General features: G+C 40.9%; 54 protein-coding genes, 1 riboswitch and 1 other annotated feature (1 of these 56 running past the window's edge). Of the genes, 50 read left to right on the top strand and 4 right to left on the bottom strand.

Annotated elements, in window-relative coordinates; all coding sequences use genetic code 11:
- From udp to D6855_RS13175, 17 genes are all read left to right on the top strand, one after another.
- Positions 1 to 39, top strand: partial view of a uridine phosphorylase gene (udp, locus tag D6855_RS13255; RefSeq protein ID WP_120741887.1) — the 3' end only. It extends 738 nt beyond the left edge of the window; the window shows 39 of its 777 coding nt (coding positions 739-777); the start codon falls outside the window, past its left edge; it ends in the stop codon at positions 37 to 39.
- Between the two features lie 48 nt (positions 40 to 87).
- A complete protein-coding gene (locus D6855_RS13250; RefSeq protein ID WP_120741885.1) occupies positions 88 to 1,308 on the top strand; it encodes a BMP family lipoprotein in 1,221 nt (406 codons plus the stop codon).
- Positions 1,309 to 1,401: 93 nt separating this feature from the next.
- Positions 1,402 to 2,952 carry an ABC transporter ATP-binding protein gene (locus D6855_RS13245; RefSeq protein ID WP_243111938.1) on the top strand — a complete coding sequence of 517 codons (1,551 nt, stop codon included), beginning with the start codon at positions 1,402 to 1,404 and terminating at the stop codon, positions 2,950 to 2,952.
- A complete protein-coding gene (locus tag D6855_RS13240) occupies positions 2,952 to 4,088 on the top strand; it encodes an ABC transporter permease (RefSeq protein WP_120741883.1) in 1,137 nt (378 codons plus the stop codon). The genes D6855_RS13245 and D6855_RS13240 overlap by 1 nt, the downstream gene beginning before the upstream one ends.
- On the top strand, positions 4,088 to 5,029 hold the full coding sequence (locus D6855_RS13235; protein ID WP_120741881.1) for an ABC transporter permease: 942 nt from the start codon (positions 4,088 to 4,090) through the stop codon (positions 5,027 to 5,029). Before D6855_RS13240 ends, D6855_RS13235 begins: the two co-directional genes overlap by 1 nt.
- A gap of 71 nt (positions 5,030 to 5,100) precedes the next feature.
- A complete protein-coding gene (gene cdd / locus D6855_RS13230; RefSeq protein WP_330546968.1) occupies positions 5,101 to 5,520 on the top strand; it encodes a cytidine deaminase in 420 nt (139 codons plus the stop codon).
- A gap of 104 nt (positions 5,521 to 5,624) precedes the next feature.
- Positions 5,625 to 5,975 (top strand): 50S ribosomal protein L19, encoded by a 351-nt coding sequence (gene rplS / locus D6855_RS13225; protein WP_120741879.1) that lies wholly within the window; start codon positions 5,625 to 5,627, stop codon positions 5,973 to 5,975.
- A gap of 75 nt (positions 5,976 to 6,050) precedes the next feature.
- Positions 6,051 to 6,650, top strand: coding sequence for a signal peptidase I (gene lepB / locus D6855_RS13220; RefSeq protein WP_120741877.1), 600 nt, complete (start codon positions 6,051 to 6,053; stop codon positions 6,648 to 6,650).
- Positions 6,651 to 6,664: 14 nt separating this feature from the next.
- The gene (gene ylqF, locus D6855_RS13215; protein WP_120741875.1) at positions 6,665 to 7,540 is read left to right on the top strand and encodes a ribosome biogenesis GTPase YlqF; all 876 of its coding nucleotides are present in this window, start codon (positions 6,665 to 6,667) and stop codon (positions 7,538 to 7,540) included.
- A gap of 36 nt (positions 7,541 to 7,576) precedes the next feature.
- Positions 7,577 to 8,110, top strand: a complete 534-nt coding sequence (gene lepB / locus D6855_RS13210; protein ID WP_120741873.1) for a signal peptidase I — start codon at positions 7,577 to 7,579, stop codon at positions 8,108 to 8,110.
- Positions 8,110 to 8,871 (top strand): ribonuclease HII, encoded by a 762-nt coding sequence (locus tag D6855_RS13205; protein ID WP_120742106.1) that lies wholly within the window; start codon positions 8,110 to 8,112, stop codon positions 8,869 to 8,871. The genes lepB (D6855_RS13210) and D6855_RS13205 overlap by 1 nt, the downstream gene beginning before the upstream one ends.
- The gene (gene fliK, locus D6855_RS13200) at positions 8,868 to 10,592 is read left to right on the top strand and encodes a flagellar hook-length control protein FliK (RefSeq protein WP_120741871.1); all 1,725 of its coding nucleotides are present in this window, start codon (positions 8,868 to 8,870) and stop codon (positions 10,590 to 10,592) included. The genes D6855_RS13205 and fliK overlap by 4 nt, the downstream gene beginning before the upstream one ends.
- Before the next feature lie 12 nt (positions 10,593 to 10,604).
- Positions 10,605 to 10,907, top strand: a complete 303-nt coding sequence (locus D6855_RS13195) for an EscU/YscU/HrcU family type III secretion system export apparatus switch protein (RefSeq protein ID WP_120741869.1) — start codon at positions 10,605 to 10,607, stop codon at positions 10,905 to 10,907.
- 13 nt (positions 10,908 to 10,920) lie between these two features.
- The gene (locus tag D6855_RS13190) at positions 10,921 to 11,286 is read left to right on the top strand and encodes a YraN family protein (protein WP_243111936.1); all 366 of its coding nucleotides are present in this window, start codon (positions 10,921 to 10,923) and stop codon (positions 11,284 to 11,286) included.
- Between the two features lie 15 nt (positions 11,287 to 11,301).
- Positions 11,302 to 12,171: a peptidoglycan editing factor PgeF gene (gene pgeF / locus D6855_RS13185; RefSeq protein WP_120741865.1), complete on the top strand. Its 870-nt coding sequence runs from the start codon at positions 11,302 to 11,304 to the stop codon at positions 12,169 to 12,171.
- Between the two features lie 103 nt (positions 12,172 to 12,274).
- A complete protein-coding gene (locus tag D6855_RS13180; RefSeq protein WP_120741863.1) occupies positions 12,275 to 12,970 on the top strand; it encodes a response regulator transcription factor in 696 nt (231 codons plus the stop codon).
- A complete protein-coding gene (locus D6855_RS13175; RefSeq protein WP_120741861.1) occupies positions 12,967 to 15,465 on the top strand; it encodes a sensor histidine kinase in 2,499 nt (832 codons plus the stop codon). Before D6855_RS13180 ends, D6855_RS13175 begins: the two co-directional genes overlap by 4 nt.
- Positions 15,466 to 15,523: 58 nt before the next feature.
- Here the strand turns inward: D6855_RS13175 and D6855_RS13170 are convergent, their stop codons facing one another.
- Positions 15,524 to 16,720, bottom strand: coding sequence for a ribose-phosphate pyrophosphokinase (locus D6855_RS13170; RefSeq protein WP_120741859.1), 1,197 nt, complete (start codon positions 16,718 to 16,720; stop codon positions 15,524 to 15,526).
- Between the two features lie 145 nt (positions 16,721 to 16,865).
- On the opposite strand from D6855_RS13170, the gene D6855_RS13165 reads away from it, so the two are divergent.
- Genes D6855_RS13165 through D6855_RS13150 form a run of 4 tightly spaced genes read left to right on the top strand, consistent with a single transcriptional unit; the run spans position 16,866 to position 21,268 of the window.
- Entirely contained in the window at positions 16,866 to 18,209 is a 1,344-nt protein-coding gene (locus D6855_RS13165) for a DUF512 domain-containing protein (protein ID WP_120741857.1), read from the top strand.
- Between the two features lie 16 nt (positions 18,210 to 18,225).
- The gene (gene der, locus D6855_RS13160; RefSeq protein WP_120741855.1) at positions 18,226 to 19,554 is read left to right on the top strand and encodes a ribosome biogenesis GTPase Der; all 1,329 of its coding nucleotides are present in this window, start codon (positions 18,226 to 18,228) and stop codon (positions 19,552 to 19,554) included.
- Between the two features lies 1 nt (position 19,555).
- On the top strand, positions 19,556 to 20,233 hold the full coding sequence (locus D6855_RS13155; RefSeq protein ID WP_120741853.1) for a glycerol-3-phosphate acyltransferase: 678 nt from the start codon (positions 19,556 to 19,558) through the stop codon (positions 20,231 to 20,233).
- 15 nt (positions 20,234 to 20,248) lie between these two features.
- Complete coding sequence (locus D6855_RS13150) at positions 20,249 to 21,268, top strand: NAD(P)H-dependent glycerol-3-phosphate dehydrogenase (RefSeq protein WP_120741851.1); 1,020 nt, start codon at positions 20,249 to 20,251, stop codon at positions 21,266 to 21,268.
- Between the two features lie 60 nt (positions 21,269 to 21,328).
- Here the strand turns inward: D6855_RS13150 and D6855_RS13145 are convergent, their stop codons facing one another.
- Positions 21,329 to 21,889: a folate family ECF transporter S component gene (locus tag D6855_RS13145; protein WP_120741849.1), complete on the bottom strand. Its 561-nt coding sequence runs from the start codon at positions 21,887 to 21,889 to the stop codon at positions 21,329 to 21,331.
- A 64-nt stretch (positions 21,890 to 21,953) separates the two neighbouring features.
- Positions 21,954 to 22,051: riboswitch (THF riboswitch) on the bottom strand.
- Between the two features lie 105 nt (positions 22,052 to 22,156).
- Positions 22,157 to 22,415, top strand: a binding site (T-box leader).
- 59 nt (positions 22,416 to 22,474) lie between these two features.
- On the opposite strand from D6855_RS13145, the gene tyrS reads away from it, so the two are divergent.
- Positions 22,475 to 23,695: a tyrosine--tRNA ligase gene (tyrS, locus tag D6855_RS13140; RefSeq protein ID WP_120741847.1), complete on the top strand. Its 1,221-nt coding sequence runs from the start codon at positions 22,475 to 22,477 to the stop codon at positions 23,693 to 23,695.
- A gap of 55 nt (positions 23,696 to 23,750) precedes the next feature.
- On the opposite strand, the gene fsa is transcribed toward tyrS, so the two are convergent.
- The gene (gene fsa, locus D6855_RS13135) at positions 23,751 to 24,404 is read right to left on the bottom strand and encodes a fructose-6-phosphate aldolase (protein ID WP_120741845.1); all 654 of its coding nucleotides are present in this window, start codon (positions 24,402 to 24,404) and stop codon (positions 23,751 to 23,753) included.
- Positions 24,405 to 24,575: 171 nt separating this feature from the next.
- Between fsa and D6855_RS13130 the strand changes: the two genes are divergently transcribed.
- The 3 genes from D6855_RS13130 to D6855_RS13120 are packed head-to-tail and all read left to right on the top strand — an operon-like array spanning position 24,576 to position 28,375.
- Complete coding sequence (locus tag D6855_RS13130) at positions 24,576 to 25,013, top strand: dUTP diphosphatase (RefSeq protein WP_120741843.1); 438 nt, start codon at positions 24,576 to 24,578, stop codon at positions 25,011 to 25,013.
- Between the two features lie 22 nt (positions 25,014 to 25,035).
- Positions 25,036 to 26,499: a glutamate--tRNA ligase gene (gltX, locus tag D6855_RS13125; RefSeq protein ID WP_120741841.1), complete on the top strand. Its 1,464-nt coding sequence runs from the start codon at positions 25,036 to 25,038 to the stop codon at positions 26,497 to 26,499.
- 16 nt (positions 26,500 to 26,515) lie between these two features.
- A complete protein-coding gene (locus D6855_RS13120; RefSeq protein ID WP_147368149.1) occupies positions 26,516 to 28,375 on the top strand; it encodes an ATP-dependent helicase in 1,860 nt (619 codons plus the stop codon).
- Here the strand turns inward: D6855_RS13120 and D6855_RS13115 are convergent.
- Positions 28,309 to 28,668 carry a DUF1292 domain-containing protein gene (locus D6855_RS13115; RefSeq protein ID WP_120741837.1) on the bottom strand — a complete coding sequence of 120 codons (360 nt, stop codon included), beginning with the start codon at positions 28,666 to 28,668 and terminating at the stop codon, positions 28,309 to 28,311. The two genes, D6855_RS13120 and D6855_RS13115, sit on opposite strands and share 67 nt — an antisense overlap.
- A gap of 127 nt (positions 28,669 to 28,795) precedes the next feature.
- Between D6855_RS13115 and D6855_RS13110 the strand changes: the two genes are divergently transcribed.
- The 25 genes from D6855_RS13110 to dhaK all read left to right on the top strand — a co-directional run bounded on the left by D6855_RS13110 (position 28,796) and on the right by dhaK (position 57,406).
- Positions 28,796 to 30,811, top strand: a complete 2,016-nt coding sequence (locus D6855_RS13110; protein WP_120741834.1) for an alpha-amylase family glycosyl hydrolase — start codon at positions 28,796 to 28,798, stop codon at positions 30,809 to 30,811.
- Positions 30,808 to 32,052 carry a peptidase T gene (gene pepT / locus D6855_RS13105; protein WP_120741832.1) on the top strand — a complete coding sequence of 415 codons (1,245 nt, stop codon included), beginning with the start codon at positions 30,808 to 30,810 and terminating at the stop codon, positions 32,050 to 32,052. The genes D6855_RS13110 and pepT overlap by 4 nt, the downstream gene beginning before the upstream one ends.
- A gap of 17 nt (positions 32,053 to 32,069) precedes the next feature.
- A complete protein-coding gene (gene miaB / locus D6855_RS13100; protein WP_120741831.1) occupies positions 32,070 to 33,521 on the top strand; it encodes a tRNA (N6-isopentenyl adenosine(37)-C2)-methylthiotransferase MiaB in 1,452 nt (483 codons plus the stop codon).
- Between the two features lie 75 nt (positions 33,522 to 33,596).
- On the top strand, positions 33,597 to 36,239 hold the full coding sequence (mutS, locus tag D6855_RS13095) for a DNA mismatch repair protein MutS (RefSeq protein ID WP_120742104.1): 2,643 nt from the start codon (positions 33,597 to 33,599) through the stop codon (positions 36,237 to 36,239).
- Positions 36,239 to 38,227: a DNA mismatch repair endonuclease MutL gene (mutL, locus tag D6855_RS13090; protein WP_120741829.1), complete on the top strand. Its 1,989-nt coding sequence runs from the start codon at positions 36,239 to 36,241 to the stop codon at positions 38,225 to 38,227. Before mutS ends, mutL begins: the two co-directional genes overlap by 1 nt.
- Positions 38,227 to 39,162 carry a tRNA (adenosine(37)-N6)-dimethylallyltransferase MiaA gene (gene miaA / locus D6855_RS13085; protein ID WP_120741827.1) on the top strand — a complete coding sequence of 312 codons (936 nt, stop codon included), beginning with the start codon at positions 38,227 to 38,229 and terminating at the stop codon, positions 39,160 to 39,162. The genes mutL and miaA overlap by 1 nt, the downstream gene beginning before the upstream one ends.
- Complete coding sequence (locus D6855_RS13080; protein ID WP_120741825.1) at positions 39,152 to 40,438, top strand: methionine gamma-lyase family protein; 1,287 nt, start codon at positions 39,152 to 39,154, stop codon at positions 40,436 to 40,438. Before miaA ends, D6855_RS13080 begins: the two co-directional genes overlap by 11 nt.
- Positions 40,439 to 40,492: 54 nt before the next feature.
- Positions 40,493 to 41,497 carry a rod shape-determining protein gene (locus D6855_RS13075; protein ID WP_120741823.1) on the top strand — a complete coding sequence of 335 codons (1,005 nt, stop codon included), beginning with the start codon at positions 40,493 to 40,495 and terminating at the stop codon, positions 41,495 to 41,497.
- On the top strand, positions 41,498 to 42,364 hold the full coding sequence (gene mreC / locus D6855_RS13070; RefSeq protein WP_120741821.1) for a rod shape-determining protein MreC: 867 nt from the start codon (positions 41,498 to 41,500) through the stop codon (positions 42,362 to 42,364).
- A gap of 16 nt (positions 42,365 to 42,380) precedes the next feature.
- On the top strand, positions 42,381 to 42,905 hold the full coding sequence (gene mreD / locus D6855_RS13065) for a rod shape-determining protein MreD (RefSeq protein WP_120741819.1): 525 nt from the start codon (positions 42,381 to 42,383) through the stop codon (positions 42,903 to 42,905).
- Positions 42,898 to 45,756, top strand: a complete 2,859-nt coding sequence (locus D6855_RS13060; protein WP_120741817.1) for a penicillin-binding transpeptidase domain-containing protein — start codon at positions 42,898 to 42,900, stop codon at positions 45,754 to 45,756. The genes mreD and D6855_RS13060 overlap by 8 nt, the downstream gene beginning before the upstream one ends.
- Positions 45,757 to 45,764: 8 nt before the next feature.
- Positions 45,765 to 46,877 carry an FtsW/RodA/SpoVE family cell cycle protein gene (locus D6855_RS13055; protein ID WP_120741815.1) on the top strand — a complete coding sequence of 371 codons (1,113 nt, stop codon included), beginning with the start codon at positions 45,765 to 45,767 and terminating at the stop codon, positions 46,875 to 46,877.
- A gap of 22 nt (positions 46,878 to 46,899) precedes the next feature.
- On the top strand, positions 46,900 to 47,295 hold the full coding sequence (gene mgsA / locus D6855_RS13050; protein ID WP_120741813.1) for a methylglyoxal synthase: 396 nt from the start codon (positions 46,900 to 46,902) through the stop codon (positions 47,293 to 47,295).
- Positions 47,192 to 48,244, top strand: coding sequence for a D-alanyl-D-alanine carboxypeptidase family protein (locus D6855_RS13045; RefSeq protein WP_330546964.1), 1,053 nt, complete (start codon positions 47,192 to 47,194; stop codon positions 48,242 to 48,244). Before mgsA ends, D6855_RS13045 begins: the two co-directional genes overlap by 104 nt.
- 68 nt (positions 48,245 to 48,312) lie before the next feature.
- Positions 48,313 to 48,732: a twitching motility protein PilT gene (locus D6855_RS13040; protein WP_120741809.1), complete on the top strand. Its 420-nt coding sequence runs from the start codon at positions 48,313 to 48,315 to the stop codon at positions 48,730 to 48,732.
- Between the two features lie 75 nt (positions 48,733 to 48,807).
- Positions 48,808 to 50,427 carry an HlyD family efflux transporter periplasmic adaptor subunit gene (locus D6855_RS13035; protein WP_158589535.1) on the top strand — a complete coding sequence of 540 codons (1,620 nt, stop codon included), beginning with the start codon at positions 48,808 to 48,810 and terminating at the stop codon, positions 50,425 to 50,427.
- A 121-nt stretch (positions 50,428 to 50,548) separates the two neighbouring features.
- Positions 50,549 to 51,061, top strand: a complete 513-nt coding sequence (locus tag D6855_RS13030) for a cell division protein SepF (protein ID WP_120741807.1) — start codon at positions 50,549 to 50,551, stop codon at positions 51,059 to 51,061.
- Between the two features lie 64 nt (positions 51,062 to 51,125).
- Positions 51,126 to 52,229 carry a 3-dehydroquinate synthase gene (aroB, locus tag D6855_RS13025; protein ID WP_120741805.1) on the top strand — a complete coding sequence of 368 codons (1,104 nt, stop codon included), beginning with the start codon at positions 51,126 to 51,128 and terminating at the stop codon, positions 52,227 to 52,229.
- A 29-nt stretch (positions 52,230 to 52,258) separates the two neighbouring features.
- Positions 52,259 to 52,798 (top strand): signal peptidase II, encoded by a 540-nt coding sequence (gene lspA / locus D6855_RS13020; RefSeq protein ID WP_120741803.1) that lies wholly within the window; start codon positions 52,259 to 52,261, stop codon positions 52,796 to 52,798.
- The gene (locus D6855_RS13015; protein ID WP_120741801.1) at positions 52,798 to 53,727 is read left to right on the top strand and encodes an RluA family pseudouridine synthase; all 930 of its coding nucleotides are present in this window, start codon (positions 52,798 to 52,800) and stop codon (positions 53,725 to 53,727) included. The genes lspA and D6855_RS13015 overlap by 1 nt, the downstream gene beginning before the upstream one ends.
- Positions 53,728 to 53,764: 37 nt before the next feature.
- On the top strand, positions 53,765 to 54,397 hold the full coding sequence (locus D6855_RS13010; protein WP_199712451.1) for a cytidylate kinase-like family protein: 633 nt from the start codon (positions 53,765 to 53,767) through the stop codon (positions 54,395 to 54,397).
- Positions 54,398 to 54,583: 186 nt separating this feature from the next.
- On the top strand, positions 54,584 to 55,168 hold the full coding sequence (locus tag D6855_RS13005; protein ID WP_120741798.1) for a DUF6033 family protein: 585 nt from the start codon (positions 54,584 to 54,586) through the stop codon (positions 55,166 to 55,168).
- Positions 55,169 to 55,368: 200 nt separating this feature from the next.
- Positions 55,369 to 55,989: a dihydroxyacetone kinase subunit DhaL gene (dhaL, locus tag D6855_RS13000; protein ID WP_120741796.1), complete on the top strand. Its 621-nt coding sequence runs from the start codon at positions 55,369 to 55,371 to the stop codon at positions 55,987 to 55,989.
- A 3-nt stretch (positions 55,990 to 55,992) separates the two neighbouring features.
- Entirely contained in the window at positions 55,993 to 56,385 is a 393-nt protein-coding gene (dhaM, locus tag D6855_RS12995) for a dihydroxyacetone kinase phosphoryl donor subunit DhaM (protein WP_120741794.1), read from the top strand.
- Positions 56,386 to 56,410: 25 nt separating this feature from the next.
- Complete coding sequence (dhaK, locus tag D6855_RS12990; RefSeq protein ID WP_120741792.1) at positions 56,411 to 57,406, top strand: dihydroxyacetone kinase subunit DhaK; 996 nt, start codon at positions 56,411 to 56,413, stop codon at positions 57,404 to 57,406.
- Positions 57,407 to 57,671 lie beyond the last annotated feature (265 nt).

Raw genomic sequence — 57,671 nt, 5'->3', positions numbered from 1 at the left:
GAGGCTGTAAAAGAGCTCATTAATTTGGATAAAGCCTGAATAAGGTTTTATTATACATTTCATATCTTTTTATAATGGAGGGAAATTATGAAAAAGAAGATTTTAGCAGTTCTTATGGCTGCAACAATGGTAGCTTCTCTTGCTGCTTGTGGCGAGAGCGCTCCTGCAACAACTGATACTACAGAAGCAACTGAGGCAGCTCCAGCTGAGACAGCTGAGACTCCAGCAGAGCCAGCAGCTGAGGCAGAGGCTCCTGCAGAGGCAACTGACATGAAGGTTGCTATGGTAACTGACTACGGCGATATCACAGACCAGTCATTCAACCAGTCAACATACGAGGCTTGCAAGGCTTTCGGTGAGGCTAATGGCGTAGATTTCACATACTACAAGCCAGAAGGCGATTCAGACGCTGAGAGAGTAGCTATGATCGACAAGGCTGTAGCTGATGGATTCAATGTAATCGTTATGCCTGGTTACGCTTTCGCTGGCGCTATCAAAGAGACAGCTGAGATGTATCCTGACATCAAGTTCGTAGCTCTTGACGTTTCTGAGTACGACCTTGAGGGTGATTCTTCAGACTTCAACAACAAGACATATGACAACGTATTCTCAGCAGTATATCAGGAAGAGCTTCCTGGATACATGGCTGGTTACGCAGCAGTAAAGATGGGCTACACAAAGCTTGGTTTCCTTGGCGGTATGGCAGTTCCTGCTGTTATCCGTTATGGTTATGGTTTCGTACAGGGTGCTGACGCTGCAGCTGCAGAGATCGGTGCTGACGTAGAGATCAACTACGCTTATGGTAACCAGTTCTACGGTGATTCTGATATCACAGCTGCTATGGACACATGGTACCAGGGCGGCACAGAGGTTGTATTCGCTTGTGGTGGTGGTATCTTCACATCAGCTGGTGAGGCTGCTGCTAAGGTAAACGGCAAGGTTATCGGTGTTGACGTTGACCAGGCTGCAACAATCGATGGAATGTTCGGTAAGGGCATGACAATCACATCAGCTCAGAAGGGTCTTCAGGCAACTGTAAATACTCTTCTTTCAGCTATCAGAGATAACCAGTGGGAGAACTTTGCAGGACAGATCCAGAACCTTGGTCTTGTATCTGCTGATGATCTTACACTTAACTATGTATCACTTGCTGATTCAACAGTTTGGACAGATACATTCACAGCTGATGATTACAAGCAGCTCGTTGCTGATATGGTAAGCGGTAAGATTTCTGTATCTAACGATTCTTCAGCTGAGGAACCTTCAGCTACAACAGCTAAGATCAACTTCCAGGGCAACATCAAATAATATTGCGCGCTTGCGCTTTTCAGGGGCCGGCAGATTCATAGTCTTCCGGCCTTTTTTCAAAAATAAATTTATGAGGGTATGGAGGAGGTATCAATGGCAGAAAATAGTAATAGTGAATATGCTATTGAAATGCTGAACATTACCAAGAGATTCCCAGGAATTGTAGCTAATGACAATGTTACAATTCAGCTCAAGAAAGGTGAGATACATGCACTGCTTGGAGAGAACGGTGCAGGTAAGTCAACTTTAATGAGTGTGCTCTTTGGACTTTATCAGGCTGAAGAAGGTATCATCAAAAAAGACGGCAAGGAAGTTAAGATCAACAATCCTAACGATGCTAACGACCTTGGAATAGGAATGGTACACCAGCATTTCAAGCTTGTTCAGTGTTTTACAGTACTGGACAACATTATTCTTGGTGTTGAGTCTACCAAACACGGAATTCTTCAGAAGGAAGAGGCCAAGAAAAAGGTTCTTGAGCTTTCTGAGAAGTATGGACTTAAAGTAGATCCTGATGCAAAGATCGAGGATATTACTGTTGGTATGCAGCAGAGAACTGAGATTCTTAAGATGCTGTACAGAGACAATGAGATCCTTATCTTTGATGAGCCTACAGCGGTTCTTACGCCTGCTGAGATCGATGAGCTTATGGAGATCATGAGAAACCTTGCAAAAGAAGGTAAGTCAATTCTGTTTATTTCTCATAAGCTTGCTGAGATCATGGCAGTTGCTGACAGATGTAGTGTTCTTAGAAGAGGTAAGTACATCGGAACAGTTAATATTGCTGATACCGATCAGAACGAGCTCAGTAGAATGATGGTTGGACGTGACGTTCAGCTTGTTGCTACCAAGGAAGACAAGGAACCTGGTGATGTGATCCTTCATGTTGTGAACATGACAGTTCCAAGTAAGCTCCATCACAACAATGCTGTTAAGAACGTTTCTTTTGATGTCAGATCAGGAGAGATTGTTTGTATAGCTGGTATCGATGGTAATGGTCAGACAGAGCTTGTCTATGGACTTTCCGGTCTTGAGAACTGCACAACAGGCAAGATCACTCTTTCTGGCAAGGATATCACTCATGCATCCATCAGAGAGAGATCAACAAGTGGTATGAGCCATATCCCTGAGGACAGACATAAACATGGTCTTGTAATGGATTATTCACTGGCTTATAACCTTGTTCTTCAGAGATACTTTGAGCCTGAGTTCTCAACCAAATCCGGCTTCCTTAAAAAGGCAGCTATCAATTCATATGCAGATAAGCTCATTGAGCAATACGATATCAGATCCGGACAGGGAGCTCCAACAATTGCCCGCTCCATGTCAGGTGGTAACCAGCAGAAGGCTATCATCGCAAGAGAGATCGATAAAAACCCTGATCTTCTCATTGCGGTTCAGCCAACCAGAGGCCTTGACGTAGGAGCTATCGAGTATATCCACAAACAGCTCATTGCTCAGAGAGATGCTGGTCACGCAGTTCTTCTTGTTTCACTGGAACTTGAAGAGGTTATGAGTATTTCTGACAGAATCCTTGTTATGTACGAGGGTGAAATAGTAGGAGAATTTGATCCTAAGGTAACAACTCCTGAAGAGCTTGGTCTCTACATGGCAGGAGCTAAGAGAAAGGAGGTAACAGCATAATGGGTTCATCTGGTAAGTCATCAGAAAGCTTCTTATCAAAGCCAGCTGTACAGTCCATTTTAGCTGCTATTCTCTGCATCATCATCGGACTCTTAGTTGGTTACATAGCACTTCTTATCATTGATCCAAAGGGTGCTACAGAAGCTATTATCACTATTCTCAAGAACTACTTTACTTATCCTACCAAAGCAGCAGCAATGAAGTACCTTGGTAACACTCTTGTTAAGGCAGCACCACTTCTTATGTGCGCTCTTTCAATTCAGTTCTGTTACCAGGCAGGCCTTTTCAATATCGGTGCTGCAGGACAGTATGTAGCTGGAGCAGGTGCATCACTTTTCTTCGCACTGGTTCTTAAGATGCCATGGTTTGTTTGCCTTTTGGCAGCTCTCATTGCAGGCGGTATCTTTGGTATTGTAGTAGGTATTTTGAAATCTTACCTCAACGTTAACGAGGTTATTTCAGGAATCATGCTTAACTGGATCGGTCTTTATTCTGTTAACATGCTTCTTTCTGGGGTAAAAGAGACAGCCAGCCCCTACACAGTACAGATCGCAAGTGTTAATGAGAAGGCGCTCCTTCCATCTCTTGGACTTGAAAAGCTCTTTTCAAACAACAAGTATGTAACTATTGCGATTCCTCTTGCATTTATTGTTGCTATTATCTTAAAGATAATCCTTACCAAGACTGTATTTGGTTATGAGATCAAGGCTACAGGTATTGCCAAGGATGCTGCTAAATACAGCGGAATGAAAGAGAAGAGGAATGTTATAATAACACTCTTTATTGGCGGCGCACTTGCTGGTATTGGTGCAGCGTTCCTGTTCCTTACAGGATATGAGCAGTGGTCTGTAACACAGTCATCAGTTCCTTCAATGGGATTCAATGGTATCGCTGCTACATTCCTTGGAGGTCTGGATCCAATAGGAACGATCTTTGCTTCCTACTTTATCCAGCACATCACCAGTGGTGGTTCGTACCTTGACAAGAATATCTATCCTTCACAGATTTCAGACTTTATTTCAGCTATCATCATCTATCTGTGCGGATTCGTTCTTTTCTTCAAGCTGTATCTGAATAACTACCTCAGAAACAGACAGGAGAAGGCAAAAGAAAGAAAAGAAGGAGGTAAAAGATAATGGTATTACTTATTCAGTACACTCTTTTATTTGCTTCAGTTCTTATCCTTGTAGCCCTTGGTGGTTGTTTCTCAGAGCACTCAGGTGTTATCAACCTGGGACTTGAAGGAATAATGGTTATCGGAGCCCTTGGTGGTGCTCTTACACTTAAGTACATTTCACCTAATACTCCGGCATTTCTTATTGTGCTGGCAGTTATTGCGGCAGCGGTAGTATCTGGCGTTGTTTATTCAGTACTTCTTGCTGTTGCATGTATCAACCTTAAGGCTGATCAGACCCTTGTTGGAACAGCTCTTAACATGCTTGCTGCAGCAGCTGCAACAGTTATTGTTAAGTCAATCAATATCGCTGAGAACCCTGACAACGTTTCTTCTACTGTACAATACGTTCAGACCAAGAAGGCTCTTGTTGTTACTATCGGTTCATTCCAGTTCAACTGGTTCATGCTGGTAGCTCTTATCGCTCTTATTCTTGCTTATGTAGTTCTCTACAAGACTAAGTTTGGTCTTCGCCTTATGGCCTGCGGTGAGCATCCTCAGGCTGCAGACAGTGTAGGTATCAATGTTTACACTATGCGCTGGGCAGGCGTTCTTATCTCAGGTATGCTTGCTGGAATCGGTGGTATTGTATATATCACAGCTGGCGTAAGTGAGTGGAAGTTTGAGGTAGGTGTTGCTGGTTTTGGTTTCCTTGCTCTTGCGGTTATGATCTTTGGTCAGTGGAAACCAATAAACATCGGACTTGCAGCGCTTCTGTTTGGATTCTTCAGAGCTCTGTCTAACGTATATTCAGGCTTTGATTTCCTGGCAGCTCTCAATATTCCAGGATCTGTCTACAACATGATGCCTTACATTATTTCACTTATCGTTCTTGCATTTACATCATCTAATTCAAGAGCGCCTAAGGCAGAAGGTATTCCTTACGACAAGGGATCAAGATAATAAAAAAGATTTTCCCCGCCTGTATGGGCGGGGAATTTAGACTCTTTATATTTTGGGAAAGATAATTATTTATGGATATTAACGTACAGGAACTTATTAAAACAGCCCTTGAGATGAGAAAGATGAGCTATACTCCATATTCTCATTTCAATGTTGGAGCAGCACTTCTTTCAAAGGATGGTCAGATCTATACTGGCTGCAATATTGAAAATGCTGCATTTACACCAACAAACTGCGCTGAGAGAACAGCTTTTTTCAAGGCTGTAAGCGAAGGCGTCAAGGATTTTGCAGCAATTGCCATAGCTGGTGGTCCGGATGGCTCTGATCCAGTTGATTTTTGCCCACCATGCGGCGTTTGCAGACAGGTTATGAGTGAGTTCTGTCATGATGATTTTCAGATTATCATGGCTAAATCATTAACTGAATATAAGATTGTAACACTGCCTGAATCAGTTCCAGACAGATTTGGACCAAAAGATCTTTTGGGTTGACTTTATACTGTATTTTGTGTTATATTATAGTGCGTTGTGATAATCAGACGGTCCTCTGGCATATTGATTATGTATAAGAACGTCCATAGAATAGGAGAAGAAATATGAGTACAATTATCCAGGAGCTCGAGAAAGAGCAGCTGAACGCTAACGCACCAGTATTCAATACAGGTGACACAGTAAGAGTTCACGCTAAGATCAAGGAAGGAAACCGTGAGAGAGTTCAGGTTTTCGAAGGAACTGTTAAGAAGATTCAGGGCGGCAGCAACCGTACAACTTTCACGGTAAGAAAAGAGTCTTACGGTGTTGGCGTTGAGAAGACATGGCCACTTCACTCACCTATCGTTGAGAAGGTTGAGGTTGTTAGAAGAGGTAAGGTAAGAAGAGCTAAGCTGAACTACCTTAAGGGACTTACAGGTAAGAAGGCTAAGGTTAAGGAGCTTGTTACCAGATAATTTGTTTTTTAAAGGGCAGTTACGTTTAGTAATTGCCCTTTTTAAAATTCTATAAAGACATATTATGAGGACTCTATGAGATCAAGGAAGAATTATCTTACTTTTAATCAAAAGAAAAAGAGAATAACCCCAAAGCTTATTAGAGAAATCTTTTCATGGCTCTCCATAACTATTGCAGCAGTGTTTATTGCTGGTGCTCTTGTATTCTTTTTCGGAATGCAGGTAATGGTTATTGGTGATTCGATGGAGCCACTTCTTTCAAATGGACAAAAGGTTCTGGTTGACAGAGCGCTGGCTAAGATTATCAGCCCTAAAACCGGAGATGTTGTTGTCTTCTTACCAAATGGTAATACCAATTCCCATTACTATGTAAAAAGAATAGTCGCCAAGGCTGGAGATACAGTGCAGATAATTGATGGCGCTTTGTATATCAATGATGAAGCAGCTGATGAAGATGACGACTATTTTGATAAAATGGAAGATGCAGGAATTGCATCTAACCCTATAAAGCTTAAGAGCGGAGAATACTTTGTTCTTGGCGATAACCGAAACAGCAGTGAAGATTCCAGAAGTGCTAATATTGGAATCGTTAGTGATTCAATGATTGTTGGTAAGGCCTGGTTTAAATTTGCTCATGAAGAAGCACATTTTGGCCCAATACTTAACAACTATTAAGGATAGGTGATCATATGAATTATCAATGGTACCCTGGTCATATGACAAAAGCTATCAGAATGATGCAGGAGAACATCAAACTGATAGATATCATAATTGAACTTACAGATGCAAGGATCCCGGCTTCTGGCAGGAATCCTGACATTGATGAGCTTGGCAAGAATAAGTTCAGACTTATTATCCTCAATAAGGCTGATCTTGCAGATCCTGCCATTACCAAGAAATGGAAGGAATTCTATGAAGCTCAGGGAAACTTTGTTCTTGAGATGAACTCCAAGACCGGCAATGAAGCAGGCAAGGTCAAGGATGTTGTTCAGAGCGCCTGTGCAGAGAAGATTGAGAGAGATAAGAAGCGAGGAATAGTAGGAAGGCCGATAAGGGCTATGGTTGCAGGTATTCCTAATGTGGGTAAATCAACATTTATCAACAAACTCGCTGGAAGAGCATCTGCCAAAACAGGCAATAAGCCCGGCGTTACCAAGGGTAAGCAGTGGATATCACTTGGTAAGAACATGCAGCTGCTTGATACTCCAGGTATTTTGTGGCCCAAGTTTGAAGACCAGGAGGTTGGCCTTCACCTGGCACTTATCGGTTCCATGAACGATGAGAACCTTGATACTGTGGAGCTTGCATGTGAGCTTATAAAAGTATTAGATAAATACTACCCCGGAGTTATAAAAGAGAAGTATAATATAAGTGAGGAACAGCTTATAAAGTTTGAGGAAGAGCAGTATGCTACCAAGCTTAGCGCAGTGCTTTCAGCCATAGCTGAAAACAGGAAGCTTATTAAGCAGGGAGCAGTTCCAGATATAGACAGAGCCAGTGCACTTCTTCTTGATGATTTTAGAAACGGAAGACTTGGAAGGCTGTCCTTAGAAAGACCAGAATAAAACTAGTGCTTTTTCTGCACTGAAAGAGAGACTGACATGAGTAAAGTATTAAAAGAAATACTTAGTACACTTCTTTATCTGCTAGTAATTTTTGGACTTACATTTTTGTTTATCACTTTTGTGGCCCAGAGAACAGAGGTAAGTGGTTCTTCAATGGCACCTACACTTCAGGATGGAGATTCGCTTATAGTTGATAAGCTCTCCTACAGGTTCATTGAGCCTCACAGATATGACATTGTTATTTTCCCTTATCAGTATGGCAATAATCAGTTCTTTATTAAGAGAGTCATTGGACTTCCTGGTGAGAGAGTAAGGGTTGATTTTGATGGCAATATATTCATCAATGATGCCAAGCTTATCGAGAACTACGGAGCAGAGGTGATCCTTGATCCAGGCAGAGCAGAAACAGAAATACTCCTTGGGGAAAATGAGTATTTTGTCATGGGGGATAACAGAAATCACAGTATGGATAGCCGTGATATTTCTGTAGGCAACATCAATAAGAAAGATATTTTAGGTAAAGCCTTTATTCGTATTTATCCATTTTCACAATTTGGGGGAGTTGAATGATGCAGTCACTTTCAGACATCAAGGGGATATTACAGACATCACAGTCGGAGCAGGAACTTAAATCCTTTATTGATACATACAGCTTGGATGAAAGAGCCGGTGTCAGAAAACTTGTTGAAAGTGCCCTCAAAAAGATAGATTCTATCGAAAAAGAAAAGAAGCGTACCTATGAAATGTACTGGTACGAGCGTGAATATCAGGACTGTGGACTTTTGTGCGGAATTGATGAAGTAGGCAGAGGTCCACTAGCGGGTCCAGTCTATGCAGCAGCTGTAATTCTTAAGCCTGACTGCCCTTTGTTATATCTAAATGATTCCAAGAAATTATCCGAAAAAAAGAGAGAAGAGCTTTATGATGTCATCATGGAGGAAGCTGTCAGCGTAAGCATCGGCTTTTCTACCTGTGAGCGCATTGATGAGATCAACATCTTAAATGCTACTTACGAGGCAATGACTAAGGCTGTTAACGGATTAAGCGAAAAGCCAGGAGCTCTTTTGATAGATGCAGTTCATATTCCACAGCTTGAAATGTTCAAGCAGGTATCAATCATTAAAGGTGATGCCAAGAGTGCATCCATAGCTGCTGCCAGCATCATAGCCAAGGTTACCAGAGACCGTGTCATGAAGGAAATGGCTATTAAGTATCCTGAGTATGGATTTGATTCCAATAAGGGATATGGCAGCGAAGCGCACATTGCAGCTCTTAAGAAATATGGACCTTGCGAGATACACAGACGATCCTTCATAGGAAATTTTGTATGAGTATAATTGGCGGCGTATCACAGCAGAATACTAACATTATCATTGATGGTAGCAGCGTTAAAAGCCAGGAGGCAGCATCTCAGGCCCCCGAACTTAAAGCTGGAGCTACTATTCAGGGTACTGTTGTGTCCATTACTGATACAAGTGAAGGTAAGATTGCCACAATAAATGTCGGGGACGCTGCTATTTCTGCAAAGCTTCAGGATGGCATGGGCCTTAGAGAGGGTCAGACTCTAAACTTCAATGTCCGTTCAGTAGGTCAGGGCGGAGTTTCCATTACTCCTTTATACGAGAATACATCCATAGATCAGAGCACATTAAAAGCCTTAACAGCTGCCGGAATCGAGATAAACAACGATACCATTCAGATGGTTAAGGACATGATGTCTGCATCCCTGCCAATTAACAAGGATGCTCTTGTTGAGATGAATAAATCTCTGTCTTCATATCCAAATACTTCTGTAACAACTCTTGTGGAAATGAAGAGTCTTAATATCCCAATTGATGATAAGAACATCGCCCAGTTCGAGAGCTACAAGAACTATGAGCACCAGGTTACTTCTACCATGGAGAGCATTATAGATGAGATGCCAAGTGCTTTTTCTGAGCTTATGGCTTCGGGAAAAGAGACAGAGGCTCTTGATCTTTATGGCTCAGTCCTTAAGCTCTTTGGTAACGAGATAGAAGCTTCCGATGAAGGCGCCGCAATAAAAGAGCAGGCACCAATTTCAAGTGCACTTGTGGATGCAGAAGAAGTAATACAGGAGCAGAATCCTGAGACTGCTGCAAAGGCGTCGGCAAATGCTGATCCTAAAGAGGTATTGGAGAACACTACAAATCCAGAGCAGTCCCCAGGCGCTCTTTCAGATAAGTTTGTTGAAAACCTGAAAAGCCTTGGTATATCTGATAAAGCAATAAATACATATAATGAGGTGCTAAAAGAGACTGCTACAGTAAATATCGCGGAAAACCCTGAACAGGCAGCAAAGCTTGAGGATGCGCAGAAAGCTCTTTTAAAAGAGTTATCGAAAGCTTTCGAGGAGGCTGACCTTAAAAATTCTGCTGAATCTACAGCCTGGAAAAATATCTTTTCCAATAAGGATTATACCAGGCTCCTTAAGGACAATATGTCCTCTCAGTGGCATTTAAAGCCCCTTGATGTTGAACATAAGGAGAATATCGATAACCTTTATCAGAGGCTCAGCAATCAGGCTAAAGGTCTGACTGAAGCCATAAACCAGAATCTTGGTGCTGAGAGTAAGCTTGCTCAGTCTGCAAATAACCTTCAGAACAATCTGGACTTTATGAATCAGCTCAATCAGATGTTCCAGTATGTCCAGCTTCCTCTGCAGATGGCTGGTCAGAATGTTCATGGAGACCTCTATGTTTACAGGAATAAAAACAAGAAGATGAGTGAAGATGGATCTGTAAGTGCAGCTCTCCATCTTGATATGGAAAATCTTGGCCCTGTAGATGTTTATGTAAAGCTCCTTGATACCAAGGTGACCACTAACTTCTATGTGGCCGATGACAGTGTAATCGATCTTATAAACGACAATATTCATATTCTAAATGAACGACTTGAAAAAAGAGGCTACACCATGAATGCTACATTAAAGCTTCATGATGATATGGATGGGCAGGATGCAGCGGTTGATGAGATGCTAAGTGTCTCTAAAACCCCTATTTTGTCCACGAATTCATTTGATGCCAGAGCTTAAGGGACTATAAATATGGCTGACAAAGATGAAAAGCAAAAAGTGAAGACCGCCGTAGCCCTTGGCTATGATCCCAATGAAGATGGTGCACCTAAGGTAATAGCTTCCGGACGAGGAGCTATAGCTGAGAGGATCATTGATCAGGCCAAGGAAAACAAGATTCCGGTTCACGAGGATGACAAGCTTGCTGATACGCTCTCAAGACTAGAGATTGGCGAGATGATCCCTCCTGAGCTTTATGAAGTTGTGGCTGAAATCCTGGTGTTTGTAGATGCTATGGATAAGATTAAGGCAAAAGACAGATCAAAAGGAAAGTAACAGGTTTAAATATTTGAACAAAAGAGTTATTGGCAACACCAATGAGGATCTTGCCTGCAATTATCTTAAAGAGCATGGATGCAGGATCCTTGAGAGAAATTTTCGATGCAAGCTCGGAGAAATAGATATTATTGCAAGGGATGGCCCTTACCTGTGTTTCATTGAGGTGAAATATCGAAAAGATAACAGCTTTGGAGCACCCCAGGAAGCTGTAAACTATTCAAAACGCAGACGCATTTCTAGTGTCTCCAGATTCTATCTATATTCTAAAAAGATTTCTTTTGATTCCCCTATACGTTATGATGTAATTGCGGTATGTGCTTCTGAAGGCATGCTTACATTTGAATGGATAAAGAATGCATTCGACTATTGCAACTAAAAAGGACAGGCAGATATGAGTAATATACAGATTAAAAGATATGGCAATGAACATACTATGGAGCTTAGGGACCACAATGGTCTTAAATACCTTGTTTTTCCAAAGATAGAAGAACTTGGAGTTGTTGATCACCTCTTTAGCACCAGGATCGGAGGAGTATCCAAAGGCTGTTTTGCAGAGACCAACTTAAGCTACACAAGAGGCGACGACAAGGAAGCTGTTGATGAGAACTACAGGCTTGTTGCAGATGCACTTGGACATGGAAGGACCCTCGATGACTTTGTCTGCACCTTCCAGACCCATACAACAAACGTAAAGGTCATTACTGAAGAGGACAGAGGAAAAGGCCCTAAGATCCAGAGAGATTACACGGATATAGATGGTCTTGTTACCAATGTCCCGGGCATAATTCTTGGAACCTTTCATGCAGACTGCCCTCCGGTATTTTTCATTGACCCTGTAAAAAGAGCTATCGGCTTATCCCACTCTGGCTGGAAGGGCACTAAAGGAAGGATCTCAGCCAAAACCATAGAAAAGATGCATGAAAACTATGGTACAGAAAGCTCAGACCTTATCTGCGCGATTGGACCTTCAATCTGTGGCCCGTGTTATGAGATCGGAGAAGATGTGGCAAAAGAGTTTAAGGAAGTATTTACAGAAGATGAGCTTAAAGATAATGAGCTTCTTGTGCCATATCCAAATGGAAAATACAGGCTTTATCTTTGGAATGTTATAAGATATACCCTGCTTCAAAGTGGCGTAAAAAGCGAGAATATTATTGTCACAGACATCTGCACAAGATGTAATCCGGAGCTTCTGTTTTCCCACAGAGTTCATGGAGAAAAGAGGGGAAATCTGTGCGCATTTTTATCTATCAAACAATAATTGACGAATATTCGTACATTTCTTAAGAAATCTTAAGAAATTTCGACGGTAAATCTTAAGATTTAGATGATTTAATAGTATTAGTAAGATATGTGAGGACGATATGGAAAACATTTTAGTATGCGATGACGACAAGGAAATAGTTGATGCCATTGAGATCTATCTTGAGCAGGAGGGCTTTAATGTCTATAAGGCCTATGACGGAGAAGAGGGACTTTCTGTTCTGAGAAGAAACCAGATACATCTGGCTATAGTAGATATCATGATGCCTAAGATTGATGGTATCCATCTGGTAAAAGAGCTAAGGAACTTTTCAACTATTCCGGTTATCTTTCTCTCAGCAAAATCTGAGGACTCTGATAAGATCCTTGGGCTTAATATTGGCGCAGATGACTATGTGACCAAACCCTTTAACCCATTGGAGCTTGTGGCAAGAGTTAAGAGTAATGTGAGAAGATATACTACCCTTGGTAAGATCGTTGAAAAAGACAACGTCTATTCTTCTGGGGGACTTGTTGTTGATGACAATGCTAAGACAGTTACCGTATATGGGGAATCAATAAGGCTTACTCCAATCGAGTACAAGATCCTGGCTTTCCTTGCCAAGAACAAAGGAAAAGTCTATTCCATCGACCAGATATATGAAAACATCTGGGGAGATTTCTCTGTCCGCACAGATAATACTATCGCCGTACATATCAGACATATCAGAGAAAAAATAGAAGTTGATCCAAGAGAACCCAAGTTCCTTAAGGTTGTATGGGGCGTTGGATACAAGATCGAGGAAGACGTTAAATGAAAAAGAATGCAGGAAAATTCAGGACGCTTAGGCTCATTCAGCATGTGCTGGCAGCAATCATAGCTTTTGTTGTGGCATATTCCTTTGCTGGATCCAGCATAATGATAAACGGAATTAACGGTTATCAGTCCTACAATCTCTATGAATCAGACAGAAACAGGGATTATGAAGGTTCATATCTGTTCAACAATATCCTTGGAAACAACGTTTCTGATGTATTAAGACACGTAGCCATAAGGACTCAGCTTGAAACAGATGGTCATTATGATGACAAAAAGAAGATCGATGTAACAGCTTATGTAAACAGAGGAGCAACTTTATCTGGAGACTACATTACAGCTGTGTATTATCTTTCCGATCTTCTTAAGTGGGCTCAGGGCGGATTTAATTACGAGACCAAGAATTTCACCCAGGAGCAGAGTGCTAATTTCCTAAACAGTGCAACTACATATACCCATCTAAAGAGCAATGCGTTTTCAGGTGGTATGAACTCATACTTAAACTCCCAGATAGATGGAAACAGTATCACCTTCTCAGTATCTGGAAATACAGTCCCCTCAGATGGTGAGCACACATACCTTATTTCCAGATATCAGACCGCAGATGGCAAAAACATTGAAGATATTGTTTCTACCTGGGAGGAGTACAACCTTCTGTGTTCATACGTAGAAGAGGCAGCAAAAGATCTTTTGGCCAACTACGAGGAGTACAATAACACTGCAGCATATTATGACTACCTGAACACAAACCTTCGCTACTATATAACAAGAACTGTTAATGGCAAGACCAGTGTGTTCACTAATGTACCTGAACTTTCCAAGGAGACCACAGGTAAAGACATTAAGAGTATTTTTGAAGGTTATGGTAAGTATATCTATTACTGTCCATACGAGATAAGCTATGAGACCAACACTCTTATCAAGGAAAATGTTGTAAGGTCTATCCTTAAATCTTACAGCTATGCTTATCCAGACCAGATCAAGCTCTATATTGCAGTTGATACCAATACATATCCTGTAGAGGATTCATTTGTAGAAGGTAAGGTAAGCTTTGCAAGATACATGCCATACAGGACTCAGGTCTACGTAATTGGCGTAATTTCTGCACTTATATATGTGGTTCTTACAGTTATTTATCTTCACCTTCAAAAGAAGGAAATTGTATCAGATATTGTCAGGGCAAGAGAAGAGAATATGCCAGTAGCGGACGCTTCCAAGGGTCTTTATACAGAGGTTATAGCCCTTATCGGACTGGCTATAATGGTGATTCCGGTAATAGTATTTAGTGCATGCTATGTTCTTATCAGGACAAGCGAGCTTTGGACAAACGGATTTGTACCATATATCTGTGCAGTCATAGGCTTTTTGGCAAGCATTGGCCTGTTGTTTATGATCTACACACTTGCTAAAAAGGCTATTCATAAGACTCTTTGGAAAGAGAGCCTTTTAAGGGCGATAATTGGCGGAACCAGAAACCTTATCACCAATGCTACAGATAACGGCAATGTGATAATAAGAAGCTGGATCCCTTACGTATTCTTTGTGGCATTTAACATTATACTGTTCAGACTTGGAATTGCCGGGATACTTGTGGCTGCATGCTTTGACATTCTTGTAGGAATTTACAGATACAGACAGAACCTTGACAGAGACAAGATCATTGGCGTTATCGAGAATATCAAAAATGGCAATGTTAAGGACAAGGTAAATGTTGAGAATCTCCATTCAGACAACATAAGGCTAGCAGAAGCTGTTAACTCCATTGGTGAAGGTATAGACAGGGCAGTAAATACCAGTATGAAGGACGAGAAGCTTAAGGCTGATCTTATCACCAATGTTTCTCACGACATCAAGACTCCTCTTACATCTATCATCAACTATGTAGACCTTCTTAAGAGGGAAGATATAGCTAACGACAGGGCAAAAGAGTACATCGAAGTCCTTGATGTTAAGTCTCAGAAATTAAAGCAGCTCACAGAAGATCTTGTGGAGGCATCCAAGATCAGTTCTGGAAATATCAGTATCGAGCTTACCAGGATCAATTTCGTTGAGCTTGTTAACCAGACAATTGGTGAGTTCTACGAGAAGCTTGAAAAGAGTGATCTCCAGGTGATATTTAAGCCGCAGCAGCAGGATATGAGCATCATGGCTGATGCAAGGCACCTGTGGAGAGTTATTGAGAATCTTCTAAACAATGTCTGCAAGTATGCTCTTGCTGGAACCAGAGTATATCTTGATATGATTTATGAAGATAAAGAAGGGGCAGATAAGAAGGTAGTGTTCTCAATCAAGAACATTTCAGCATCTGAGCTCAACATCGATGCCACAGAGCTTACTGAGAGATTCATAAGAGGCGATGTATCAAGAACCACAGAGGGCAGTGGACTTGGTCTTTCAATAGCCAAGAACCTTACTGTGGCTCAGGGCGGAGACTTTGATATAAGACTTGATGGAGATCTGTTTAAAGTAATTATCAGATTTGACGCAGCCAGGTAAATGAGCAAAAAGAAAACTCCGGGACATTTAGAATGTTCCGGAGTTATTTTTATTTGGATTACTCATAAAGTTCAGGAGCGATGAGCCCGTTGTTGTACTTTTCAACAATCTCGTGAATCTTGTCTGTTGGCATATTAACTGTTGACATTGATGCATCGTGATTAAGGAAGTCGATGATAGTAGCAAGGAACTTACCCATATCAGCAATGAAGATGTAGTCACGGGACTTGATCTCGTCGTTCATGTAAGTGAGATTAGTAGTAATAACTGCATCAAAGTACTTGTTTTCATAGCCTTCATCGAATTTCTTCATGCCATCGGTGAAAAGACCAAATGTTGTACAGATGAATACTCGTTTTGCACCCATGTTCTTGAGCTGCTTGGCTGTATCGATCATTGATGATCCGGATGAGATCATATCGTCGATTACAATAACGTCTCTGCCGTGGATATCAGAGCCAAGGAATTCGTGGGCAACAATAGGATTTGAACCATTAACGATGTGAGCGTAGTCACGTCTCTTGTAGAACATTCCTGTGTCTGCGCCAATTACGTTTGCAAAGTAAACAGCTCTGTCCAAAGCGCCTTCATCAGGGCTTATTACGGTAAGGTGATCCTTATCAACTGTAAGGTCATCTATGCGGGATAGAAGAGCCTTCATAAACTGATAGGATGCAAGGAAGTTATCAAAACCGCCAAGTGGCTTGGCGTTGGAAATTCTTGGGTCGTGGGCATCAAAGGTAATAAAGTTTGAGATTCCCATGTCGTGAAGCTCTTTAAACATCTGAGCTGCATCAAGGGACTCCATTCCGGATCTCTTGTGCTGTCTTCCTTCATAGAGGAAAGGCATGATTACATTTATTCTCTTGGCTTTACCTGTGATAGCACCGATAACTCTTTTCAAATCCTGGTAATGATCATCAGGGGATTTGTGATTGACGTAATCATACATCTTATAAGTGATGCTGTAGTTGCAGACATCAGTAAGGATGTATACGTCATTACCTCTTACAGACTGATTGATCGTGGCCTTGGCTTCTCCACTTCCAAATCTGTCGAGAGAGTAGTCTATCTTGTAGGAATCTCTTACATAGCGATGAAAAGCAGGATCAGCTTCAGGCATAGAATAGAGATTGTGCCTGAATTCAGCGATGTACTTATCAACACTGTCGCCAAGACTCTTGGCAGATTCCATAACTATAAGATTAAGTGGTGCTACTGGGATTAAACTTTCTAACTGATGAAAATCAGGCATTTTAGCCCCTTTCTTAGAAAACGAGAATTTGACTCTAACTACTTAGCCATTATCATATATATCACCTGTTGTGCTGACACGTCAAGGAATTTCATGTATAATATCAAATGGATTATTGCGAAGAAAATTAAGATAGGAAACACTTATGAACAAAAATAAAAGCCACATTATCGGGGCTGTTCTTCCAGACAGTATTGCTGATGAACTTGGTATTGAACCCGGTGATGAGCTTCTTGAAATAAATAATGAAAAAATAACGGATATTTTTGACTATCAGTTCCTTGTCCATGATGAACACCTGGATATTCTCATCAGGAAAGCTGACGGAGAAGAATGGCTCCTTGATGTGGACAAGGACTTTGATGAGGATCTAGGAATAGAGTTTGAAAACGGGCTTATGGATGACTATAAGTCCTGCAGTAATAAATGTATCTTCTGCTTTATTGATCAGATGCCTAAGGGCATGCGTGACACATTGTATTTTAAGGATGATGACAGCAGGCTCTCTTTCCTTCAGGGCAACTATGTTACGCTTACAAACATGTCCGATGCAGACATAGACAGGATCCTTAAATATCACCTTTCACCAATCAATGTCTCTTTTCAGACGACCAATCCCGAGCTTCGCTGCAAGATGCTGGGCAACAGGTTTGCTGGAGAAGCCCTTAAGAAGGTGGACAGGCTCTGTGAAAGGGATTCCGGAATTGAGCTAAATGGTCAGATTGTCCTGTGTAAGGGCGTCAACGACGGAAAAGAGCTGGAGAGGTCCATTAGTGACCTTTCTAAATATATACCAAATCTCCAGAGCGTATCTGTAGTTCCTGTAGGACTTTCAAAATACCGTGATGGTCTGTATCCTTTAGAGCCCTTTAACAGTGAGGACGCTAAAGAGGTGATCGATCTGATCGAGTCCTGGCAGAAAAAGATATACGATGAACATGGAATTCACTTTATCCATGCCAGTGACGAGTGGTATTTCCTTGCAGGAAGGCCATTCCCGGAGGCTGAGAGGTACGACGGATATATTCAGCTTGAAAACGGTGTTGGTATGATGAGGCTTCTCATCAATGAATTTGATGAGGGCTTTGATGAGATCCTTTCAGAGCGTAAGGATGATATAGATAAGATAAACAGACATATTTCAGTAGCTACCGGAAGGCTTGTGTATCCCTGCATCAAGGCCATGGCAGATAAGGCCATGAGCGTTTGTACTGGACTTAAGATAGATGTCTATGAGATAATAAACGAGTTTTTTGGAGAAAAGATCACGGTATCAGGCCTCCTTACAGGCCAGGACATCATAGGGCAGCTTAAGGGCAAAGACCTTGGGGATGAGCTCTTTTTACCGGTCAATCTCCTAAGGAGCGGCGAAGACTACCTTCTTGACGATGTCAGGATATGCGACATCGAGAGGGAACTTAATATCAAAGTAGGAATAAGCAGTGGCGATGGCTACGGTCTTGTTTCAGATTTCTTTGGACTAGATTAAAGATAAAGGATTTTATATGAGCAGAAAAAATATTGTTGCCGTTGTAGGCAGACCTAATGTTGGAAAATCTACATTTTTCAACGCCATGGCTGGCTCAAGGATAGCTATCGTTGAGGATACGCCAGGTGTAACAAGAGACAGAATATATCAGGACGTTGAGTGGCTCAATCACAGCTTTACTCTCATTGATACAGGCGGTATCGAGCCTGATTCCAATGACGTAATTCTTGCGCAGATGAGAGAGCAGGCCCAGATCGCTATTGATACTGCGGATGTCATCATTTTCATGGTTGATGTTAAGCAGGGCCTTGTGGATGCAGATGCCAAGGTTGCAGATATGCTAAGACGCTCTGGTAAGCCCATCGTTCTTTGTGTAAATAAGGTTGATAACTTTAACAGAGATCAGCTTGATGTGTATGAGTTCTATAACCTTGGAATAGGTGAGCCTTTCCCTATCTCAGCTGTAAACAAACAGGGACTTGGTGATCTACTTGAAGAGGTTGTAAGCCACTTCAGCAGGGAATCTACAAGCGAGGAAGAGGATGATTCCATCAAGGTAGCCATAATTGGTAAGCCTAACGTTGGTAAGTCATCCATTATCAATAAGCTTATTGGCGAGAACAGGCTTATTGTATCTGACGTCGCTGGTACCACTAGAGACGCCATAGATACTGAGGTCAAGCACGATGGCAAAAAGTACGTGTTCATTGATACAGCAGGCCTTCGCAGAAAGAACAAGGTCAAGGATGCTCTTGAGCACTACATGATCGTAAGGACTGTAGGCGCTGTTGAGAGAGCTGATGTATGTGTCCTTGTTATAAACGCAGAGGATGGTGTCACAGAGCAGGATGCCAAGATCGCAGGTATAGCCCATGAAAGTGGTAAGGCAGTCATCATCGCTGTTAACAAATGGGACCTTATTGAAAAGGACAATCATTCCGTCAAGGAATTTACCAAGGATATCAGAAACACTCTTGCCTTCATGAACTACGCAGAGATCATGTTTATCTCTGCTGAGACAGGTCAGAGACTGGTTAAGCTCTATGACATGATCGACATCGTAAGTGAGAACCACGCCCTCAGGGTTGCTACAGGCGTTCTTAATGAGATCATGACACAGGCGGTTGTTATGCAGCAGCCACCAAGTGACAAGGGCAAGATCCTTAAGCTCTTTTACATCACACAGGCTTCAGTCAAGCCGCCTACTTTCGTTATATTTGTTAACGACAAGAACTTAATGCACTTTAGCTACACCAGATATATTGAAAATCAGATAAGAGAAGCCTTTGGATTCAAGGGCACTCCACTTAGATTTATTATCAGGGAGAGAAAAGAGGGCAAATAGTATGGAAAGAGTAGTATGTTTACTTATTGGTTACGTGTTTGGGCATCTTCAGACTGCAGTTCTTTATGGCAGGATGAAGGGCGTTGACATCAGAAAGGTTGGTAGTGGCAATGCAGGAACTACCAATACTTTAAGAGTCCTTGGTGCAAAGGCAGGACTCATTGTTCTTCTTGGGGATATGCTCAAATGTATGGCAGCTATTTTAGTGACATACTTCTTGTTTGGAAGGAACACTCCTAATCTTCAGATTCTGTATATGACCTATACAGCCGCTGGAGCAATTCTTGGACATGACTTCCCTTTGCACCTTCATTTTAAAGGTGGTAAGGGTATTGCATGTACTGCGGGATATACAATTCACCTTGGAATCGTATTCCACTGGAGCTTTATCCTGATGGGTGTGATTGCATTCTTCCTTCCACTTAACCTCTGTCATATCGTTTCTGTTTGCAGTCTTTGCTATTACACAGCACTTTTTGTAATGGTTGTTATCTGCGGGCAGAATGGATTCTTCCTGGATAAATTCGGAGCCGTTCCACAGGGAGCGCTTATTGAGGTCTATGTAATTCTTTTCCTTCTTATGGCTCTTGCATATTTCCAGCACAGAGGCAATATCAAAAAGCTCATTCAGGGAAAAGAGAGAAAGACCTATATTTTCAAAAAGAATAAGATCGACTAAACCGGAGGATAAGAATTGCAAAAGGAAATAGGCGTAATTGGTGCAGGCAGCTGGGGAATTGCTCTTGCGTATCTTTTATCTAACAACGGTCACAATGTAACAGTCTGGTCAAGAAGCCAGGCGAGCGTAGATAAGCTTTCTGCTTATCGCGGCAATGAGGATAAGCTTCCAGGGGTTAAGCTTTCTGATTCAGTTAAGTTTACCTGCAGTATGGAGGAAGCAGTTTCCGGAAAAGAGATACTGGTTCTGGTTGTACCTTCAACCAGCGTCAGAGAAACAGTAAGACTCATGGCTCCTTACATGAATAAGGAGGGGCAGGACCAGATAATTGTAAACTGTACAAAGGGTATCGAGGAGTCTACCCTCATGGTAATGAGTGATGTTATCCTTGATGAGATACCTGGAGCTACAGTCTGTGTATTATCCGGACCTTCCCATGCTGAGGAAGTTGGTAAGAATCTTCCAACTACAATAGTTGTCGGAGCATTTAGCAAGGACACTGCCAAGGTAGTCCAGAATACCTTCATGAGCGACGTTTTCAGGGTATACATAAGCCCTGATATGCTTGGAATTGAAATAGGTGCAGCTCTTAAGAATGTAGTTGCCCTTGCGGCTGGTATGGCTGATGGTTACGGACTTGGAGATAATGCCAAGGCAGCCCTTATAACAAGAGGAATTGCTGAGATATCCCGCCTTGGAATGGCCATGGGAGGCAAGTTTGAGACCTTTGCAGGGCTTTCTGGAATTGGAGATCTTGTTGTAACCTGTGCTTCAATGCATTCAAGGAATCGCCGCGCTGGAATACTTATTGGCCAGGGCAAAACCTACCAGGAAGCCATGGACGAAGTTAAGATGGTAGTTGAGGGCGTTTATAGCGCTAAAGCTGCTCTTAAGCTAGCAAGGCAATATGAAGTTGATATGCCTATCGTTCAGGGAGTAAATGAGATCCTCTTTGAAGGAAAGAGTGTTGGCGAGGGTATCAAGGATCTAATGGTCCGTGAAAAGAGAAATGAGAACAGCCAGGTAGACTGGTAATAAAGGTAAAAAAATAAGAACTGACTTCCGCTAATAGGAAGCCAGTTCTTTTGTTTTCATTTAATCAAAATATGGTCTGATAACCTTATTAACAACATTTAAAAGAACATACATGATAAAGCTGTCAATTGGAAGCATTATCGCATTTGATAAAAGTCTTCCTGGAAGGATAGCTGCAATTGCCTGTCCGTACAGCATATTGAGCCATAATGTGTTAAGTATGATGTTGCAGACAATCTTAACAACAAGCTGAGAGAGGACAACATTCCATACCTTAACTGGTTTCTTGTAGAGGAAGAATCCGTAGATGATGGCACCAAGCATTGCTGTAATGGTAAAGCCTGGGAAGAAGTTACCATCGCCAGAAGCAAACCACTTGATGACATCCATTGCTCCGCCAAAGATTGCCCCGATCCATGGACCAAAGAGGTAATCAACTACCTGATTTGGAAGACCTGAAAAACCGATCCTGATGTACTGGCCAACCTTGATCGTAGCAACGTAGCCAAGTACTACTGCAAGAGCACCCATCATTCCGCAGAATGTAAGTACCTTGGTCTCCTTGAGTCTTGATAGGGATGAGAGCTGAGTTTTGCTTGAAATAGCCTGTTCTTTAGACATAAAAATACACCTCCTTTGCAGTTTTCCTATACCACATCGGAGATGGACATTATTCATTCGATGTAGCAGCGGGATGCGACATTAAAACCGCGGATGAAATCCTTCGTCCCAGTGACAACTCCCTGTTCACCAGGCACTTAACGCTCTAACGTCTACTCTGCATTTCTTATTTTTCTACATAATACTTGCTTTTGTCTTTAATTACAATAGCTAATTTATACGAATTATTGGTTGACAATAAAATAAATCAATTTATAATCATTAGATATAAAAGCGTTGATCGGAACAAGTAGTGATCGCAGACTAGCAACAGAGAATAGCCGGTTGGTGAGAGGCTTTAGTATAGAGCGATTTACGAATACCTCCGTGAGCTGCACAGAAGAATGAGTGATCTAGTAAGCTGTGTCGACCATCCGGGGCGTTACATCGGAAGAGTATGAAGCGCGGTTGCGTTAGTACTTGTTGAGGCACATTGCGTGAGTAATGTGTGAATGAAGGTGGTAACACGAATCTTTTCGTCCTTCGTAATCAGTTGATTGCGGAGGATTTTTTTATTCCTTCGCAGAGTATTAAGGAGGTGCATTTATGCAGATTTTTGAGGAATTACAGGCAAGAGGTCTTATTGCTCAGGTTACTAATGAAGAAGAGATCAGAGACCTTGTAAACAACGGAAAGGCAACTTTCTACATCGGCTTTGACTGCACAGCTGATTCACTTACAGCTGGTCACTTCATGGCTCTTACTCTTATGAAGAGACTTCAGGAAGCAGGCAACAAGCCAATCGCTCTTATCGGCGGTGGAACAACTATGATCGGAGATCCTTCAGGAAGATCCGATATGAGAAAGATGCTCACAAGAGAAGACATCGATCACAATGCTGAGTGCTTCAAGAGACAGATGGAGAAGTTCATCGACTTTGGTGAAGGCAAGGCTATGATGGTAAACAATGCTGACTGGCTTATGAACCTTAACTACATCGAACTCCTTAGAGAGGTGGGAGCATGCTTTTCAGTTAATAACATGCTCAGAGCTGAGTGCTACAAGCAGCGTATGGAGAAGGGACTTTCATTCCTTGAGTTCAACTACATGATCATGCAGTCTTACGACTTCTACTACATGTTCCAGAAGTACAACTGTAACCTTGAGTTTGGCGGAGATGATCAGTGGTCTAACATGCTCGGTGGTACAGAGCTTATCAGAAGAAAGCTTGGTAAGGATGCGCATGCCATGACAATCACTCTTCTTACTGACTCTAACGGTAATAAGATGGGTAAGACAGCAGGTAACGCTGTATGGCTTGATCCTAACAAGACATCACCATTTGATTTCTACCAGTACTGGAGAAACGTTGGCGATGCTGACGTAGATAAGTGCATCAAGATGCTTACATTCATTCCTATCGAAGAGATCCAGGAGATGGAGAAGTGGGATGATTCCCGCATCAACGAAAAGAAGGAGATCCTTGCATTTGAGCTCACAAGCCTTGTACACGGCAAAGAGGAAGCTCAGAAGGCACAGGACGGAGCAAGAGCTCTTTTCGCAGGTGGCGGAAATATGGAGAACGTTCCAGCTGTATCCCTTAAGGAAGAAGACTTTAGAGACGGTGCAGTAGATATCCTTCAGGTTCTTGTATCTGCTGGTCTTTGCGCAACAAGAAGTGAAGCAAGAAGAGCTGTAGAGCAGGGCGGAGTTACTTTTGCTGACGAGAAGGTAACAGATGTTAAGGCTACATACTCAAAAGAGACTTTCGCTGATGGCGTAATGGTCAAGAAGGGCAAGAAGTCATTTAAGAAAGTAACATTCTAAATAGCATAATAATAAGGGCTGAGAAGTATTTCTCAGCCCTTTCTTTATGGAGTAATCACTCACCAAATACTGCGAGGTAGTCTTTCTGGAATTTCTCAATACCAGCATCTGTAAGAGGGTGATGAGTCATCTGCTCAATTACCTTGTAAGGAACTGTAGCGATGTCAGCACCTGCAAGTGCGCAGTCTGTAACGTGCATAGGATGACGGATACTAGCTGCGATGATCTCTGTCTGGATGTTGTGGATGTTGAAGATCTCAGCAACTTCAGAGATAAGATCTGTTCCTCTAACGCTGATGTCATCAAGTCTTCCAAGGAAAGGACTAACGAATGCGGCGCCTGCTCTTGCACAAAGAAGAGCCTGGTTGGCTGTGAAGATAAGTGTCATGTTAACCTTGATTCCTTCCTGTGAAAGAACCTTACAAGCCTTAAGACCTTCTACTGTCATAGGAATCTTAACAACCATGTTCTTGTGAAGCTTAGCGATCTCTCTTCCTTCAGCGATCATACCCTCAGCATCAGTTGTTGTTGCCTTAACTTCGCCGCTGATAGGTCCGTCTACGATAGAAGCAATCTCTTTTACAACTTCATAAACATCTCTGCCTTCCTTAGCAATAAGAGAAGGGTTTGTTGTTACGCCGCAGATAACACCCATGTCATTGGCTTTTCTGATTTCCTCAATATTGGCTGTGTCTACAAATAACTTCATTTTTACTCGCTCCTTTTTAAGTTCGTGAATTAGTTTCCGTATCTATAATAGCATTATTTTTTCAAATGACTACACCCAATTTGTGCGGTGTATTAACTATTTATTTGTGTTTTAAATATATTGATTTTTGTGGTATTATGTATAGACGGCTAAAAAAGGAAGGGCTTTTGTATGGAAAAGAAAATTAAGATTAAGTATTTTGATGACAGACTTGAAAAGCTTGAATACATCGATGGTAAGTCGGACTGGATCGATCTTAGAAGTGCTATTGATGTGGACCTTAAGCAGGGTGAGTTTAAGCTGATCCCACTTGGCGTAGCCATGGAGATCCCGGAAGGATATGAAGCTCACGTAGTTCCAAGAAGTTCTACCTTTAAGAATTTCGGCGTTATTCAGGCCAATCACATGGGCGTTATCGACCACTCATACTGCGGAGATAACGATCAGTGGTTTGTTCCCGTTATTGCAATGAGGGATACGCATATTGGCTTTAATGACCGTATTTGCCAGTTTAGAATAATGGAGAACCAGCCAACAATTCTTTTCGAAGAGTGTGAGCACCTTGATGGCAAGGACAGAGGTGGATTTGGTTCTACCGGTACAAAATAAAAGTTAATGTTAAGGAGTAGAAATGGTTAAGATTCGTACAAGATACGCACCAAGTCCAACTGGTCGTATGCATGTCGGCAATTTGAGAACAGCTCTTTATGCTTATCTTATTTCCAAGCATGAGGGTGGAGATTATATCCTTCGAATTGAGGATACAGACCAGGAGCGCTATGTAGAGGGTGCTACAGAGATTATCTACAACACACTTAAAGAGACTGGTCTTATTCATGATGAAGGTCCAGATATCGGAGGTCCTGTTGGCCCATACGTTCAGAGTGAGCGTCAGAAGGCTGGCATTTACATGCAGTATGCCAAGGAGCTTATCGATAAGGGACAGGCATATTACTGCTTCTGTGATGAGGAGAGACTTAAGACTCTTGTCCAGAAGATAGAAGTAGATGGTGAGGTAAAAGAGATCAGTGTTTACGATAAGCACTGCCTACACCTTTCACAGGAAGAGATCGACAAGAATCTTGCAGAGGGCAAGCCCTTTGTTATCCGTCAGAACAACCCTACAGAGGGCACAACTACATTCCACGATGAGCTTTACGGAGATGTAAGCGTTGAGAACAAAGAGCTTGATGACATGATCCTTATCAAGTCTGACGGCTATCCAACATACAATTTTGCTAACGTTGTTGATGATCATCTTATGGGAATCACACACGTTGTTCGTGGTAATGAGTACATCTCATCATCACCTAAGTACAACAGACTCTATGATGCTTTTGGATGGGAAGTTCCTAAGTACATACACTGTCCACTTATCACAGATGAGGATCACCACAAGCTCTCTAAGAGATCCGGACATTCTTCATTTGAGGATCTTATCGAGCAGGGCTTTGTACCTGAGGCTGTAGTTAACTTTGTAGCTCTTCTTGGATGGTCTCCAGATGATAATACTGAGATCATGAGCCTTGAGGATCTTATCGCCAAGTTTGATTACAAGAGGATCAACAAGTCCCCAGCTGTATTTGACTATACCAAGCTTAAGTGGATGAACGGCGAGTACCTTAAGAAGATGGACGATAAGCTCTTTTACGATCAGGCGCTTCCATATCTTAAGAAAGCTATTACTAAGCCTCTTAATCTTGAGAAGATCGCTTCTATGGTCAAGACCAGAATTGAGATCTGGCCTGATATTGAAGGAATGGTAGATTTCTTTGAAACTCTTCCAGAGTACAGCACAGACATCTACTGCCACAAGAAGATGAAGACTGATAAGGAGTCATCACTGATGGTTCTTAAGGAAGTCCTTCCACTTCTTGAAACTCATGAAGATTACTCCAATGATGCTCTCTACGAGATGCTTTCAGCATATATCAAGGAAAAAGAGTTTAAGAACGGATTTGTTCTCTGGCCAGTAAGAATTGCTGTATGCGGAAAAGAGATGACTCCTTGCGGAGCAACAGAAGCTATGGAGATCCTTGGAAAAGAGGAGACTATAGCAAGAATCAAAAAAGGAATTGAACTTCTTGAAAAATAATATAAATGCCTCGCAGATGAAGGCTATTATGCACGCTGATGGGCCGGCAATCGTACTTGCTGGCCCTGGAAGCGGCAAAACCTTTGTCATTGTCCGAAGGCTTTTGCACCTTATTGAACATGGGGCAGATCCTTCGAAGATTCTGGTAATTACTTTTACCAAACTATCTGCAATTGAGATGCAGATCAGATTTCTAAAACTGACGGATAGTTCTTATCCTGAAGTATCTTTTGGAACTTTTCACTCGGTCTTTTATCAGATCATCAGAAATAACAGTTCTTATTCAGATTCCAGGTTAGAAATAGCAACATATCAATTTAAGATTGAAGTTTTAAGGGATATCCTTGCGCATTTAAAGGCAAGAGGCAATATCACAAGTGATGAGTATGATGATGGAATAGAACAGATTCCTGATATCCTGTCTGAAATTTCAAGGATAAAAAACCTTGATATCAGCCCAAATGAATGCCTTGAAAGCATCAGCTTAAAAAGAGTGTTTAAAAACATCTTTGATGGCTATAATAAGCGTCTTAGAGAGTTTGGCAGGATCGATTTTGACGACATGATAGAGCGCTGTTATGAACTTCTTGCAAATAATTCATCCCTTAGAAACTTGTACCAGGAGCGGTTTAAGTACATCCTAATTGATGAGTATCAGGATATAAATCCCATGCAGTATAAGGTTGTAAGGCTCCTTCTTGGGGAAAAGAAAAATCTCTTTGCTGTAGGTGATGACGACCAGTCCATATATGGATTTCGTGGATCCGATCCTCAGATAATGCTTGATTTCATGGAAACCTTTAAAGATAATGGAGCATCCATGATAAATCTTGATATCAACTACAGATGCGGTTCTAAGATCCTGGGTGCTGCCACGAAGGTAATAAATGATAATACCGTCAGATTTAAAAAGAATCTAAGGGCCAGTGAAACAAATGGAATTGGCGGAGTTTACGGAAGATGCTATGAATCAAGGCAAAGACAGATGGAAGCAATAGCAGATTTTCTGTCAAAGCATATGAATGAACTTGATGAAATAGCGGTACTTTTCAGAACAAATAAAGAGGCGAAGAGCCTTTTATCTGTCCTTAACGCCAGGAATATCCCTACAAATATTGATAACCAGGCTGTATCTGTATTTGAGGACAAGGCGGTAAAGTGTATCTTAAGCTATATCTCTTTTGCCATAAATGGAAGTAAAAGAAGCGACTATCTTAAGATCATCAATGTACCCATGCGCTATATTTCAAGGGAAACAGCCAGTTCTGACGTCGTAAGAGAAAAAGATGTGACCAGGTTTTACAGTGATAACTACAAGAGACTTAAGGCTGTCAAAGACTTTTTTGCCTGTATCAATATGATAAGGCATCTTAGGCCTTCACTAGCTGTCAGGTATCTTAGGAAAACAGTTGGAATAGATAAACATTTTTTAAGTAGCCTGGAAGCGCTGGATGAGTTTGAAAAGATGGCGGCAGGATATGAGACTTTAAAAAGCCTTCTTGATAACGTGAACGTGGAAGAGACGACCAGAAAACCAAAGATGATTTCCGGAGGATTAAAGGTAAACCTTCTGACCATGCACGGCTCAAAGGGACTTGAATTTAAATATGTCTGGCTTCCGGATTTAAATGAAGGAATAATTCCAAGTAGAAGTGCCACAACAAACCTTCAGATAGAAGAAGAGCGCCGCATGCTCTATGTGGCCATGACCAGAGCAAAAACGGCGCTTATAATGTCATATATTAAAGGGAATAAGGAAAATCCAATGCTTCCTTCAAGGTTCCTAAGGCCTATTAAAGACCTCTGGAATCAGACTTCTTCAGATCCTTCTTCTGGAAGATCGATGAGTTCATCAAATTCTACATCGTCTAAATAGAGGTCGAAAGCTTCTGAAACGGCCTCATATTCATCATCATCCTCAATATTGCCAAGTTCTGGCTCGGCATTAGGACCACTTAATATAAATTCATAGAACCAGACGTTTCCGTCATTGTTCTGACCGTTCTCATCCAGTGGAAGAAGAACAATGTAATCCTTGGAATTGACTGTCAGGACGATAATAAGAGCACAGGTAACAACCTGTCCTTCATCAAGCTCTATATCTACAGTTGTCTGCTCGCCATTCTCAATTTTTGTGTTCCAGTCGATAGCGTTTTTGGAAAACTCCATAATAGCCTCCCTTATGATACTTTTTTTCTTTTATAATACCATAAATATCAGCTCTTTTGGGTGCATAATAGGTATAAATGTGGTAAAATGTACGGGCGTGTAACTACATGAAGGAATCAGGTGCAAAATGACGTCTAAACTAGTGTTAACCAGTGAAAAGCCATATCCTTTAGGGTGCTATATCGATTACGACAGAAATCTCGTGGTAAGAGCAGTTTTTGGTGATAACGAAAGATGCGGTATCACACTTTACCCTAAAAGCGGCAATAAGAAGCTTAAACCTCTCAAAATTGAGATACCAAAGACTCTTAAGAGGGGAGATATTTATTCTGCAAGGATTTGCGGTATTGAGGATATTGCAGAATATGAATCCTACAACTATTTTGCTGATAGTGACGTTTTTTGCGACCCTTACGCCAAGCAGTTCTTTGGTCTTGAGAAGTTTGGCAAGGATGTACCTGATGATCAGATAAGAGCCAAGCTTGATAATAAGGCTGACTGTAAGACTTCCAGAGATACCTTTGACTGGAAGGGGGATGAACATCCATTTATCCCTTATGAGGACAGCTTTGTATATCTTTTACATGTTCGCGGTTTTACAAAGAGCCCAAGTAGCGGCGTTACAGCTTCTAAAAGAGGAACCTTTAAGGGAATCCTTGAGAAGATTGATTATCTTAAGTCTCTTGGCGTTACAGCTGTTGAGCTTATGCCAGCCTATGAGATGAACGAGATTGAAAACCCTTATAAGTCATCGGATGCCAGGAGCATTAAGGCTTCAGCAGAAAAGAGCGGGTTCCTTTATTCCAAGGATGGCAGTATCTCAAATGAAGCCTCTGTTAATCTGAAGCTCAATTTCTGGGGCTACAAAAAGGGCTTTTACTTTGCACCAAGAACAGCTTACTGTGAAAACCCATCTGATGCAGAGAATGAGTTTAAAGAGTTTGTTAAGACCATGCATAAGAACGGCCTTGAGGTTATTATGCAGTTTTATTTTGATGAGCATGAAAATGGGACTCTCATCATGGATGCCTTAAGATTCTGGAGATGCACGTATCACGTGGATGGTTTCCATCTTAAGGGCAGCATCATTCCAATAAGACTCATAACCAATGAACCACTGTTTACTGATATCAAGATCTGGAATGAGTGGTTTAACTACGGCGAGATCTTTGAAGGAAAAACTCCTTCCTTAAGGCTTCTTGCGGACTACAACAATGCATTCCTGTACAACTCAAGAAGATTTTTAAAGAGCGATGACAACGTTGCTTCAGACTTCTTAAAGAGTATGATCGCCAATGGGCCTGGTCACGGAATCATCAACTATATCTGTGACTACGAAGGCTTCAGGCTTGTTGACCTTGTTTCCTATGAACACAAGCACAACGAGGAAAACGGCGAGAACAACAAGGATGGCACAGACAACAACCTTAGCTGGAACTGCGGTATTGAAGGCAGAACCAGAAAGCACGAGATATTAGATCTTCGTACCCGTCAGATCAAGAACATTCTCACAATGCTCTTTATGGCCCAGGGTACACCAATGATCTTTTCCGGTGATGAGTTTGGTAATTCCCAGGATGGTAACAACAACCCATATTGTCAGGACAATGAGACAGGCTGGGTTGACTGGAAGGCCATGGACAGGAACAAAGAGATACTTGATTATGTTAAGTTTCTGGTTGGTCTAAGGTTTAAATACAGGATCCTTCATGAGCAGGAACCATTTAAGCTTATGGACCATATTTCCTGCGGATTTCCTGATCTTTCCTGCCATGGAAGAGAATCCTGGAGACCAGATCTTTCAGGGCATTCTCATATGCTTGGAATGCTGTTCTGCGGACTTTACGAGCAGAATGAGCCATTTATCTACGTCTGCTACAATATGAACTGGACCTGCCAGGAGATGGCGCTTCCAAAACTCCCTGAAGGACTTAAGTGGAAGCTTTTATCAGATACCGATAAGAGGGGATTAAAACCAGAAAAGCCTGCAGCAAAGGGCAAGAAGGCACTTCCAATGACTTCCCTGGAAGAAGCTAATAAGGCCTTTACTGAGCTTATGGCAGACAGATCCGTAAGGATATATATTAGCGAAAAAGACAGCTCTTTTTCCAGGAAAAAACAAAGTAAAAGGAAGACAAAATGAGCAACATTGATGTAATTGAAAAGTTTCTAAGATACGTTAAGATAGATACCCAGTCTGATGACACGACAGGGACATCTCCATCTACCATGAAGCAGCATGATCTTGCAAAGCTCCTTTTTGATGAGATGAATGCTATTGGCGTAAGTGACGTCTATTACGACAGGGAACACTGCTATGTTTACGGTGTAATACCTGCAACAGAAGGTTATGAGAATGCTCCAAAGATCGGATTTATATCCCATATGGATACATCCGATGAGGTAAGTGGCAAGGATGTTAAGCCAAGGATCGTTGAGAAGTATGACGGAGAGGATATAGTTCTTTCTGCTGATGGCAAGGTAGTTCTTTCTCCAAAGAGCTTCCCTGAGCTTAAAAACCACGTTGGTGAAGATCTTATCGTAACTGATGGTTCTACACTACTTGGGGCTGATGACAAGGCGGGCGTGGCTGAGATCATGACTATGGCTGAGACTCTTTTAACTGATAAGTCAATTGCCCATGGCCCTATAATGATCGCATTTACTCCTGATGAAGAAATTGGCGCAGGAACAGCGTTCTTTGATATTGACAGATTTGGTGCGCAGTACGCTTATACAGTAGATGGTGGCAAGCTTGGAGAGCTGGAGTACGAAAACTTCAATGCTGCTGAGGGTGAGATCAAGGTAAATGGAAGATCTGTTCATCCTGGAGATGCCAAGAATAAGATGGTCAATGCATCTTTGCTTTGCTATGAGTTCCATTCACTTCTTCCTGCATTCCAGAATCCTATGTACACAGAAGGCAGAGAGGGATTCTTCCATCTGACTGAGATCGAGGGTGCTACAGAATCTGCTACAGCTTCCTACATCATCAGAGACCATGATGAAGCTCTTTTCAACCAGAAAAAAGACTTGTTTAAGGCTGCAGGAGAGTTCCTTAACAAGAAATACGGAGAAGGCACTGTTGAGGTGTCCATAAGAGATCAGTACTTCAACATGATCGAGAAGATACGTCCTCATATGCACCTTGTAGACAATGCCAAGAAGGTAATGGCAGGTCTTGGTATCGATCCTATCGATGTTCCAATTAGAGGCGGCACAGACGGGGCTTCACTTTCGTATAAGGGTCTTCCATGTCCTAACCTTTGCACTGGCGGATACAACTACCATGGCAAGTACGAATATGCTTCAATCCAGGAGATGAGAAAGGTTGTGGACATTCTTCTTGGACTTGTAATGATATATAAAGATTTTGAGATTTAATAGAAAGAGTTTTAGTAATGAGTATTAACGTTTTAAATAGCAATAAAAACGAGGTTACAGATGCTGAGAGCTTAAAGCAGCTTGAATTTATTGAACAGGCAAAAGAGAAGGTATCTGCCCTTGAAAAAGAGCTTGGCAGAAAGCCTACAGCCTGTGTTGTGACCTTTGGCTGTCAGATGAATGCCAGGGATTCAGAAAAGCTCCTGGCTACTTTAAAGCTTGCGGGCTATGAAGAAGTTGAGACTGAGGATGCGGATTTTGTAATCTACAACACATGCACCGTTAGAGATAATGCAGACCAGAGAGTATTTGGCCGCCTGGGACAGTGCAGCAACCACAAAAAGAACAATCCTCACATGAAGATTGCTATCTGCGGCTGTATGATGCAGGAGCAGGGAGCAGTTGAAAAGATACAAAAGAGCTACAGATTTGTTGATCTTATTTTTGGTACCCATAACATCTATAAATTTGCTGAGCTACTTAATACCTGCCTCGATTCAGACAGGATGATAATCGATATCTGGAAAGAGACTGATAAGATCGTTGAGGATCTTCCAGTATTTCGTAAGTACCCCTTTAAGTCAGGGGTCAATATTATGTTTGGATGCAATAACTTCTGTACCTACTGCATAGTTCCATATGTCCGCGGACGAGAGCGCTCAAGAGCTCCTAAGGACATCATCAGGGAGTGCGAGAAGCTTGCAGCTGATGGCGTTAAGGAGGTTATGCTCCTTGGACAGAACGTAAACTCTTACGGTCTTGATTTTAAGGATGATGATCCAAACAAGATCTCATTTGCAAAGCTCCTTGAGATGGTCTGTGAAGTTGAGGGCATCGAGAGAGTAAGATTCATGACTCCTCATCCTAAGGATTTCTCAGATGAACTTCTTGAAGTTATTGGCAAGAATGAGAAGATCGCAAGACACATCCATCTTCCTCTTCAGTCAGGAAACACTGAGATCCTTCGTCGCATGAACAGAAAGTACACCAAGGATGATTATCTTGCTCTTGTGGATAAGATCAGAAGAGATCTTCCAGATGTTGCCATCACAACGGATATCATTGTTGGCTTTCCTGGTGAGACCTCTGAAGCTGTTGATGACACTATTGATGTTGTTAAGAAGGCGCATTTCAATAATGCCTTTACCTTTATATATTCCAAGAGAACAGGAACTCCAGCTGCTTCCTTTGAGGATCAGGTTCCTGAAGAACTGGTAAAAGAGAACTTCGACAGGCTCCTTAAAGTGGTTCAGGATGAGGCAAAAGAGCAGACCTTAAAGTATGCTGGCCAGACTCAAAGAGCCTTGGTCGAGAGCGTTAACGACCATGATGAGTCTCTTTTGACAGGAAGACTCTCAAACAATACGCTGGTACATTTCCCTGGTAGTAAGGAACTTATCGGAGATTTTGTCGACGTTAAACTCCTTGAGTGCCATGGATTTTACTACGTTGGGGAATTAGTAAAGTAATCTTTAGAACAGGGGAATTTTGCCGTGGGAAATACCACGTTGTTAGATGAAGTAGATATAGAAAAAGTATCACCAATGATGCAGCACTACATCCAGACCAAGAGGGAGTACAAGGACTGCATCCTGTTTTACAGACTTGGTGATTTTTACGAGATCTTTTTTGACGATGCTCTTGTGGCATCTAAAGAGCTTGAGCTTACACTTACAGGTAAGGCCTGTGGACTAGAAGAGAGAGCGCCCATGTGTGGCGTTCCTTTTCATGCTGTGGAGAGCTATTTAAACAAGCTGGTTTCAAGAGGCTATAAAGTGGCTATCTGTGAGCAGCTTGAAGACCCTAAGCTTGCAAAGGGCATTGTAAAAAGAGATGTAACCAGGATAGTAACTCCTGGCACAAACCTTAACATGCAGTCCCTTGAAGAGACCAAGAACAATTACCTGATGTGTATCTTTTATTCTCCAGACTCCATCGGAATCTCTGTTGCTGACGTAACAACAGGCGATTTCTATCTTACAGAGGTGGATAGCCTTAGAAGCGTCATGGATGAGACCTACAAGTACTCACCAACAGAGATCATCTGCAACAACGCTTTTGAGTTTAGCGGCGCAGATATGGACGAGTTCAAGAACAGGCTTCAGATCTTTATCAATCCGCTGGATTCTCATTATTTTGATGAGGACCAGTGCAAGAAGCTTCTCATGAAGCATTTTAAGGTTTCATCACTTATCGGTCTTGGTATTGATGACTTCCCAAATGGAGTTGTTGCTTCGGGAGCTCTTCTTCAGTATCTCTATGACATGCAAAAGTCTGAGATCAGTAACATAACCCATGTTTATCCATACCTTACAAGCAAGTACATGCTTCTTGACAGCTCCACAAGAAAGAATCTTGAGCTTGTTGAGACTATGAGGGATAAGCAAAAAAGGGGAACACTTCTCTGGGTTCTTGATAAGACCAAGACTGCTATGGGAGCGAGACTCCTTAGAAGCTTTATTGAGCAGCCTCTTATCGACAAGGAGGAGATCCTTCTTCGTCAGAACGCTGTAGAAGCTCTTGTTAAAGCTGTAGTTACAAGAGAAGAGATAAGAGAGTACCTTGGACCTGTCTACGATTTGGAGAGGCTAATGTCCAAGATCGTATTTAAAACAGCTAATCCAAGAGATCTTCTGGCTTTCAGGAATTCCATCAAGATGATCCCTGCTGTTATTACAGCACTTCTTGATATCCAGGGAGTTCCAGGTATTGAGAAGATATCAGAAAACCTTGATCCTCTTAAGGATATTTATGACCTTATTGATCAGTCCATCGTTGAAGAACCTCCACTTACCATTAAGGAGAGTGGAATCATAAAAGAGGGATTTGATGCAGATATCGACCACTTCAGAGAGGCTGGAACAAACGGCAAACAGTGGCTTGCTGGAATGGAAGAAGAGGAAAAAGAAAAGACCGGTATCAAGAACCTTCGTATCAAGTACAGCAATGTATTTGGATATTCCTTCGAGGTTACAAACTCCTTTAAGGATAAGGTTCCTGAATACTTCATCAGAAAACAGACCCTCACTAATTGCGAGAGATATACAACTCCTAAGTTAAAAGAGCTTGAGGATACAATTCTAAATGCCCAGGACAAGCTCAATAACCTTGAGTATGAGATGTTCTGCAAGATCAGGGATTCAATTGCTCTTGAGATCGACAGAATACAGGCTACAGCAAAGGCTCTGGCCCTGCTTGATGTTTATGCATCCCTTGCATACGTGGCTGAGAGAAACCGCTATGTTAAGCCAACCATCAATGATAAGGGCATAATCAAGATCAAGAATGGCCGTCATCCTGTAGTTGAGAAGATGCTTGATACAGCTGATATGTTCATAGCTAATGACACATATCTCGATAATAAAAAGCATTGCATCTCTATCATCACAGGTCCCAATATGGCTGGTAAATCCACATATATGAGACAGACTGCGCTGATATCTTTGATGTTCCAGATTGGCTCTTTTGTCCCTTGTGAGAGCGCTGATATGTGCGTTGTTGACAGGATATTTACAAGAGTTGGAGCTTCAGATGACCTTGGTAGCGGACAGTCAACCTTTATGGTTGAGATGAACGAGGTAGCTAATATCCTTAGAAACGCTACTCCTGATTCTCTTCTTATCCTTGATGAGATAGGACGAGGAACTTCAACATACGACGGTCTTGCAATAGCATGGGCTGTTACAGAGCATATCAGTAACCGCAAGATACTTGGAGCCAAGACTTTATTTGCAACCCATTACCATGAGCTCACAGAGCTTGAGGGCAAGATGGACAACGTAAACAACTACTGTATCGCCGTAAAAGAAAACGGCGACGACATTGTCTTTTTACGTAAGATCGTAAAGGGCGGTGCTGACAAGAGCTACGGTATTCAGGTAGCCAAGCTTGCAGGAGTCCCTGATATGGTCATTGACAGGGCAAAAGAGATCGTTGCTGAACTTACAGATAACGACATAACTGATAAGGTTCAGGCCATAGCAAGAGATAATAAGAGCGACAGAAAAGTAAAAGTTACTCACTATGACGAGGTAGATACAAACCAGATGTCTCTCTTTGATACAGTTAAGGACGAGGATGTGCTTAAGCGCCTCGAAGAGATCGATATAACTACCCTTACGCCGATGGATGCTTTAAATACTCTTTATAAGCTCCAGAGCGACCTTAAGAACAGGTGGAAAAGTTAATGGCAATTATCAATGAGCTTGATAAGAATACAATAGATCAGATAGCTGCTGGTGAAGTAGTTGAGCGTCCTGCCAGTGTTGTTAAAGAACTGGTGGAGAATGCGATAGACTGCGGAGCAAACGCCATTACAGTTGAGATAAAGGGCGGCGGAATTGACATGATCAGAGTCACAGACAATGGCTCTGGTATTGAAAAGAGTCAGATCCGCAAGGCCTTTAAGCGCCATGCGACAAGTAAGCTTACATGCATTGATGATCTGTATTCCATTCATTCTCTTGGATTTAGGGGAGAGGCTCTTTCCAGTATTTCATCTGTTGCCCAGGTTGATCTTATTACAAAAACTGCTGACGAGCTTGTGGGAACAAGATACTGTATAAATGGCGGTGAAGAGGCTGCTTTTGAGGATATTGGAGCTCCTACAGGAACAACTCTCATTGTTCGAAATCTCTTTTACAATACTCCAGCAAGAAAGAAGTTCCTTAAGACAGCTCAGACTGAGGCCAGCTATATCGGGGATGTGATGGAGCACATGGCTCTTGATAATCCCACAATCTCATTTCATTTTATAAATAACAAGGACGATAAGTTCTCAACTTCAGGAAATGGAGACCTTAAAGAGATCATCTACAGGATCTACGGAAGAGACATCTCAGTAAGTCTCATACCTATAAATGTATCTGATAAGGATATGACCCTTGAGGGATATCTTGGTGAACCTGTACTTAACAGATCCAACAGAAATTTTGAGATTTTCTTTGTTAATGGCAGATACATCAAGGATAAGGTTATGAGCAAGGCTCTTGAAGAGGGCTACAAGGAATATCTTATGCAGCATAAGTTTCCTTTTGCAGTTCTTCACCTTCGCCTTGACCCTGCAAATGTTGATGTTAACGTGCATCCGGCCAAGATGGAAGTTCGTTTTGGTAACCAGCCACAGCTATATGAGTTTATAAGGTCAAGTGTTGAATCGGCTCTTAGAAATCATGAGATGATTCCAGATGCTCTTTTATCTGAAAAGGATGATGAGGCTGCGGCAAAAGAAGAGATGGCTTCTTTTGTAGAAGCTGCGGAAACGCCATCTGACGATGGCGCCAAGGTGCAGGAAAAGGAAACCGTTAAGGAGCAAGCTCCTGAGCCCTTTGAGACTCTTAGATTTGAGGAGCACAAGATCAGCAAGGACACTCCTGTATATGCAAGAGGGGTAAAGTCTGAGCCAATAAAGATCGAAGATAGCAATAAATCGGCAGTATGGACCAGGATCTTTGGGGATTCAGACGGCGCAATTGCTGAAAAGAACGAGAATGTTTCTCCTATAATTAAGTCTGAGAATGCCATAGTAGTTGAGAAAAAGCCTGTTCAGCTGGATCTTTTTGAGGAGAAGGTTCTTACAAGAGACAATGTTAAGGACTATGAGATCTTAGGGCAGCTCTTTGGAACCTACTGGATCATCGCCTATAAGGACAAGATGCTTCTTGTGGATCAGCACGCAGCCCATGAAAAAGTCAACTATGAGCGAATGATAAAGAGATTTAAATCCGGGGAGATGCTCTCCCAGATGGTAAATCCACCGGTTATCGTTGCTCTGACAAGCGCTGAGGAGGAGCTTTTCCTTAGCTACAGACAGTATTTTGAAAAGCTTGGATTTAATATTGAAAATTTCGGCGGAAGAGAATATGCTATGAGAGCTATTCCGATAGATCTCTTTGGCTGTGAGAATGAAAAGGATATGTTCATTCAGATACTGGATGAATTGTCTCACGAGACCAGCCTTGACAGAACACCGGATGTAATAAATTACAAGATTGCCAGCATGGCATGCAAGGCCTCAGTTAAGGGCAATACCAGGATGAGTGTTATGGAGATGGAAGCTCTTTTAGATGAGCTTTTAACCCTTGATAATCCTTACAACTGCCCGCACGGAAGACCAACCATTATATCTATGACCAAGTATGAGATTGACAAGAAGTTTAAGAGAGTTGTTGAGTAATGGAAAAGCAAAAACTTATTGTGCTCACTGGTCCTACTGCAGTAGGTAAGAGCAAACTATCAATTGAACTTGCTAAACAGATTGGCGGAGAGATAATCTCCGCTGATTCTATGCAGGTGTATAAATTCATGGACATCGGAACAGACAAGATCAGTCCCGAGAAGATGGGAGGCGTTCCTCACCACCTTATCGACTTTCTTGATCCCCATGAGGATTTCAATGTCTTTGTTTTTCAGAAGATGGCCAAGGAAGCGATTTCTGATATATCTTCAAGAGGCCATGTTCCGATCATTGTTGGTGGAACTGGATTTTACATTCAGGCTGTTCTTTATGACATTAATTTTACAGAGACAGATGAAGATCAGACCTATAGACATGAGCTTGAAGAGAGAGTTAAGAAGGAAGGCTCTGACGGCATTTTTGAGGAGCTTAAAAAGATTGATCCAGCATCTGCTGAGATCATCCATGCCAATAACTCCAAGAGAGTAATAAGAGCTCTTGAGTATTATAAAAAGACAGGACGACCTATTTCAGAACACAATGAGGAGCAGAGGCAAAGAGAGTCGGCCTATGATTTTTCCTACTTTGTCCTTACAGATAAGAGAGAAACGCTATATTCAAGGATAGAAAAAAGAGTTGATCAGATGATAGAAGAGGGTCTTGAGGATGAAGTAAAGCGTCTTATGGAGATGGATATACCTAAGGACGCCACATCCATGCAGGGACTTGGATACAGAGAGATGATAGGCTATCTTGAGGGAGAATATGACCTTGAAAGAGCAATCTATCTCATAAAGAGAAACACAAGGCATTTTGCCAAGAGGCAGCTTACCTGGTTTAAACGAGAGAGAGATGTTATCTGGATAGATAAAAACGAATTTGATCACAACGATGAACTTATAATGAAAGAGATGTTAAGGATTTATGGAAAGTAAGATTTACGAAGAACTTGGAATTTCAAAAGAAGTATTTGAATTTGGTGAGAATATACTGAATTCATTAAAGGACAGATTTGCAAAGATTGACGAAACTGCGGAATATAACCAGCTTAAAGTTCTTAAGGCTATGCAGGAAAACAAGGTTTCTGAGGCATGTCTTCTTGGAACAACAGGATATGGCTATAACGATCTTGGAAGAGAGACTTTGGAAGCTGTTTATGCTTCAGTTTTTCACACTGAGGATGCTCTTGTAAGACCTCAGATTACATGTGGAACTCATGCTCTGGCACTTGCTCTTATGAGTAACCTTCGCCCTGGAGACGTTCTCTTTTCCCCAGCTGGAAAGCCCTATGACACTTTGGAAGAAGTTATAGGTATAAGACCATCAAAGGGTTCTCTTAAGGAATACGGAATTGAATATGTTCAGACTGACCTTCTTTCTGATGGAAGCTTTGATTATGACAGGATCAAAGAGGTTCTTTTGTCTAATGACAAGATCAGGCTTGCAACTATACAGAGGTCTAAGGGTTATCAGACAAGACCAACATTTTCAGTTGAGAGAATTGGAGAGCTTATTAAGTTTATTAAGGAGCTGAGACCTGACGTTATCTGCATGGTAGATAACTGCTATGGCGAGTTTGTTCAGAGGAATGAACCTACAGATGTAGGCGCTGATATGGTTGTGGGTTCTCTTATCAAGAATCCGGGCGGCGGACTTGCTCCAATTGGCGGATATATCGCTGGTAAGAAGGAATGCGTTGAAAATGCAGCATTCAGGCTCACTTCTCCAGGACTTGGAAAGGAAGTAGGAGCTTCTCTTGGAATCCTTCCTCAGTTCTATCAGGGATTTTTCCTGGCACCAACTGTTACAGCTTCAGCTCTTAAGGGCGCAATTTTTGCTGCCAATATCTATGAGAAGCTTGGATTCGCAGTGATCCCTAATGGAAGTGAGGAGAGATTTGATATTATTCAGGCTGTTACCTTTGGTAAACCTGAGGGCGTTATAGCATTTTGCGAAGGAGTTCAGGCTGCAGCCCCTGTAGACAGTTTTGTTACACCTGAGCCATGGGATATGCCTGGATACGATGCACAGGTCATAATGGCAGCCGGAGCCTTTGTTTCAGGCTCTTCAATTGAGCTTTCTGCAGATGGTCCTATAAAGGAACCATACAGTGTATTTTTCCAGGGCGGTTTAACCTGGCCTCACGCTAAGCTTGGCATATTAAAGACGCTCCAAAGTCTTGTGAATAAAGGGATTGTTGTGTTACAATAAATTGATTACGGTTAATTATATTCTCTGATTTGAGAATAATTTAAGGAGGCTGTTTTGGCTAATATATTTGGAATTGATCTTGGAACCAGCAATATCAAGATTTACAACAGAGACGAGGATTCTCTTACAGTCGAAAAGAACATGATCGCCATAGAGAACAAGACTAACATCTTTGCCTATGGTAATTCAGCTTATGAGATGTATGAGAAGGCTCCTGACAAGATTAAGATCACATATCCTTTAAATAGTGGCGTTATCGCTGATATCGAGCACATGGAGACTCTTGTTAAGCTCTTTATCACAGATCAGATGAAGGGCAATGTTAAGCCTTGCGAAGTATATATCGCTGTTCCCAAGGATGTTACAGAGGTTGAGAGAAGAGCTTTCCATGACCTCATCAATGATGCAGGTATCAAGGCCAAGAAGATCATGATGGTTAAGAAGCCACTTGCTGATGGTCTTGGTATGAACGTAGATGTTATGAATTCTCAGGGTGTACTTGTTGTTAACGTAGGCTATGACACCACAGAGATTTCAATCCTTTCCCTTCGCGGAATCGTTGTAAGTAAGCTTATCAAAGTAGGCGGCAAGAAGTTTGATGAATCTATCAGAAACGTGATCCGTAAGGAATATGGTCTTCTTATTGGTGAGAAGACATCTGAAAACGTTAAGATGTCCCTTAAGGACCTTGAAAAGGAAGGGAAGGACGCTGTTGTTTACGGAAGAGATATTGTTACAGGTCTTCCTGTTGAGCGTCAGATCCCTACAGACCTCATCAATCAGTCTCTTCTTGAGAACTTTGATGCTATTCTTGATAACATCAAGACAGCCCTTGAGAAAACTCCACCAGAGCTTGCAGCTGATATCTTCAAGCATGGACTTTATCTTACTGGCGGTGCATCTCAGGTTTGCCATCTTGCGCAGCGCCTTTCAAACGGCGTAGGACTTAATGTTAATATAGCTGAAAATCCTGTTGGCTCTGCAGCCATGGGACTTGCCAAGATTATTAAGGAAGATCAGTACAAGGCTCTTGCATATGGAATCGAAGAGGACAAGTAAATGAGTCCTGTTATAAAGAGAAGAGGAGAAGTATTTACGCTTCCTAGTAAATATCTCCTCTTTATTTTAACTTTTATATGTATAGGTACTATTTTTGTTACCTTCAACACCAGCGCATTTACTGGACCACTAAATTCGTTTGCTGGTGTTTTTGTTGTGCCTTTTCAAAAGGGTATAACTACGGTAGGTACTTTTTTGCAGGACACAACTGATAAGCTTTCATCAATAACACAGCTTCTGGATGAGAATGAGAAGCTTAAAGAGCAGATTGACGAGCTTACTATTGCTAATACCAATCTTGAGCAGGAAAAGTATGAGCTTACAGAACTTCGTAATCTCTATGAACTGGGCTCATTGTATGAAGACTATCAAAAGACCGGAGCAAGGATAATTGCCAAGGACGCTGGTAACTGGTATCACGCTTTTGTCATTGATAAGGGCTCAGATGATGGTATTCAGATTGATATGAACGTAATTGCAGATGGCGGACTTGTAGGAAGAGTCATTGATGTAGGTCCTGACTGGGCTAAGGTTCAGTCTATAATCGCTGATAATGCCTCTGTTAGTGGAATGGTTCTTTCATCTTCAGACAATCTCATTGTAAGCGGGGATCTTGAGCAGTACAGACAGGGATATATCACTTTTTCCAAGCTCGTAGACGATGCTGATAAGGTCAGCATAGGAGATAAGATCGTCACTTCCAATATCAGTGACAAATATCTTCCGGGAATTCTGATCGGTTATATTTCAACTATTGACGATGACTCCAATAACCTTACCAAGTCAGGCAAGATTACGCCTGCAGTTGATTTTGAGCATATGAATATGGTTATTGTTTTGTTAGATCTTAAGAAGAACGCACATTGATAAGGTATTTTACAATATGAATATTAGACGCTTTTTGTTCAATTTCATATTTGTTATTCTTTCTTTTATCCTTCAGACCACTGTTTTTCGTGTCTTTGATTTTGGCGGAGTAACCCCAAATCTTTTGATCATCTTTACAGCTTCAACAGCCTTTATCAAAGGCGACAGGAGCGGATTGATCACTGGATTTTTCTGTGGACTTCTGGTGGATATTTTCTTTGGAACCTATATCGGTTTCTTTGCCCTTATTTACATGTATATTGGGTTCGTGGTTGGCAAGCTGCATGATATTTTCTTTACCCAGAATCTTGCTATTCCGATCCTTCTGATAATCCTTTCTGATTTTGTCTTTGGATTTGTTTGCTATGTTCTCATGTTTCTGTTCAGAACCAAGTTTGACATAGGATATTACATGACAAACATAATTATTCCAGAGATTGTATATACTGCACTGGTTGCAATTTTCTATTACCCGCTTATTTTGTCGATAAACAATTCTATTGATGAGAGAGAGCAAAGGAGCGCGAAGAAGTTTGTTTGATAGTTTCAAAGATGAAATAAAAAAGTTCATAACTTCGAGAGCGGTTCTTGTTTGCGCTGTTCTTATTGCTTTGTCATGCCTTCTTGTGTACAGACTCTTTTATCTACAGGTAATCAATGGTGAAGTGTATCTTGATGCCTTCAAGCTCAAGATCAAGAAAGAAAAGACTATTGCTGCAGCAAGGGGTAATATCTACGACAGAAATGGCAACCTTCTAGCATATAACGAGCTAGCTAATTCTGTAACCATCGAGGACGTTTATAAGTCTGGATCAGGTAAGAGTAAGGCTATCAATAAGACTTTGAATACGCTTATTGATATCATCGAAGACAACGGCGATAGTGTAGATCAGGACTTTAGTATTATCCTTGGAGAAAACAGAACTTATGAGTTCACTGTTGAAGGCAATGCACTTCTTCGTTTCCTTGCGGACGTCTATGGTCATTCTTCTGTTAATGACCTTAAGTATGAGGAGAAGACCAAAACTGCAGAAGAAGTAGTAGATGATATGTGCAGGAATTTCAGGATCGGAGATTATGATGATCCATCGGATTCCTCTACTTTTGTGCCAAGAAAGGGATACACAAAAGACAGAGCCCTTAAGATATTAAACATCAGATACAACATGAATCAGAACAGTTATCAGAAGTACATTGATACAACTGTGGCTTCTGATGTATGTGACCAGACTGTGGCTGATGTTATGGAAAACGCTGATGTTCTTGAAGGTGTTTCTATTGAGGAGAGTACCGCAAGGAAATACGTAGATTCCAAGTATTTCTCACATCTTCTTGGATATACAGGTAAGATCTCTGAGGATGAGCTTGCTGAGCTTGTTTTGCAGAACCCAAGCTATGGCCTTAACGATACTGTTGGTAAATCAGGTATTGAACAGTCTATGGAGAGTGTTCTTCAGGGCACAAAAGGGTCTGAAACAGTATATGTTGATAATACAGGTCAGGTTATTGAGACCAGTAACTATGTGGATTCTGTTGCAGGTAATGATGTATACCTTACTATTGACAAGGATCTTACAGAAGCCTGCTACAACATTATTGAGCAGTCTCTTGCTGGTATTCTTGTCTCCAAGATTCAGAATGTCAAATCATATACATTTACTTCAACATCCAGCTCAAGTAACATCGTAATTCCTATCTACGACGTTTATTTTGCAATTTTCGATAATGATGTTATTGATATCAATCATTTAAATGCCAAGGATGCCAAAGAGAATGAAAGGGCAATATACGAACAGTATGTTGCCAAGAATGAGAATGTTTTAAATGAGCTTCGACTGGAGCTTACAGATAAGAAAACACCCTATGAGAAGCTCTCAAAAGAATATCAGTGGTACATGAGCCATATTGCGGCAATGCTGTACACTGAAGGGATAATTGATTCATCACTTGTAGACAGAGAAGATTCCATGTACATTGCATGGACTAAGGATGAAACTATTTCCCTTGCTGAATACTTGAAATACACCATAGCCGTAAACTGGGTGGATGTATCTCAGCTAAACATTGATAATCAGTACGCGGATTCTGAGGAAATCTTTAACCAGATAGTTGACTTTATCTACAATTATCTGAGTGAAGATTATGATTTCCAGACAAGGCTCTATAAATACCTTCTTCTTGATGGATATATTTCAGGTTCTCAGGTTTGTAATGCACTCCTTGAGCAGGATGCTGTTCATGTTGATCCGGAAGAACTTGATATCTGGAATAGAGGTGGAGAGAGCGCTTATACCTTCATGGTAAACAGGGTTTCCAACCTTGATATTACACCTGCGCAGCTTGCTCTTGATCCATGCACAGGATCCATGGTTGTAACTGATGTAAACTCAGGCGATGTTTTAGCACTGGTTTCATATCCGGGCTATGATAACAACCTTATGGCAAATGGCGTAGATGCTGCGTATTACGCTAAACTTAGAAGCGATAATGCCAATCCGTTATACAACTATGCGACCCAGCAGAAGACAGCTCCAGGTTCAACATTTAAGATGGTTTCTTCAACTGCAGGTCTTATGGAAGGCGTGATTACAACTGATTCCGTGATTTACTGCGGCGGACAGTTTGATAAGCTCAATCCTGCACCAAGATGCTGGATCCATCCCGGCGGACATGGAGGTCTTAATGTTACCGGTGGTATCAGAAATTCCTGTAACGTCTTTTTCTACGAAGTAGGTTACAGACTTGGACTTGTCGGTAATAATTATTCTCCTGATACCGGTCTTCAGAAACTTGCTAACTATGCTGGTATGTATGGACTGACTGAAAAGTCAGGCATTGAGATAGCTGAGTCAGAACCACAGGTTTCAGATCAGGACGCTGTTCGATCTGCTATTGGACAGGGTACTCATTCCTATACTACAGTTGGTCTTGCAAGATATGTAACAACTGTTGCTAATAATGGTACCTGCTATAACTTAACCCTTATTGATAAGACTACCGATTCTAATGGCAATCTTCTTGAGGATTACAGCGCAGAAGTAAGAAACGTTATTGATATGCCACAGTCCTATTGGAACGCTATTCACACAGGTATGAGACAAGTGGTACAGGATAAGGCTTATTATGCAAATCTTGGAGTACAGGTAGCTGGAAAAACAGGAACTGCACAGGAATCTACAAACAGACCTAACCATTCACTGTTTGTCTGCTATGCTCCATATGGTAAGCCTGAGATATCTATAGCAACCCGTATAGCTTATGGTTATACATCAAGCTATGCAGCTCAGATCACAAAAGAAGCTCTTTCGTACTACTTTGAGCTTCGGGATGAAGATGATATCATATCTGGAACAGCTCAGGCACTTCAGGACGGTGCTACAAACGCAGACTAAGGAATATTATGAATTACATCAAAAGATATAAGGTCACGAATTATGACTTTATGCTGGTCATAATGGTGATCGCCCTTACAACAATTGGAATAATGGCTATCAGTTCTGCTGATCCATCATCGAGGAACAAGCAGATTGCTGGTATGGCTGGTGGTATCATTGCCATGATCTTTATTTCGATCCTGGATTATCTTTGGTTTACCAGACTTTATATACTGGCATACCTTGCAAATCTGGTGCTTTTGGGACTGGTTTTGTCACCTCTTGGCAGTAGTACCAACGGAGCACAGAGATGGATAAACCTCTTTGGTATCACATTCCAGCCCTCTGAGACAGCCAAAATATTATTGATTTTATTTTATGCGCAGTTTATTATGAAATATAAGGACAAGGTGAAATCGCTAGGATTTGTGCTTGTTAGTCTGCTTTTTTTGGCGGCTCCATTGGGGCTTATTGCATCTCAGCCAGATCTATCTACCTGCATCATGGTAATGATCATTTTCTCAATGATGCTATTTGTTGCAGGCATAAATTGGAAGATTGTTGGCGCAGTTCTAGGAACTGCCATTCCACTTGCTTTGTTCATTATTTACAACGCGGTCCAGGGTGACAGCAGTCTTTTGCATGATTATCAGCAAAGGCGTATTCTCGCGTGGCTTCATCCTGAAGATTACGCTAATTCAGATGCTTATCAGACGCTGAATTCCATGATGGCCATAGGTTCTGGCCAGCTTTACGGAAAAGGCTATAATACCAACGAGATCAGTTCAGTTCTTAATGGTGGATTTATTTCCGAGTCCCAGACTGACTTTATCTTCACTGTAATCGGCGAAGAATTTGGATTCCTTGGCGCATGCATTGTTGTTGGACTGATTCTTTTAATCGCAATCAGATGTTTCATGATATCCAGAAGAGCAACCACCAAGGCTGGAGAGATAATTGCAGCCGGTGTAGGTGCATGGATCGGATTCCAGGGCTTTTTGAATATGGGCGTTGCAACTGGAGTTATGCCCAACACAGGTATTCCGCTTCCTTTTGTCAGTTATGGACTAACTTCACTTATAAGTGTTTATGCGGGTATAGGTTTTGTACTTAATGTAAGACTACAGAGCAGTAAATAAACTACAGGGAGGGTATAAGTTAATGAATATCGCACTTATAGCACATGACGCTAAAAAGAAACTTATGCAGAATTTCTGTATTGCATACAGGGGTATACTTAGCAAAAATGATCTTTATGCTACAGGCACAACAGGAAGGCTTATTGAAGAGGTAACCAATCTTTCAGTACACAAGTATCTTGCTGGACATCTTGGGGGATCCCAGCAGCTTGGTGCTGCTATTGAACACAATGAGATCGATCTTGTGATCTTTCTTCGTGATCCTCTTACTGTAAAATCACACGAGCCTGACATCAACAATGTCATGACACTTTGTGATATGCACAACATTCCTGTTGCTACTAATCTGGCTTCAGCTGAGCTTCTTATTAAATCACTTGATAGGGGAGATCTTGAGTGGCGTGAAATGTACAAGTAAGCTACTTTCTGTATTATTAGCTGTAAGTTTGGGGACTATTAGTATTACTGGTTGTTCTGGAATTTCTTATTCTTCAAAATATTCAGTAAGTTCTTCACCGGCAGATAATAGAAATGATCAAATATATCCTACATTTGCCTCTGATCTGTGTGTCGTAGATTCTGACATTGCAGATTCTGATGTTTCTCTTTCAGAACAGGCAAGTGCAGGACTTTTTGACTTGAATAAAAAAGAAACTCTTTATGCTAAAAATGTAAACATGCAGGTACAGCCTGCAAGTCTTACCAAGGTTATGACTGCATATGTTGCACTAAAATATGGTACATTGGACCAGGTTCTTGTGGCAGGGTCTGATGTATATGTAACTGAGAGCGGAGCTCAAAAGATCAATCTCAAAGAGGGAGATAGAATGACCCTTGATCAGGCTCTGCGTCTGCTTCTTATCTATTCAGCCAACGATGTGGCTAATCTTATAGCATCTAATGTTTCTGATTCAATAGAAGGCTTTGTTACTCTGATGAACATGGAAGCCAAGCAGATAGGTGCTACCAATTCTCACTTTGTTAATCCGCATGGACTTACTGCAGAAGAACATTACGTTACAGCTTATGATATGTATCTTATTTTCAATGCAGCTATGCAGTATGACACATTCAGTGAGATCATCAATATGACAGAGTATTCCACTTCATATCTTGATTCCAAGGGCAATACCCAGGAAGTTACGGTTGCCAACACCAATGCCTATCTTAGAGGTGAACAGTCAATGCCTTCAGGGGTAACAGTAATTGGTGGCAAAACGGGAACTACATCTGCTGCAGGACACTGCCTGATACTACTTGCAAGGGATGTCAGTGGAAACCCGTACATCTCAGTAATCATGCGTGATACAGACAGTGGAGCACTATACAATGATATGTCATCTTTGCTGAATGAAATTGTAGGTTGAGGTTGTGTTTTACTGCCTTATAACTTATAATTAATCTATAAAATTTCTACTTGCAGGAGGGTATGCCGATGGTTCAGTTAATTGTTGGGAAAAAGGGAAAGGGTAAGACAAAATGCCTCTTAGACAAGGTTAACACCGAGGTAAAGAACGTTCTTGGAAGTGTTGTATTTCTTGACAAGAACACCAAGCACATGTACGAACTTAATAACAAGATCCGTTTAATTGTAGTAAGTGATTTTTGTATTTCAAATCCTGATGAGTTCATTGGATTTGTCAGTGGCATCATTTCACAGGACCATGATCTCCAGCAAATGTATTTCGATAGTTTCTTAAAAATCTCCTGCCTTGAAGGCGAAGATGTAACACCTACAATTGATAAGCTTGAACAGCTCAGTGAGAAGTTTGGAGTTGACTTCGTTCTTAGTCTTTCACTTGACGAGTCAGAGCTTCCTGAGGCAGTTAAGTCAAAGGTAGTTATTTCACTTTAATTTCTGATGATTATTCTATAAGCCGCGGCTATCCGCGGCTTATATTCTGAAAATTTATATTAAGGACTTTTTTCGATGGCAAATCCGGGGAATCCCAAAGTTACCAAATATCCCAAGAATATCAATAATATAAACATTGGAATGGTGTTCTTTGCAGTTATGGCAATCTACATCATTATCTGTGTTATTACGTATTTTCGCAGGGATCATATTGTTGGATATGAGGTAATGGAGGGAGCTCTTTCTACCAACAATATCTATGATGCAGTCGCGATCAGAGATGAGAAGATCATTGAGAGCGATACTGCAGGATATATCAACTATTTTGCTACAGAAGGCGGAAGAGTAGCTGTTGGTAATCTTGTTTATACTGTTGATGAATCCGGACAGCTCCTGGATTATCTTAAGTCTCAGGGATCTGAAGAGGTTTCTCTTAGTGATGAGGACCTTTCAGAGCTTCGTACTCAGATAGTAAACTTTGATTCATCCTTTGATCCACTTAATTTCCACACTGTATATGACTTTAAGATCAGTCTTGATGGAACAGTTCAAAAGCTTTCCAATAATTCTGTCCTTTCTAATATCCAGTCTTTAAATGCAAACAGTGGCACTTTGCAGTCCATCAATTACAAATATGCTCCTGATACAGGAATTGTAGTATATTCAACTGATGGCTATGAAGATCTTACACTTGAAACCATGAATTCATCTTATTTTGATGAATCTGCCTATGACAAGCATCAGCTTATAAATAACACTCTTGTTAAGGCTGGAGATCCTGTATATAAGCTTTGTACCAGTGAAGAATGGTCAGTTATCATCCAGGAGGATGACGAGAAGAAAGTACAGGAGCTTGTAGATCTCGAGTATGTTAAGGTCAGGTTTATTAAAAACCAGGATGAATCCTGGGGAAAAGTAAGTGCCTTTACCAATGTTGATGGCGAGAGTTTTGTGCAGCTAACATTCACAAACTCCATGATAACCTTCTGCAGAGACCGATTCCTTAATATCGAACTTATTACAGAAGATGATACAGGGCTTAAAATCCCTAATTCCGCTATTGTTAATAAGAACTTCTTCCTTGTACCCAAGGATTATGTCATTAAGAACAATGACAATACTACTGGTGTACTTAGGGTAAAATATGACGAGCAAGGCAATGAGACTTCTGAAATAGTTGCTGTATCAATCTATAATGAGACAGAAACTGTCTTTTATCTTGATACAGATACGCTGCGTGCAGGAGATACTCTTATAAAGACTGATTCCAATGACAGATATACTGTTAGCAAGACGGATTCCCTTATAGGCGTATATAACATCAATAAGGGCTACGCTGACTTCAGACAGATCAGTATCCTGTATCAGAATGAAGAGTATTCAATTGTGCGCTCTAATACAACTTATGGACTTAATGTATATGACTATATCGTTCTGGATTCTACAACTGTAGATGCCAATGCTAAATCCGCCCAGGAAGGAAATGGACAGATTGTAGATACTAATACATTGGATGTATCAACTGAAGGAGACTTGGAACAGGATAGTTCTGCTTCGGATAATTCCACTGAGGAAATATCATCTGATGAAGACTTAGCAGAAGATAATTCTACCGAAGAGGTTTCTTCTGATGAGAATTTAGAAGAAATTAGTGATGAAAACGCTGAAAAAAGTGACGATACTGTCACAAATTAAGAAATGAAATATAAATCCCATGATAACTACAAAAATTGTTACAAAAATTTGACAGAGGGTTATATTTTGCGATAAAATCTAGATGATTGTTGGGATATTTTTATGAGGAGTATAGACTATTATGAGTTTTGTGGACAAATTTTTAACAGCAATTCAGCTGAATGGGGATGAAGATCAGGGATATTATGACGAGCCTGATGATTCTTTTGCTTCCAAGGTAGATTCCATCAATAATCAGACTCCAATTGGCAAGGATGATCCAAGTATTGAGATCAAGGAAGAGAAAAAACCTGTAAAGGTTGCTCCAAGACCTAAGAAATCTCTTTCTGCAGCGGGCATGGAAGTATGTGTTATTAAGCCAACTTCCGTAGAAGATGCAAGAGAGATTACAGAAACACTTCTTGCTAATCGTACTGTAGTCCTTAACCTTGAGGGACTTGATGTTGATATCGCACAGCGAATCATTGATTTTACTTCTGGTTCATGCTTCGCTATTTCTGGTAATCTTCAAAAGATATCCAGATATATATTCATTATCACACCTGCTTCTGTAGATATTTCAGGTGATTTCCAGAACATTTTAAATGGTACTTTTGGTGGCGGTATTTCAGAAGGACCACAGCAGATCGATTAAAAATACAGGCTGTTGACGTGTAGAATTACAGTCAACAGCTATTTTTTTGAATTGAGGTAGATAAATGGCTAACAGAATGACAGTAAACTACATGGAAAAACCATGCTACGACATAGTTTTTACAACAGATTTTTCGCTTCTTAAGGATGAGATTTCAGGGCTTGGATTTAAGGGCAGAAAGATTGCAATCATTACCGATACTAATGTTGAGAAATTGTATTCAAAAGAGATAGAAAATAGCCTCTCGGGAGAATATGACACAGTTGTCACATATGCAATTCCAGCAGGGGAAGAGCACAAAAATCTCCAGGAGATTGAGAAGATCTATGAGTTTTTGATGGAAAGACATTTTGACAGACACGATCTTCTTATCGCCCTTGGCGGCGGCGTTGTAGGTGATATGACTGGATTTGTTGCTGCAACTTATTTAAGAGGAGTTTCGTTTGTTCAGATCCCAACTACTTTGTTATCACAGACTGATAGTAGTATTGGCGGTAAAACCGGCGTTGATCTTGGCGGTGTCAAGAATATGGTAGGCGCATTTTACATGCCACGACTTGTTTATATGAATATATCTACTTTAAACAGTCTGGATGATCGCCAGTATGCATCTGGTTTTGCAGAAGTAATGAAGCATGGCCTTATTAAGGATGAGAACTTCTATACCTGGCTGATCGATAATATGTACGAGATCAATGACAAGGATCCAGATGTTGTTCTTGAAATGGTTATGCATAGCTGCGATATAAAGAGAGTTGTTGTTGAGAAAGATCCAACAGAAAAAGCTGACAGAATGCTTCTTAATTTTGGTCATACTCTTGGTCATGCCATTGAAAAACATAAGAATTTTAAGATGTTTCATGGCGAATGTGTTGCTCTTGGAGCAATAGCAGCAGCATTTATTTCATGGAAAAGAGGACTTCTTTCCATGGAAGAGTACTATGAGATTAGGGATATGTTTGTTCCATTTAATCTTCCTATTTCTGTAGAAGATATTGATAAAGAAGCAGTTCTTAATCTTACAAAATCCGATAAAAAATCAGATTCAGACAAGATAAAGTTTGTTCTTCTTAAGAAAATTGGAAAAGCTTTCGTTGATGATACAGTAACAAGAGATGAAATGGAAAAGGCTCTTGATGAGATCATCTATATTGAGAATAATGACTGATCTAGAATGTTTAAAAGGAATTATTTTTTATGAATAAGATGTCAAAAAGAAAAAAGATTTTTTTAATAGTAGATGTTATTTTGGTAATACTTCTTGTTGCACTTGACCAGTTTACCAAGTATCTTGCCTGTGAATATCTTCAGGATAAACCAGCATTTAAGATAATAGATGGGGTATTGGAACTCAATTTCCTAAAGAATAGCGGAGCAGCATTTGGAATGCTTCAGAATCAGAAGGTATTCTTTATTCTTGTAGCAGTTTTTATTCTTTTTATCATCGCTTATGTACTTTTTAGAATGCCTGATGATAAAAAATATAATGTTATGCATTTCCTTCTCGTTCTGATAGCAAGTGGCGCTGCTGGAAATATGATAGACAGAGTTAAACAGGATTATGTTGTTGATTTCATTTATTTTGTGATAATCAATTTCCCTATTTTCAATGTAGCTGATATTTATGTAACTGTATCGACATTTCTTTTCGTTATTCTTTTCCTGTTTTATTATAACGAGAATGATTTCAGCTTCCTTAGTTTCAAACAGCAAAAGAAATTTAGAGAATTCAAATAATGGACGAGTATAAAGCTTTTGATTTTACCGTTACAGATGAATATGAAGGTATGAGAATAGATAAGCTTATAAGTGAGCTTATTGATGGTCTTTCACGTTCATATATACAGAAAATAATAGATGACAATAATGTCACTTGTAATGATAAGGTTGTTAAGGCCAGTCTCAAGGTATCTGAAGGGGATCAGATTCATATGGATATTCCTCCTGTTGTTATCCCTGAGATAAAGCCTGAAGATATACCACTTGATATTCTATATGAAGATAATGATGTAATAGTTATTAACAAACCAAAGGATATGGTTGTTCATCCAGCAGCTGGTCATTATGAGGGAACCCTGGTAAATGCAGTGATGTACCACTGCAAAAACAATCTTTCTGGTATAAATGGCGTTCTGCGTCCTGGTATTGTACATAGGATAGATAAGGATACAACAGGTTCTGTAATAATATGTAAAAACGACAGTGCACATCAGAGTATTGCAGAGCAACTTAAAGAACATTCCATTAACAGAGTTTATCATGCTATCTGCTATGGCATTTTAAAGGATGACGAGGGCGATATAGATGCTCCTATAGGCAGAAGCCAGAATGATCGAAAGAAGATGGCTGTAGTAAGTAGTGGTGGTAAGAATGCCTTTACTCACTATAAGGTTTTCAAGCGATTTGAGCAGGATAACTTTACATATATTGAATGCAGGCTAAAAACTGGACGAACACATCAGATTCGTGTACATATGGCTCATATTGGGCATCCTCTTCTTGGGGATGAAACTTATACTCCTGGAAGAAAATCTAAATTCAATACAAATGGCCAGTGCTTGCACGCTAAAACCCTTGGTTTTGTTCATCCCGTAACTAAGGAGTATATAGAGGTAGATGCACCTCTTCCAGATTATTTTTCTCATTTGATTGAGGTCCTCAAATAGTATAAAATATAATTAGTAAACATAAAGGAGAATGCCTATGAATACTATTATTACAGTAGGAAGACAGTTTGGATCAGGCGGTAGAGAAATAGGTGAGTTGGTCGCTGAGCATTTTGGCATTAAATGCTACGACAAGGAGCTTCTTAGCAGAGCTGCCAAGGAGAGTGGTTTCTGCGAGGAGATGATTCAGAATCACGATGAGAGACCAACCAATTCTTTTTTATACAACCTTGTAATGGACACTTATTCCTTTGGCTATAACGCATCAAGCTTTGTTGATATGCCAATCAGTCACAAGGTTTTCCTTGCTCAGTTTGATACCATCAAGAAGATCGCTGATGAAGGTCCATGCGTTATCGTTGGCAGATGCGCTGATTATGCTCTTACAGATTATGACAACGTATTAAATCTCTTTATATATGCTGATGAGGATGCCAAGATAAGAAGGATCAAGGAACGTTTTGACGATGTCAAAACTGATGATCAGGCAAAAGACATGATGAACAAGAAGGACAAGCAGCGCCAGAGTTATTACAATTACTACTCATCCAAGAAATGGGGCAGAGCAGACAGCTATGATCTTTGCATAAACTCTTCCAAGCTTGGAATTGAAGGCACTGTAAAGTTTATTATTCAATATATCGAGGATTTTGAGCAGTTAAAAAAATAATTTGAATACAAATTAAGGATTTAAACTTTCAGATAACAGTTTGTTATCTGGAAGTTTTTTTCTTTTAGGCCATTTATTTATGCTTTTTTAATCGTTTCTTAGAATAATATGTGTTATATTTAACCCAAATACAGTGGGTGTGTACGCGGAATGGATTCCGCGCATGATTTTCAAGGAGGAAAAGCTATGGCAAACGGCGTAAGTAACAGTTTAAATCAGCTATTTACAAGCAAAGAACCTGCTAATATCAGAAGTGGGACCATTGGCAAAAATGTCCGTGGCCCGGCAAAACCTGAGAAAAAAGATACGTCTTCAGTAAAGAATCCTTTTGGAGATAGTGTAAAAGTTGAACTTTCTCCTGAGGTTGAGATGTATGGTAAAGTTGTAGACCTTCTTCAGAAGAAATATGATAATGCAGATGTCTTTGTTGCAGGTCCAGACGATGATCTGTCTCAGATCGGCGGAGACCTGGAGTACAGTATCATTTTATCAGAAGATGAGATGAAGCTTCTTGCATCTGATGATCCTAAGGATAAGGAAGCTAAAGATAAGCTTCTTGTTCAGATCGATGATGCCATGAAGACAATATCTGATATGAGCAGTAAGATTTCTGAGAGCACTGATGAGAAGGATGAGATTTCAAACTTTGGTATCACTTTTAACAATTCAGGAAAGCTGAATTTCTTTGCAGATATCAATGGCTCATCATTTAAGAGCACTTCAGTGGATGATCTTATTAGCAGCATAGTTTCATCTAAGACAAAAGAATAAGCAAATATTTTCTTAAAAGCTCTTCACTTATGTGAGGAGCTTTTTTATTGTGCCTTATTGATATAATTCACAAAGACAATTTAATGATTTGTATATTTATTTGTGGATTTACAACATAAAATGTATGGAAATTTGATAGTGATTTGTTATAATATACTATGCAGGTAATAAAATCACTTAATCGGGAGGACAAATTGCATATGTCAACTAGAGTATATGATTGCCTAAAAGCTATTGGAGAAAAGATTATCGAAAACAGAGATTTTTTGACTGATCTTGACAGAGAGATTGGTGATGCAGACCACGGCGTTAATATGGCCAGAGGATTTCAATCTGTTATCGAGAAGGTCTCTCAGGATGATTCAGATATCGGAGCTTCACTTAAGAAGGCTGGCATGACACTTCTTTCAACTGTTGGCGGAGCTTCAGGACCTCTGTACGGAACAGCATATATGGAAGCTGGAAAAGTGCTCATGGGAAAAGAGACTTTGACGGCAGACGACCTTAAGCTTGCTTTAGAAGCTGCTATTGCAGGTATTCAGAAGAGAGGAAAAGCAGAAAAAGGTGAGAAGACCATGCTTGATTCACTTATTCCTGCATATGATGTTTACTGTGAAAAGATAGGTGGTGGTGCTTCTATCGTAGATGCTCTGGATGCAGCATGCACAGCTGCCAACGAGGGTATTGAATTTACCAAGACTATAGCAGCCACAAAAGGTAGAGCAAGTTATCTTGGCGATAGAAGTATAGGCCATCAGGATCCTGGTGCTACTTCACTTACACTGACACTTGAAACAATCAGAGACTTTCTTAAGGGGTGAATTATGGTAGGACTGGTTATCGTTTCACATAGTTACAAAATCGCAGAAGGAATAAAGGACCTAACAGATCAGGTTGCTCCAACTCACAAAGGAATCGTCTGTGCAGGTGGAATGGAAGATAAGAGCATAGGAACTGATGCAGTAAGGATTTCAGAAGCAATCAAGCAGGCTGAAAGCGGAGATGGCGTAGTTGTTCTTGCTGATCTTGGAAGCGGAATCATGTCAGCTGAAACAGCCATAGAGCTTCTTGAAGGCGAAGATATAAACGCCAAGCTTGTAGATGCTCCTATTGTTGAAGGTTCCATAGCAGCTGCAGTTACTGCAGCCTGTGGAAGTAAGCTGGAAGAAGTTATTGCAGCCGCAGAGCAGACTAAGGCTGTGAAAAAAATAAACTAAGAGTAAAAAATAAGGAGGCTGGGACATGAAGAAACTAATCAATGGGGTCGACAACATCGTTGACGAGATGCTGGATGGAATGATCTGTGCTTATCCTCAGTATCTCAAAAGACTGGATGGCTTTGACGTAGTGGTTAGAGCTGGTGGTTCACAGGGCAAGGTTGCGCTTGTATCTGGTGGTGGTTCAGGACATGAACCTGCACACGGTGGTTATGTCGGAAAAGGAATGCTTGATGGAGCAATTGCAGGTGCTGTATTTACATCACCTACTCCTGATCAGGTTTTCGAAGCTATTAAGGCTGCTAATGGCGGAAAAGGTGTTCTTCTTGTAATCAAGAACTACACAGGTGATGTAATGAACTTTGAAATGGCTGCTGATATGGCCAGAGATGAGGGCATAGAAGTAGATCAGGTTATTACAGCTGACGACGTAGCGGTTGAGAATAGTACCTGGACAACAGGTAGAAGAGGAATTGCTGGAACAATCTTTGTACATAAGCTTGCTGGCGCCTGTGCTGAAGCTGGCGGAGATCTTGCTACAGTTAAAGGTGTTGCTGAAAAGGTTATCGCTAATGTTCGTTCAATGGGTATGGCTGTTGATGCATGTACAGTTCCTGCAGCTGGAAAGCCAAGCTTTGATCTGGCAGAAGATGAGGTTGAGATCGGTATTGGTATCCATGGTGAGCCTGGTGTTAACAGAGAAAAGATCAGCCCTGTTAATGATATCGTAGATAAGCTTCTTGCTAAGATCCTTGCTGAGGGTATCTACAATGCTGGTGACGAAGTAGCAGTTATGGTTAACGGAATGGGTGGAACACCTCTTATGGAGCTCTTTGTTGCTAATAAGCATCTTGCTGACGAGCTTTCAAAGAAGAACATTAAGGTTTATAAGACACTTGTTGGCAACTATATGACATCTCTTGACATGGAAGGCTTCTCAATCACACTTCTTAAACTTGATGATGAACTCAAGAAATATCTTGATGCTCCTGCAGATACACCTGCATTTGTTCAGGCATAATTTGATAGAACTAATAAGTCCCGGAGAGAGAAATCTCGCCGGGACTTTTATTTTATCTGAAATGCTATTTGAAATATAAGAGTATTTTGTCTACTAATTAATTTACAACTAATTAATTTATAGACTGATATACAACTATTCGCAAAACACAGGTTTTACGAATAATCATGTACAGAATGTGCTATATAAGTAAAATACCATAATAAACGCACTAATCCTAGATTAAAAGCAACAAAAATAACTGCTGTTGCATTTAGTCTGGGAT

It is taken from the genome of Butyrivibrio sp. CB08 (genome assembly GCF_003625485.1).
Taxonomy (GTDB): domain Bacteria; phylum Bacillota; class Clostridia; order Lachnospirales; family Lachnospiraceae; genus Butyrivibrio.
Note: the sequence above shows the minus strand (reverse complement) of the source record. Positions and strands in the feature narration are given on the sequence as shown.

What these genes read in the sequence shown, in the direction of transcription:
- D6855_RS13250 (WP_120741885.1), top strand. Translation starts at nt 88, where the DNA reads ATGAAAAAGAAGATTTTAGCAGTTCTTATGGCTGCAACAATGGTAGCT.
- D6855_RS13245 (WP_243111938.1), top strand. Translation starts at nt 1,402, where the DNA reads ATGGCAGAAAATAGTAATAGTGAATATGCTATTGAAATGCTGAACATT.
- D6855_RS13240 (WP_120741883.1), top strand. Translation starts at nt 2,952, where the DNA reads ATGGGTTCATCTGGTAAGTCATCAGAAAGCTTCTTATCAAAGCCAGCT.
- D6855_RS13235 (WP_120741881.1), top strand. Translation starts at nt 4,088, where the DNA reads ATGGTATTACTTATTCAGTACACTCTTTTATTTGCTTCAGTTCTTATC.
- cdd (WP_330546968.1), top strand. Translation starts at nt 5,101, where the DNA reads ATGGATATTAACGTACAGGAACTTATTAAAACAGCCCTTGAGATGAGA.
- rplS (WP_120741879.1), top strand. Translation starts at nt 5,625, where the DNA reads ATGAGTACAATTATCCAGGAGCTCGAGAAAGAGCAGCTGAACGCTAAC.
- lepB (WP_120741877.1), top strand. Translation starts at nt 6,051, where the DNA reads ATGAGATCAAGGAAGAATTATCTTACTTTTAATCAAAAGAAAAAGAGA.
- ylqF (WP_120741875.1), top strand. Translation starts at nt 6,665, where the DNA reads ATGAATTATCAATGGTACCCTGGTCATATGACAAAAGCTATCAGAATG.
- lepB (WP_120741873.1), top strand. Translation starts at nt 7,577, where the DNA reads ATGAGTAAAGTATTAAAAGAAATACTTAGTACACTTCTTTATCTGCTA.
- D6855_RS13205 (WP_120742106.1), top strand. Translation starts at nt 8,110, where the DNA reads ATGCAGTCACTTTCAGACATCAAGGGGATATTACAGACATCACAGTCG.
- fliK (WP_120741871.1), top strand. Translation starts at nt 8,868, where the DNA reads ATGAGTATAATTGGCGGCGTATCACAGCAGAATACTAACATTATCATT.
- D6855_RS13195 (WP_120741869.1), top strand. Translation starts at nt 10,605, where the DNA reads ATGGCTGACAAAGATGAAAAGCAAAAAGTGAAGACCGCCGTAGCCCTT.
- pgeF (WP_120741865.1), top strand. Translation starts at nt 11,302, where the DNA reads ATGAGTAATATACAGATTAAAAGATATGGCAATGAACATACTATGGAG.
- D6855_RS13180 (WP_120741863.1), top strand. Translation starts at nt 12,275, where the DNA reads ATGGAAAACATTTTAGTATGCGATGACGACAAGGAAATAGTTGATGCC.
- D6855_RS13175 (WP_120741861.1), top strand. Translation starts at nt 12,967, where the DNA reads ATGAAAAAGAATGCAGGAAAATTCAGGACGCTTAGGCTCATTCAGCAT.
- D6855_RS13170 (WP_120741859.1), bottom strand. Translation starts at nt 16,720, where the DNA reads ATGCCTGATTTTCATCAGTTAGAAAGTTTAATCCCAGTAGCACCACTT.
- D6855_RS13165 (WP_120741857.1), top strand. Translation starts at nt 16,866, where the DNA reads ATGAACAAAAATAAAAGCCACATTATCGGGGCTGTTCTTCCAGACAGT.
- der (WP_120741855.1), top strand. Translation starts at nt 18,226, where the DNA reads ATGAGCAGAAAAAATATTGTTGCCGTTGTAGGCAGACCTAATGTTGGA.
- D6855_RS13155 (WP_120741853.1), top strand. Translation starts at nt 19,556, where the DNA reads ATGGAAAGAGTAGTATGTTTACTTATTGGTTACGTGTTTGGGCATCTT.
- D6855_RS13145 (WP_120741849.1), bottom strand. Translation starts at nt 21,889, where the DNA reads ATGTCTAAAGAACAGGCTATTTCAAGCAAAACTCAGCTCTCATCCCTA.
- tyrS (WP_120741847.1), top strand. Translation starts at nt 22,475, where the DNA reads ATGCAGATTTTTGAGGAATTACAGGCAAGAGGTCTTATTGCTCAGGTT.
- fsa (WP_120741845.1), bottom strand. Translation starts at nt 24,404, where the DNA reads ATGAAGTTATTTGTAGACACAGCCAATATTGAGGAAATCAGAAAAGCC.
- D6855_RS13130 (WP_120741843.1), top strand. Translation starts at nt 24,576, where the DNA reads ATGGAAAAGAAAATTAAGATTAAGTATTTTGATGACAGACTTGAAAAG.
- gltX (WP_120741841.1), top strand. Translation starts at nt 25,036, where the DNA reads ATGGTTAAGATTCGTACAAGATACGCACCAAGTCCAACTGGTCGTATG.
- D6855_RS13120 (WP_147368149.1), top strand. Translation starts at nt 26,516, where the DNA reads ATGAAGGCTATTATGCACGCTGATGGGCCGGCAATCGTACTTGCTGGC.
- D6855_RS13115 (WP_120741837.1), bottom strand. Translation starts at nt 28,668, where the DNA reads ATGGAGTTTTCCAAAAACGCTATCGACTGGAACACAAAAATTGAGAAT.
- D6855_RS13110 (WP_120741834.1), top strand. Translation starts at nt 28,796, where the DNA reads ATGACGTCTAAACTAGTGTTAACCAGTGAAAAGCCATATCCTTTAGGG.
- pepT (WP_120741832.1), top strand. Translation starts at nt 30,808, where the DNA reads ATGAGCAACATTGATGTAATTGAAAAGTTTCTAAGATACGTTAAGATA.
- miaB (WP_120741831.1), top strand. Translation starts at nt 32,070, where the DNA reads ATGAGTATTAACGTTTTAAATAGCAATAAAAACGAGGTTACAGATGCT.
- mutS (WP_120742104.1), top strand. Translation starts at nt 33,597, where the DNA reads ATGATGCAGCACTACATCCAGACCAAGAGGGAGTACAAGGACTGCATC.
- mutL (WP_120741829.1), top strand. Translation starts at nt 36,239, where the DNA reads ATGGCAATTATCAATGAGCTTGATAAGAATACAATAGATCAGATAGCT.
- miaA (WP_120741827.1), top strand. Translation starts at nt 38,227, where the DNA reads ATGGAAAAGCAAAAACTTATTGTGCTCACTGGTCCTACTGCAGTAGGT.
- D6855_RS13080 (WP_120741825.1), top strand. Translation starts at nt 39,152, where the DNA reads ATGGAAAGTAAGATTTACGAAGAACTTGGAATTTCAAAAGAAGTATTT.
- mreC (WP_120741821.1), top strand. Translation starts at nt 41,498, where the DNA reads ATGAGTCCTGTTATAAAGAGAAGAGGAGAAGTATTTACGCTTCCTAGT.
- mreD (WP_120741819.1), top strand. Translation starts at nt 42,381, where the DNA reads ATGAATATTAGACGCTTTTTGTTCAATTTCATATTTGTTATTCTTTCT.
- D6855_RS13055 (WP_120741815.1), top strand. Translation starts at nt 45,765, where the DNA reads ATGAATTACATCAAAAGATATAAGGTCACGAATTATGACTTTATGCTG.
- mgsA (WP_120741813.1), top strand. Translation starts at nt 46,900, where the DNA reads ATGAATATCGCACTTATAGCACATGACGCTAAAAAGAAACTTATGCAG.
- D6855_RS13040 (WP_120741809.1), top strand. Translation starts at nt 48,313, where the DNA reads ATGGTTCAGTTAATTGTTGGGAAAAAGGGAAAGGGTAAGACAAAATGC.
- D6855_RS13035 (WP_158589535.1), top strand. Translation starts at nt 48,808, where the DNA reads ATGGCAAATCCGGGGAATCCCAAAGTTACCAAATATCCCAAGAATATC.
- D6855_RS13030 (WP_120741807.1), top strand. Translation starts at nt 50,549, where the DNA reads ATGAGTTTTGTGGACAAATTTTTAACAGCAATTCAGCTGAATGGGGAT.
- aroB (WP_120741805.1), top strand. Translation starts at nt 51,126, where the DNA reads ATGGCTAACAGAATGACAGTAAACTACATGGAAAAACCATGCTACGAC.
- lspA (WP_120741803.1), top strand. Translation starts at nt 52,259, where the DNA reads ATGAATAAGATGTCAAAAAGAAAAAAGATTTTTTTAATAGTAGATGTT.
- D6855_RS13015 (WP_120741801.1), top strand. Translation starts at nt 52,798, where the DNA reads ATGGACGAGTATAAAGCTTTTGATTTTACCGTTACAGATGAATATGAA.
- D6855_RS13010 (WP_199712451.1), top strand. Translation starts at nt 53,765, where the DNA reads ATGAATACTATTATTACAGTAGGAAGACAGTTTGGATCAGGCGGTAGA.
- D6855_RS13005 (WP_120741798.1), top strand. Translation starts at nt 54,584, where the DNA reads ATGGCAAACGGCGTAAGTAACAGTTTAAATCAGCTATTTACAAGCAAA.
- dhaL (WP_120741796.1), top strand. Translation starts at nt 55,369, where the DNA reads ATGTCAACTAGAGTATATGATTGCCTAAAAGCTATTGGAGAAAAGATT.
- dhaM (WP_120741794.1), top strand. Translation starts at nt 55,993, where the DNA reads ATGGTAGGACTGGTTATCGTTTCACATAGTTACAAAATCGCAGAAGGA.
- dhaK (WP_120741792.1), top strand. Translation starts at nt 56,411, where the DNA reads ATGAAGAAACTAATCAATGGGGTCGACAACATCGTTGACGAGATGCTG.